We start from the raw sequence: 57,039 nt of genomic DNA, 5'->3' as shown, positions 1-57,039 counted from the left end.
GAGGCGGTGTCCGACTCCGTGCTGCCGCGGGTGCGCGAGCTGGTGGCGACGGGGCTGCTGCGGCTGCCCCAGGGGGAACGCGGCTAGAAGAGGGTGGCGGAGTCCTCGACGGGGGGCGCAGCGGCCGCGGCGGGCGCGGCGGCGGCCGTCGGCCATCCGGGTCCGGCGTCGACGGGCTGCCGGCGCTGGTAGGCGGTCGCGGCGCTCCGGGCGCGGACGTCGGCGGCCTCGTTCATCCGGTGGTTGGCGTGCCCCTTCACCCACTCGAAGGTGACAGCCCGGCCCTGCAGCTCCTCGTCGAGCGCCTTGATGATCTCGACGTTCATCACCGGCTTGCCGTCGGCCTTGCGCCAGCCCTTCCGCTTCCAGCCCGGCAGCCACTCGGTGCAGGCCTTGATGGCGTACTGGCTGTCGCAGAGGATGTGCAGCGGCTCCTCCTCCTGCGCGGTCGCGCGCAGCAGCTCGAGCACCGCGGTGAGCTCGCCGATGTTGTTCGTGCCGTGCGACCAGCCGCCCGCGGCCCAGCGCTCGTCGTCGACGTACCAGGCCCAGCCGGCGGGGCCGGGGTTGCCCAGTGCGGACCCGTCTGCGGCGGCGATGATGCTCACGTGCGTCTCTCCTCGTGCTCTCGGTGCTCGCGCCGGTGCGGCGCCCTCCGAGGGTAGTCGGCGGGCGGGGCGGTCCGCGGCGCGCGGCGCGGAGTCAGGCGGAGGAGGAGCGGCGCGCGATCGTCACGCGCGTCGAGTACGGCATCGCGACGGTCCCGCTCCCGCCCGACTCCTCGTCCACCACGGCGTCGACCGCCGCGAGGACCGCGGCGCGCTCCTCCTCGGGCATCGCGATGACGGAGCTGCGGGACGCGAACATGTCCCGCACCCCGGCTCGGTCCAGCTCGAAGGACCACTCGAAGGCCGCGAACGCCACCCGCTCGAGAGCGGAGCCGAGCGGCGGCCGGAGCGTCTCGAAGCGCTCGGCGGTGGAGGCTCCGGCGACCTCGCCGAGCCGGCGCACCCAGGGGACCGACTCGTCGCGGATGTTCCACACCAGCGCGAGCACGCCCTCCGGCACCAGGACGCGGGCGACTTCGGCTCCCGCGCGCTCGGCGTCGACCCAGTGCCACGACTGCGCGGCGGTGACGAGCTCCGCGGAGGCGTCCGCGGCGGGGATCGCCTCGGCCGTCCCCTCCTCGGGGCGGACCCCCGGCAGATTCGAGGCGAGCCGCGCGAGCATCTCCGCGTCGGGCTCGACCGCGGTCACGGCGAGGCCGCGGGACGCGAGCGACGCGGTGAACTTGCCCGTTCCCGCGCCGAGGTCCACGGCGCGCAGCCGATCGGAGGCGTCGGCTCCCGCCGCGCGGGCCCGCTCCGGGATGAAGGCGCCCGCCACCCGCGCGGGGGCGTGCCCCACGATCCAGTCGACGGCGTCGTCGGGGTAGCCGGGCCGCCCGCGGTCGTAGGCGTCGACCGCGCTGCCGAAGGAGCGTCCGAGGCCGCTCATCGCTTCTCCGCCGCCCGCGCGAGCACGTCCACCGCGTAGCCGTAGCCGGCGATCCCCGCGCCGACGATCACGGCGATCGCGACGTCCGAGAGGTAGGAGTGCTGCCGGAACGGCTCGCGCCGGTGCACGTTGCTCACGTGCACCTCGACCATCGGCAGCTCGGTCGCGAGGACGGCGTCGCGGATCGCGATCGACGTGTGCGTGTACGCCCCGGCGTTGAGCACCACTCCCGAGACGGAGCCGCGAGCCGCGTGCAGCCGGTCGACGATCGCGCCCTCCGAGCTGCTCTGGAAGGTCTCGACCGTGAAGCCGTGCCGCTCGGCCGCCTCCGCCGCCAGCGCCTCGGCGTCAGCGAGGGTGTCCGAGCCGTAGAGCTCGGGCTCGCGGGTGCCGAGCAGGTTCAGGTTCGGGCCGTTGAGGACGAGGATCGGCAGCTTCACGCTCCGACCCTAGCGCCGGCCGTCCCCGCGAGCGGGAGCGACGGCAGCGCCGCGCGCAGGAGGATCAGCTCGCGCGCATGGGCGTCCAGACGCCGGTCCTCCTCGGTCCGCAGCTCGAGAGGCGGAACCGGCTCGGCCGCCCCGTCGGCGCCCCGCACCACGAAGACGCTCCGGCACTGCGTGGTCAGCTCCAGCTCGCCGGTCCGCGGGTCCCCGGAGCGCACGTGCACCGCCAGGTGCATGCTCCGGGCGCTCGTGTGGATGAGGCGCGCCTCCACCTCGACGAGGTGCCCGATGCGCACCGGACGGTAGAAGTGGATCCCGCCGGAGTAGACGGCCACCGCGTCGCGGCCGGTCCAGCGCTGCGCGACCGCGTCGGCCGCCTCGTCGATCCAGCGCATCACGATCCCGCCGTGGGCGTTGCCGCCCCAGTTGACGTCGCCCGGCGCCGCGAGGAAGCGGAACACGATCCGCGGACCGGTGCCCTCCTCGGTGTACTCCTGGGCGCGCATCACGTCGTGCAGCCGTCGGCGGCCCTCGATGCGCGCGGCGGCGCCCTCGGCGAGGGACAGGTCCTCGATCGAGCGGGGCCGCCACTCCAGGACCGACCGCGGCCTCTTCTCGTCGTCGACGGCCACGAACACGAGGAGGCAGTGCGTGGCGCCCTCGTAGAGGCCGGTCCGCGGATCCGCCTGCGCGACCTGCACCAGCACGTGCATGCTCGTGCGCCCGGTGTGGATGACGCGGGCGGTCGCCTCGATCAGGTTGCCGACCGAGATGGGCCGGGTGAAGTGGACGTTGCCGACGTACGCCGTCACGCAGTAGCCGCCGCTCCAGCCCACGGCGCAGGCGTAGCCGGCCTTGTCGATCCACTCGAGGACGCGGCCGGCCTGGGCGCTGCGGCCGTCGGCGGTGGCGTCCTGCGGGGCGGCGAGGAAGCGGAGCGTGATGCGGTCGGTCATGGTGCCCGTCGACGTGGGAGCGGAAGGGGGGAGTGGACCCGCGGGGGTGCGAGGAAAGGGGGATGATCCGCCCGCGGGCCACAGGGGTGTCCGGCAGGAGCCGGCTCGGTCAGGGGGATCAGGCCGCCAGCGGCAGCTTCTCGGCGAGGAGCCGGAGCCGCAGGGCCTGGAGCTCGGCGGTCAGCTCGGGCGGCAGCCGGTCGCCGAACCGCGTGAAGAACTCCTCCGTGAGCGCGCACTCCTCCAGCCACGCCTCCACCGGGACGGAGAACAGCTCCTCCTTCTGGGCCGCGGAGAGCCGGAGCCCGTGCGTGTTGATCGCGACCGGCAGGTCGCCGAGGGGGCTCCGCCGCGCCTCCGCCAGCCCCTCCAGGCGGCGGACGAGCCACTGCAGCACCCGTGCGTTCTCGCCGAAGCCGGGCCAGAGGAACTCGCCGTCCGCGTCCTTCCGGAACCAGTTGACCTGGAACACCGCCGGCGCCGCATCGCCGAGCTCGGCGCCGATCGCGAGCCAGTGCGCGAAGTAGTCGGCCATGTTGTAGCCGCAGAAGGGGAGCATCGCGAACGGATCGCGGCGCAGCTCCCCGACCGTGCCCTCCGCGGCCGCGGTCTTCTCGGAGGCGACGGTCGCACCCAGGAAGACGCCGTGCTGCCACGAGGTGGCCTGCGTGACCAGCGGGACGTTGCTCGCCCGTCGGCCACCGAAGACGATCCCGTCCAGCGGCACGCCCTCGTGGGCGTCCCAGTCGGCGGAGAGCGACGGGCACTGCGCGGCCGGCGCGGTGAAGCGGGAGTTGGGGTGCGCGGCGGGCGTGCCGGACGCCGGCGTCCACGGCTGCCCGCGCCAGTCGGTCAGCCGCTCCGGGACCTCGTCGGTCAGGCCCTCCCACCACACGTCGCCGTCCTCGCGGAGCGCGACGTTGGTGAAGATCGTGTTGCCCCAGAGCGTCTGCACGGCGTTCGGGTTCGAGCTCTCCCCGGTGCCGGGAGCGACGCCGAAGAAGCCCGTCTCGGGGTTCATCGCCCAGAGGCGTCCATCCTCCCCGCGGCGCATCCAGGTGATGTCGTCGCCCAGCGTCTCGACCCGCCAGCCGGGGATCGCGGGCTGCATCATCGCGAGGTTGGTCTTGCCGCACGCGCTCGGGAAGGCGGCGGCGACGTGGTAGCGCCGTCCCTCGGGCGAGACGATGCGGATCAGCAGCATGTGCTCGGCGAGCCAGCCCTCCTCGCGCCCCATCGCCGAGGCGATGCGCAGGGCGAAGCACTTCTTCGCCAGCAGGGCGTTGCCGCCGTAGCCGGAGCCGTACGAGACGATCTCGCGCGTCTCCGGGAACTGGGTGATGTACTTCACCGGGCTGCACGGCCAGGCGACGTCCTCGCGGGTGACGCCGTCCGCGTCGCGGAGAGGCAGCCCCACGGTGTGCACGCCGCGGACGAACGGGGTCTCCTCGGTGAAAGCCGCGAGCGGCTCGGAGCCCACGCGCGCCATGATCCGCAGGTTCAGCACCGCGTAGGCCGAGTCGGTGACCTGGACGCCCAGCTGCGAGAGCGGACCGCCGACGGGCCCCATCGAGAACGGGACGACGTACATCGTCCGTCCGCGCATCGCTCCGTCGAGGAGGGGAGCGAGCTCGGCCCTCATCGCGGCGGGCTCGCGCCAGTTGTTGGTCGGTCCCGCGTCGGCCTCGTCGGTCGTGCAGATGAAGGTGCGGTCCTCGACCCGGGCGACGTCGTCCGGGTCGGTGCGGGCCAGGAACGAGCCGGGCCGCCACTCCGGATTGAGCGGGAGGAGCGTGCCGGAGGCGACGAGCCGCTCGGTCAGGCGGTACCACTCCGCGGGGGAGCCGTCGCTCCACTCGATCGCGTCGGGCTGGAGGATCGCGGCGGTCTCGCGCACCCAGCGGCGGAGGGCGAGGGGCGCCGGCGGCACGACGGGCGCGGGGACGGACGTCGGCGCGGTCATGGTGCTCGGCTCGAGTCGGACGGTGTTGCTGTAGATGCTCATGCTGGCTCCGCTTTCGGTGGTCGTCGTCGACGGGGGTGGGGAGTCGCCGGCCGCAGCCGGGAAGAGGCCGGCCGGGCCGGGAGGGGCGCTCAGTGGCGCCTGAAGCCAGGATGGAGGAGGATCAGGAGGTATTCCCGGCGCTCAGGCGGTCAAGAAACCGTCTTTTTGCGCTTTCGTCACAACCGACCGCTGGAGCTCGCCGTGACCGATCCCTCGACACCCGCCCCGGGCTCCGACGCCGTGCTGCTCGGGCAGCGCCTGCGCCACTTCCGCACCCGGCGCGGGCTGACCCTCGGGCAGCTCGCCGAGCGCGTCGACGTGTCGGGGAGCCAGCTCTCGCTGATCGAGACGGGGCGCCGCGAGCCGCGCCTCTCCCTCCTGCAGCGCCTCGCGGCCGCGCTCGGCGTCGAGCTGGCGGCGCTGCTCTCGGACGAGCCGCCGAGCGAGCGGGCCGCGCTCGAGATCGAGCTGGCGCGCGTGCAGAAGGGGTCGCTGTACCGCTCGCTCGGCCTGCCCGAGTTCAAGGTCAACAAGGGGCTGAGCACGCCCGTGCTGGAGGCGTTCCTCGGCGTCTACCGCGAGCTCGCCCGTCGCCGGAGCGAGGCGAGCGCCACGCCGGAGGAGGCACGCCGGGCCAACACCGCCCAGCGGCTCCAGCTGCGCGAGCGCAGCTCCTACCTGCCCGAGATCGAGGAGGTGGCGGGCGAGATGCTCCGCACCGTCGGGCACCGCGGAGGAGCACTGACCCACAGCTCCGTCTCGAAGATGGCCCGGCACCTCGGCTTCGAGATCATCCACGTCGGCGACCTGCCGCACTCCGCCCGCTCGGTGATCGACCTCGCGAACGGCAGGATCTACCTCCCGCCCGCCTCGATCCCCGGGGGGCACGGCCTGCGGGCGCTGGCGCTGCAGGCGATGGCGCACCGCCTCCTCGGGCACGAGCGGCCGGTGACCTACGCCGACTTCCTCCGTCAGCGCCTCGAGATCAACTACTTCGCCGCCGCGTGCCTGATGCCGCTGGAGCCGGCGGTCGCGTTCCTCCAGGAGGCGAAGCGCGAGCGGGACGTCTCGGTGGAGGACTTCCGCGACGGCTTCGGCGTCACCCACGAGGCCGCCGCCCTGCGCTTCACGAACCTGCTCACCTCGCACCTCGACATCCGGATGCACTTCCTGCGGGTGCTGGGAGACGGCTCGATCCAGAAGGCCTACGAGAACGACGGGCTGCCGCTGCCGACCGACGTCACCGGGGCCGTCGAGGGCCAGGTGGTCTGCCGCTACTGGTCGGCGCGCTCCGCGTTCACCCGGACCAACCGGACGACGGAGTACTACCAGTACGTCGACACCCCGGCGGGGACCTTCTGGTCGGCGTCGCAGACCGGCACGACCGCCACCGAGGAGTTCTCGATCACCGTGGGCGTCCCGTTCGCCGAGGCCCGCTTCTTCCGAGGCCGCGACACCGACCGCCGCGAGCTCTCCCGCTGCCCCGACGAGTCCTGCTGCCGGCGCGCCCCGTCGGAGCTCGCCGCGCGCTGGGACGGCAACGCCTGGCCGAGCGCGCGCCTGCACGCGCACGTGCTCGCGCCGCTGCCGTCGGGGACCTTCCCGGGCATCGACGACGCCGAGGTCTACGAGTTCCTCGACGCGCACGCCCGCGAGTCCTGACCGCTCCCGCGAGACGCCGCTCCGGTGCGCCTGTGTCGGCGTGCCGCGTACCCGAGCGGCGTCCCGCGGAGGGGGCGGGAGGCGTCAGTCCGAGATGAGGGCGCGGGCCGTTCCCTCGTCGAGGATGAGGTCGGTGATGAGACCGGCCGCCAGGGCGCCGCGCAGGCCCGGCAGCTTCGAGGCGCCCGAGACGACGCAGATCCGGCGCGACGCGCGGCGCACGGTGGAGAGGTCCGGACCGCTTGCACGTTCGTTCATGGGGATGTCGTCCCAGCTGCCGTCGGACCGGTAGAACACCGTCGCGACGTCGCCGACGACCCCGGAGGCGCTGAGCGAGGTGAAGTCGCTCGGCTCCAGGTAGCCGCCGATGTAGACCTTCGAGGGGACCGCCGCGAACGGCGACCCGAGCCCGAACAGCGCCACGTCCATCCGCTGCTGCAGCTCCAGGACCCGTCGGGTGGAGCGCTCGCGCCACACCGCCTGCTTGGTGGTCGGGTCGTCGAAGAACGCCGGCACCGGGAACTGCTGGACCTTCGCCGCGTAGGCGTCACCGAAGCGGCGGAGGATCTCGCTCGAGTAGTTGATGCCCGTGGTCTCGGTGTTGCCGGCGCCGTTCAGCTGCACGATCTGCGTGTTGTGCGTCTCCTTGGCGATCAGGTGGCGGCTGATCGCGCTCATCGTGGAGCCCCAGGCGATGCCGACGATCATGTTCGAGTCGATGAACTGCCCGAGGATCCTCGCTGCGGACAGGGCGACCCGCTCGAGCCGGTCGATCTCGCTGGTGTGGTCCGGCACCGGCACGATGTGCGCCGTGATGTCGAAGTGGGACCGCACCTCGGCCGAGAGGGCGCTCGCCCGGTCGAGGGGGGAGCGGATCTGGATGTCGACCAGGCCGGTCGCGCGGGCGTGCGAGAGCAGGCGCGAGACGGAGGAGCGCGACGTGTGCAGCTCGTGCGCGATCGCGTCCATCGTCAGATCCTGCATGTAGTACAGCTGGGCCGCACGCAGCGCGTCCCGCGTCTTGTCGGGATGGGTCGCGTGGGTCGTCTCGTCGAGTTCGACGACCGGTCTCACCGGGGTCATAGCGCTCCCTGCACGGATTTCCACCCGTCTTGACCGGATGTGTTGTCGGGTCAAGGATGGCTGTATTCCTCCGCGAAATCAATCGGTCATCTCCCCGGTGCACGCTGGTGCGGAGGCCTCGACGACACCCCTACGACACGAAGGCGAGTACGAAGTGGCACAGTCCGACGGAACTCCCGGAAACTCCGCTCTGCGCGAGAGCGTCGCTGCTCTCCGCGACAACCCCCGCGCCACGGTCCTGGTCATCGGCGGTGGCATCAACGGCATCGGGACCTTCCGCGAGCTCGCGCTCAACGGCGTCGACGTCGCCCTCGTCGAGCGCGGCGACTACGTCTCCGGTGCCTCGAGCGCCTCGAGCCACATGATCCACGGCGGCATCCGCTACCTCGAGAACGGCGAGTTCCGACTCGTCAACGAGGGCGTGCACGAGCGCAACGGCCTGCTGAAGATCGCTCCCCATTACGTGAAGCCGCTGCAGACGACGATCCCGATCTACTCGACGTTCTCGGGCATCCTCGCGGCTCCGCTGCGCTTCCTGACCCACAAGTCGGGCAAGCCGCAGGAGCGCGGTGCGCTGCTGATCAAGGTCGGCCTCACGATGTACGACTTCTTCTCCCGCGACGGCGGCACGGTCCCGCGCCACCAGTTCCACGGGCGCAAGCGCTCGCTGAACGAGCTCCCCAAGCTCGACCCGAAGATCAAGTACACCGCCACCTACTTCGACGCCTCCGTGCACGAGCCCGAGCGCCTCGCGCTCGACGTGCTCCACGACGCGCTGATCGGCGGCAGGAAGGCCCGCGCGGCCAACTACGTCGAGGCCGTCGGCGCCGACGAGAAGGGCGTCGTCCTCCGCGACCGCGAGTCCGGCGAGGAGTTCACCTTCGCGGCGGACGTCGTCGTCAACGTCTCCGGACCGTGGACCGACTTCACCAACACGGCCCTCGGCACGTCCACGAAATTCATGGGCGGCACCAAGGGCTCGCACATCGTGCTCGACAACCCCGAGCTGGTCGAGGCCTGCGAGGGTCGCGAGATGTTCTTCGAGCACAGCGACGGACGCATCGTCCTCATCTACCCGCTCAAGGGCCGCGTGATGGTCGGCACGACCGACATCGACGCCGACCCCACGAAGCCGGCGGTGTGCACGGAGGAGGAGATCGACTACTTCTTCGAGCTCGTCAACCACGTCTTCCCGGCCATCCGCGTGAACCGTTCGCAGATCGTCTTCAAGTTCTCCGGCATCCGCCCGCTGCCCCGCCACGACGACGAGGCCCCGGGCTTCGTCTCCCGCGACTACCGCATCGAGCCCTCGACGCTCCCCGGCAACGGCTCGCCCGTGCTCAGCCTGGTCGGCGGCAAGTGGACGACGTTCCGCGCCCTGTCGGAGCACCTCTCGAACGAGGTCTTCAAGCGGATCGGCGTGACCCGTCGCGTCTCCACCGTGAAGACCCCCATCGGAGGCGGCAAGGGCTTCCCGCGCACCGACGCGTCCCGCGCGCAGTGGATCAGCCAGCACCGCTCCGGGCTCTCCTCGGCCCGCACGGGCCAGCTGCTCGAGCGCTACGGCACCCGCGCGCAGGAGGTCATCGAGGCCCTGGCCGACGGACACGACGAGGCGCTCGACTTCGACAAGGACTTCACCACCGGTGAGATCCGCTACCTCGCCCAGCGCGAGAGCGTGGTGCACCTCATCGACCTGGTGATGCGCCGCACCAACCACGCCTTCACGGGCGGCCTGAGCCGCGAGCTCCTCGAGGAGCTCGCCGAGCACACGGGCGCCGTGCTGGGCTGGGACGACGCCGCCCGCGCGTCGGAGGTCGACGCGACCATCGCGCACCTCAAGGAGTACAACGGCGTCGACGTCGGGGGCACCTCGGTGCAGACCCCGACGGCCGTGCCCGCCTCCTGATCGGCGATCAGGCGCGGATCGACGGAAGCCCCGGACCGAGGACCACCTCGACCGGGGCTTCCGTCGTGACAACGCACAAACGTGCACGCGCCGTTCCTTGTCGCTAGGACAGGGCGCCGATAACTTCACACCGTCGGGCATCGAAGCCCGCCGCGGACGCCTGTGCGCGTCCGTCTTACGAAAAGGAAAAGGTCAACGTGGACAATCTCGGAGTGGTCTTCCTCGCCGAAGTCGTGGGAACGGCCATGCTCGTGCTCCTCGGCTGCGGTGTCGTCGCCAACGTCGCGCTCGTGAAGAGCAAGGGTCTCAACGGCGGAACCCTCATGGTCAACATCGGCTGGGGCTTCGCGGTCTTCGCCGGTGTGATCGTCTCGTACAACTCGGGGGCGCACCTCAACCCCGCGGTCACCCTGGGCCTCGTCGCGAGCGGAGCGACCGAGTTCGGATCCGGCGTGCCCGTCAACATCGTCTCGATCCTCGTCTACATCCTCGCCCAGATGATCGGTGCGATCCTCGGTGCCGTCTTCTGCTGGCTCGCCTACAAGCAGCACTTCGACGAGGAGCCCGACGCGGCGAACAAGCTCGGCGTCTTCTCGACCGGCCCGGCGATCCGCTCGTACGGCTGGAACTTCGTCACCGAGGTCATCGGCACCTTCGTCCTCGTCTTCGTCGTCATCGGCTTCGGCGGCGGACGTCAGGGCGACGGCGGTCTGGCCGCGCTCGGCGCGCTGCCCGTCGCCATCCTGGTGATCGCGATCGGCGCCTCCCTCGGCGGCCCGACCGGCTACGCCATCAACCCCGCCCGCGACCTCGGCCCCCGCATCGCGCACGCTCTCCTGCCGATCAAGGGCAAGGGCTCGAGCGACTGGAGCTACGCCTGGGTGCCCGTCGCCGGCCCGATCGTCGGTGGAGTGCTCGCGGGCCTCGCCTCGCTCGTGCTGCTCCCGGTCCTCTAGACCGCCGCGCTTCCTTTCACCCCCGTTACGAAGGAGTAATCATTCATGGCTGACTACGTCATCGCTATCGACCAGGGGACCACGTCGTCCCGCGCGATCATCTTCGACAAGAAGGGATCGATCGTCTCCACCGGCCAGAAGGAGCACGAGCAGATCTTCCCGCGCGCCGGCTGGGTCGAGCACGACCCGATCGAGATCTGGAACAACGTCCGCGAGGTGATCGGCCAGGCTCTCTCCCGCGCCGACCTGACCCGCCACGACATCGCCTCCGTCGGCATCACCAACCAGCGCGAGACCGCTGTCGTCTGGGACAGGACGACCGGCAAGCCCGTCTACAACGCCATCGTCTGGCAGGACACCCGCACCCAGTCGATCGTCGACCGCCTCGCCGGCGACGAGGGCGCGGACCGCTTCAAGTCGATCGTGGGCCTCCCGCTCGCGACCTACTTCTCCGGCACCAAGATCGTCTGGATCCTCGAGAACGTCGAGGGTGCTCGCGAGAAGGCCGAGGCGGGCGACCTGATCTTCGGCACGACGGACACCTGGGTCCTCTGGAACCTGACCGGCGGCATCGACGGCGGCGTCCACAAGACCGACGTCACCAACGCCTCCCGCACCCTGTTCCTCGACCTCGAGACCCTCGAGTGGCGCGACGACATCCTCGAGGCCTTCGGGGTCCCGAAGTCGATGCTCCCCGAGGTCTGCTCCTCCTCCGAGGTCTACGGCCACGTCGAGTCCTCGTCGCTGCTGCGCGAGGTCCCGATCGCCGGCATCCTCGGCGACCAGCAGGCCGCGACCTTCGGCCAGGCGGCGTTCGACCCGGGCGAGGCGAAGAACACCTACGGCACCGGCAACTTCCTGATCTTCAACACGGGCACCGAGATCGTCCACTCGAAGAACGGTCTGCTCACCACCATCGGCTACAAGCTCGGCGACGGCGAGGTGCACTACGCGCTCGAGGGCTCGATCGCGGTCTCCGGCTCGCTGATCCAGTGGCTGCGCGACAACCTGGGCCTCATCGGCTCGGCCCCCGAGGTCGAGGCGCTGGCCGCCACGGTCGAGGACAACGGAGGCGCGTACTTCGTCCCCGCCTTCTCTGGTCTGTTCGCCCCCTACTGGCGCTCCGACGCCCGCGGAGCCCTCGTCGGCCTCACCCGCTACGTCAACAAGGGCCACATCGCCCGCGCCGCGCTCGAGGCGACCGCCTTCCAGACCCGCGAGGTCCTGGACGCGGTCAACGCCGACTCCGGCGTCCCCCTGCAGGAGCTCAAGGTCGACGGCGGCATGATCGCCAACAACCTGCTCATGCAGTTCCAGGCCGACATCCTCGGCGTCCCGGTCGTCCGACCGGTCGTCGCGGAGACCACCGCGCTCGGAGCGGCCTACGCAGCCGGACTCGCGGTCGGCTTCTGGGAGAACCTCGACGACCTGCGCCAGAACTGGCAGGAGGACTCGCGCTGGACCCCGCAGATGGACCAGGACGAGGCCGCCCGCCAGTACCGCCTCTGGAAGAAGGCCGTCACCAAGACCTTCGACTGGATCGACGAGGACGTGCAGTAGTTTTCTCCGCGGCAGTCCCTGCCTGCCGCGGCGCGGTCGGCTCGTCGAGGCGGTCTCGTCTCGGGGAGCGGGTCGCGTCCGGCTAGGGGACGACGCTGACACGCGTTCTCCCCGTTCACCTCGTGCGGCGAGCGGATGACGTGAGTCCGTTCACGGTGAAGCGCCCTGTCCGACCCTCGGGTCGGGTGGGGCGCTTCGTCGTTCCGACGACGGCGCAACGGCTATCGCAACGGGGTGGTTCGGGGACACCCATGCTGGTCGAGTGGTCGCCGCAGACGGCTCATCGAGACCCGGCAATTCGGACCTGCATGCTGGTCGCGCAGTCGCTGCAGGCGGCTTATCGAGACCCGGACCAGGCGGGGCCTCAGTCCGCCGGCAGCCCGAGCTGCGCGTCCAGCTCGTCCAGGGAAGCGATCCGGCGCACGCCCAGCTCGACCGCCTCGGGCGGCAGCATGCGGCCGTGCTCGGGACCGCCGACGCGGTCGAGCCAGACGCCGCGCAGGCCCGCAGCGGCCGCTCCGACGGCGTCGGTGCCGAGCCGGTCGCCGACGTAGAGGGCCTCCTCCGGAGAGACCCCGAACCGCTCGCAGGCGATCGCGAAGATCCGCGCGTCCGGCTTGGCGACGCCGACGTCGCCGGAGGCGATCACGTGCTCGAAGCGACCGGAGAGGCCCGTGCCCTCGATCTTCCCCCGCTGGAAGTCGAGCACGCCGTTGGTGATGACGCCGAGGCGGACTCCGGCGGCGTCGAGCCGGACGAGGACGGGCAGCGCGTCGTCGTGGAGGGTCCAGGCGGCGACGTAGCGCTCGAGGTACCCGCGGAACCAGGAGCTCGCCTCCTCGGGAGTCAGCCCGACTCCGGCCTCCGCGGCGAAGTCCGTGGCGCGCGCCCGGCGCTGGCCCTCGTAGTCGAGCTCGCCCGCGAGGTAGCGGTGGTAGTGCTCCTCCTCGAGCAGGTGCCAGCGGCGCTGCACGTCGGCCGGCTCGCCGGCGTAGGCGGCGCCGAGCGAGGCGGCGTACGCGACGATCCCCTCCCGCACAGCGCGGGCATGGGCGAAGAGGGTGTCGTCGAGGTCGAAGAGCGCGAGCCGCAGCACGGCCGCCTCAGCGGACGCGGCGGAGGAGGCCGACGGAGTCGTAGACGGCGGCGAGCGTGCGCTCCGCGGTCTCGGACGCGCGGTCGGCGGCGAGGGCGAGGACCCGGTCGAGCTCGGCCGGGTCGGCGAGCAGCTCCGCGGTCCGCGCGCGGATCGGGTCGAAGGTGGCGGCGACCACCTCGACGAGGCCCTTCTTGAGGTCCCCGTAGCCGCGGCCCGCGTACTCCTGCTCCAGCGACTCGACGGAGCGGTCGGCGAGGACCGAGTAGATCGTCAGCAGGTTCGAGACGCCGGGCTTCGCCGCCCGGTCGAAGCGCACCTCCGACTCGGTGTCCGTCACGGCGCGCATGATCTTCTTCGCGGTCGCCTTCGGCTCGTCGAGCACGCTGAGCAGGCCCGCGTCCGACTCCGCCGACTTCGACATCTTGGCGCCCGGGTTCTGCAGGTCGAAGATCTTCGCGGTCTCGCGCACGATGTGGGGCTCCGGCACGGCGAAGGTCTCGCCGAAGCGCGAGTTGAAGCGCGCGGCGAGATCGCGGGTGAGCTCCAGGTGCTGGCGCTGGTCCTCGCCGACCGGCACCGCGTCCGTCTGGTACAGCAGGATGTCGGCCGCCATCAGGATCGGGTAGGTGAACAGGCCCACCGAGGCGGCCTCGGCGCCCTGCTTCGCCGACTTGTCCTTGAACTGCGTCATCCGGCTGGCCTCGCCGAAGCCGGTCAGGGTGTTGAGGACCCAGGCGAGCTCGGCGTGAGCGGGTACGTGGGACTGGATGAAGAGGGTCGAGCGCGCGGGGTCGATGCCCGCGGCGATGTACTGCGCGGCGGTCGCGCGGGTGCGCTCGCGGAGCTGCTGCGGGTCCTGCGGGACCGTGATCGCGTGCAGGTCGACGACGCAGAAGTAGGCGTCGAAGTCCTCCTGCATCGCGACCCACTGGGTCAGCGCGCCGATGTAGTTGCCGAGGTGCAGCGACCCGGAGGAGGGCTGCATGCCGGAGAAGATGACGGGCTTGGCGCCCGGGGTGCTGGGAGTCATGGGTGGCCTCGAGGGGTCGGTTCGCGGGGGAGAGGGTCAGAGCTCGTAGTCGACGACCACGGGGGAGTGGTCGGACCAGCGGGTGTCGTAGGAGGCGGCGCGGTCGACCTCGTAGCTGCGGGCGAGGTCGGCGAGCGCGGGCGTGGCGAGCTGGTAGTCGAGGCGCCAGCCGGTGTCGGTGTCGAAGGCCTGGCCGCGCTGGGACCACCACGTGTACGGTCCGGGCACCTCGCCCGCGAACCGGCGGCCGAGGTCGACCCAGCCCAGTCCGGCACCGGCGTTGTAGTCCGGGTCGCCCTCGGCGCCGACGAAGCGGTCGACGTAGGCCCGCTCCTCCGGGAGGAAGCCGGCCTTCTTGACGTTGCCCTTCCAGTTCTTGATGTCGAGCGTGCGGTGGCCGACGTTGAGGTCGCCCATCACCACGGCGAGCTCGCTGTGCGCCTGGATCTCGGGCAGGCGCGCCTCCATCGCGTCGAGGAAGCGGTACTTCTCGACCTGCTTGGGGGTGCCGACCTCGCCGGAGTGGACGTAGGTGGAGACGACGGTGAGCGAGCGGCCGCCGACCTCGTAGTCGGCTTCGAGCCAGCGTCCGGCCGAGTCGAAGTCGTCGGCGCCGAACGTCACGCGGTGGATCGTGGCGCGCCTGCGCGAGGCGAGAGCGACTCCGGCGCGCCCCTTGGCGGTCGCCTCGTCGTGCAGCACGTCCCACTCGTCCCCGAGGAGCCCCGTGAGGTCGTCCGTGGAGGCGCGGACCTCCTGCAGGGCCAGGACGTCGACGTCGCGGGCGGCGAGCCAGTCTCCCATCCCCTTGCGGTAGGCGGCGCGGACGCCGTTCACGTTGACGGAGGCGATGCGGAGGGTGCTGCGAGTCACCGGAGCAGTCTATTCGGAGCCGCGGAGCGGGCCGCCCGGCCGCGCTCGCACCCCGGAACGCGGAAACCGGCGGCCGCCTCGCGCCACTCCCTCGGAGAGGGGGAGGAGCGCGGAGGCGACCGCCGGCGGGACCGCTCAGGACGGTCGGTCGGAGGGGATCAGGCGGGGACGGCCTGCGCGGTGGCGGGCTCGGGCACCTCGGCGACCACCGGGGCGCGCTTGATGCTCTTCGCGATGATCACGCAGACGGCCGTGACGACCATGCCCACCAGGATGGCGACCAGGTAGAGGATCGGCTGCCCGACGAGCCCGGTGACCCAGACGCCGCCGTGCGGGGCGCGGAGGGTGGAGCCGAAGAGCGCGACGAGCGCACCCGTGACGGCCGAGCCGACCATGGCGGACGGGATCACGCGCAGCGGGTCGACCGCGGCGAACGGGATGGCCCCCTCCGAGATGAAGGACGCGCCCAGCAGGTAGGCGGCCTTGCCGTTCTGGCGCTCGGCGTCGGTGAACAGGCGCTTGCGGAGCGTCGTGGCCAGGGCCAGACCCAGCGGCGGGGTCATGCCGGCGGCCATGACGATCGCCATCACCTTGAACTGCACGGAGTTCGGGTCGCCGTCGGCGGGGACGGAGGCGAGGCCGGTGGTCGCGAAGGCGTAGGCCACCTTGTTGACCGGACCGCCCATGTCGAACGCCATCATGAGGCCGAGGATGATCCCCAGGATGATCAGGTTGCCGCCCGAGAGGCCCGAGAGCCAGGACGACAGGCCCTCGCTCAGTGCGCGGAGCGGCGCTCCGAGCACCACGAACATCAGGAAGCCGGTGATGAAGGTGGCGATCAGGGGGATGATCACGACGGGCATCAGCGACTTGAACGCCGCGGGGAGCTTGATCCGCGAGATGTAGAGGGCCGCGTAGCCGGCGATGAAGCCGGAGGCGAGGCCGCCCAGGAAGCCCGCGCCGACGGTGACCGCGACCGCGCCGCCGAGGAAGCCCGGCGCGATGCCGGGACGGTCGGCGATGCCGAAGGCGATGAAGCCCGAGAGCACCGGCACCAGGAACGCGAAGGTCGCGCTTCCGATGAGGAACATCACTCCGGCCCAGTCGGTGATGTTCGCGACGTTGAAGCCGTCGTCGATGATCTGCTGGGCCGTGAAGTCGACGATCCGGTAGCCGCCGAACAGGAACGACAGCGCGATCAGCAGACCGCCCGCCGCGACGAACGGGATCATGTAGGAGACGCCGGTCATCAGGTTCTGGCGGATGCGCGTGCCGACGCCGACCTTCTTCGGCGCGGCGGGGGCCGCGGCCGGAGTCGAGCGGGCGGGGGCGGACGCGGCGGAGCCGGAGCCGCGGAGGGCCAGAGCGCGGTCGAGGACCTCGTCCGGCTTGGACAGGGCCTCGGCGACGCCCACCTGGAGGATCGGCTTGCCGGCGAAGCGGTCCTTGCCGCGGACCTCGAGGTCGGCGGCGAGGATGACGACGTCCGCGGCGGCGATGTCGGCCGCGGTCATCTCGTCCGAGCCGGCCGCGCCCTGGGTCTCGACGTGGATCGGGTAGCCGCGCTTCTTCGCGGCCTGCTCGAGCGCCTCCGCCGCCATGTACGTGTGGGCGATGCCCGCGATGCAGCTGGTCACGGCGACGAAGCGCGGGCCGGAGGCGGGGTTCGCGGCGGGAGCGTCCTGCACCTTCGCGACGGCGCGGTCGATGACGTCGGCCGCCTTCGCGAGCGCCTCCGACGTGCCCACCTCGAGGGTGGGCTTCCCGGCGAAGCGCTCCTTGCCGCGGACCTCGAGGTCGGCGGCGAGGATCACGACGTCGGCGTCGGCGATGGTCCGGTCCGACATGGGATCGGAGCCCGCGGCGCCCTGGGTCTCGACCTGGATCTCGTACCCCTTCTTCTTCGCGGCCTGCTCGAGGGCCTCGGCCGCCATGTAGGTGTGCGCGATGCCGGCGATGCAGCTCGTGACGGCGACGATCCTCATGAGACGACGACCTCTCGGGCGATGATGTCCGCGACCTCCTGGCCGCTGGCGGCGGCGCGGAGGGAACCGGTGAAGGACTCGTGGATCAGCTTGCGGGCGAGCTGGGCGAGGATCTTGAGGTGCGCCTGGTCGGCGCCGTCCGGAGCCGCGATCAGGAAGATCAGGTCGGCCGGGCCGTCGGGGGCGCCGAAGTCGACGCCCTGCTTCGCGATGCCGACCGCCACGCTGGGCGAGACGACGTGGGAGGAGCGGGCGTGGGGGATCCCGATGCCGCCGGGCATCCCGGTCGCCATCTGCGACTCGCGGTCGCGGACGTCGGCGAGGAAGCCGTCGAGGTCGGTGACGCGGCCGGCGTCGGCGAGCGTCTTCGCGAGCTGCGCGGTGGCCTCGTCCTTCGTGGCGGCGGTGAGGTCGACGATGACCGTCGACGCCTCGGTGAGAGCAGTCATGCGCTCAGTTCTCCAATCGGGAGGGTGGGGTCGGGGTTCTCGACGACGGAGACGTCGTCGAGGCGGAGGGAGTCGGGACCCGGGGCTTCGCTGCCCGGGAGCTGGACGGCGGCGGTACCCCACGCGACTGCTGTCGCGAGGCGCTCCGCCTCCGTGGCGTCGACGGCCGAGAGGTAGCCGGCGAGCGTGCTGTCGCCGGCGCCGACGGTGCTGAGGGGCACGACGGCGGGGGCGCCCGCCCACCACGACGCGTGCGCCGTGACGAGGAGGGCGCCGTGCTCTCCGAGGCTGACGAGCGCTCGCGCGTCGGGCAGCTGCAGGAGTTCACGGGCTCCGGCGACGACGTCTCCGACCGTCGTCAGGGAGCGGCCGAGGAGCTCCTCGAGCTCCTCGAGGTTGGGCTTCACCAGGGTGGCGGTGCCGGCCGCGATGATCGCGGTCAGGGGGGCTCCCGAGGTGTCGACGGCGAGGGGGACGCCGAAGTGCAGGGCGAGGCGGCCGAGAGCGGGGTAGAAGTCCGCTCCCAGTCCCGGGGGGACGCTGCCGCAGGCGACGAGCCAGCGGGGCGAGGCCGAGACGTGCTCGCCGATCAGCTCGGAGAGGGCGTGGGCCTCCTCCTCCGTGACGGCGGGGCCGGGCTCGTTGATCTTGGTGGTGCGGCCCGTCCGGTCGTCGACCACGGTGATGTTGGTGCGGATCGGGTGGGCGATCGCCGCACTGGCCGAGCGGACTCCGGCGGCCCGGAGCATCGTGGACAGGTCGAGGCCGGTGGAGGCGTCGGCCGGGTAGACCGCGGTCGCCTCGACGCCGTTGCGGGCGAGGGCACGGGCGACGTTAACACCCTTGCCGGCCGGGTCGCGCCGCACGTCGTGCGCGCGGTTGACCTCGCCGACGGCGAAGCCGCTCGTGGAGAGGGTGACGTCGATGCTCGGGTTGGCGGTGACGGTGACGATCATGCGCGGACGACCTCCGGGCCGGCCGACTCGATGTCGTCGGCGAGCTCGTCGTCGACATCGGCGTCGGTGATGACGGTGTCGACCGCGGACAGCGGAGCGACGTGCCCGAAGTCCTGCCGGCCGAACTTCGAGTGGTCGGCGAGGACCACGACCCGGCGCGCGGAGGCGATGATCGCGGACTTGACGACGGCCTCGTCGAGATCGGGGGTGGTGAGCCCGCGCTCGAGGCTGAGGCCGTTCGTGCCGATGAAGGCGACGTCCACCGAGACTGTGGAGAGGGCCTGGGCGGCCCACGGCCCGACGGCGGCCTGCGTGACTCCGCGCAGGTGCCCGCCGATGAGGTGGAGGTCGATGTTGGGCCGGCCGACGAGCGCCATCGCGACGGGGAGGGAGTGGGTGACGACCGTCAGCCGGCGGTCCAGGGGGAGCAGCTCCGCCAGCCGCACCGTGGTGGTGCCGGCGTCGATGGCGATCGAGCCGCCGTCGGGCACCTCGGCGAGGGCCGCGGTGGCGATGCGGTCCTTCTCGCCGGCGAGGTGTCCCTCGCGGGCGGCGACCTCGGGCTCGATGCCCAGCCGCTCGACGGGGATGGCTCCGCCGTGCGCACGGCGCAGCAGGCCCCGCTTCTCGAGGCTGGTGAGATCGCGGCGGATAGTCTCCGGCGTCACGGCGAGGGAGAGGGCGAGGTCGCGGACCTCGACACGCCCGTCGATGCGGGCGCGGTCCAGGATCGCCTGGTGCCGCTCCGGTGCGTACATGTGGACTCCGTCGTCTCGCCGTGGGTGGTGCGCCGGATCCGCGGTGTCGTTGCCGACCTCGGATCTGCGTTTACCTCTTTTTAGACCCGTTCAGGAGGGAAGTCAACAGAAACGGACAGAATCGGCAGGCGGAATCGGGCCCGGCGACGCAGGGCTGGACGGAAGGAGGACCGCCGGGTCAGGCGGCGAGCTGCTCGAGCTCCTCCTCGAGCTGCGCGAGCTGGCGCTCCAGGCGCCGTCGTTTCAGGAGGGACGCCTCCGGCAGCGCGGCGCGAAGCCGCTCGCGCTCGGCCTCGGCGAGGGTGCGGCGGGCGGTGCGCAGCTGCTCCTCCCGCTCCTTCTCGCGCTCCTCCGGCGTGAGCTTGCGCGCCGAGATCCCGGCGTCGCTCATCCCGACGGAGATCCACGACGCGGCGATCAGGATCACCTGGCAGACGAGGTTGAACCAGATCAGCAGACCGATGAGGACCGCGAACGAGGCCAGCAGCGGATTGCGGGAGGCGCCGCCCAGCAGCTGCGTCCCGAGGACCTTGAGCGCGCCGAGAGCGATCCCGCCGAGCAGCGACCCCGCCCAGAGGTTCTTCCAGGGGATCGAGATGCCCGAGAGGATGCGGAAGGAGCCGGCGAGCGTGCCCGTGTCCAGGGCGAGCATGATCAGCAGGCCGACCGCGCTGCCGGCGAGACGGGCCGGCATCGACTCGCTGCCGATCCCGAGGAAGCCGAACGCCACGTCCACCAGCGAGGTCGAGAACACGGAGAGACCCGCCGAGACCAGCAGCACCGCCCCGAAGACCAGGGCGAGCCCCGCGTCCTTGAGCTTGAGCAGGACGAAGAGGGTCGTGGGTCCGGGGAGCGAGAAGAGCAGCCGGACCGCCTGGCGCAGGCTCCCCAAGAAGTTGAGCGCCGTCCAGAGCAGGCCGGCGGCCGCGATCGCACCCGTCCAGCCGAGGATCGACGAGTCGAGCAGGTCGTCGACCGACACGAGGGCGTTCTTCCCGCCGATCAGGCCGGGGACGGAGCGGGTCACCAGGTCGAGGAGGGAGTCGCGCAGCACCGAGTCGTCGCGCACCCAGAAGCCGAAGACGGCGAAGAAGACGAAGAGCGCCGCGAAGACCGCGAACAGGGCCTGGAAGGCGAGTCCGGAGGCGAAGAGGGGCCCGCCGGTCTCGGAGTAGTGGAGCATCACCCGCACCGGCCGCGTCCGCATGACCCGCTCGAACAGGCCCGGGATCCCGCGGGGAGTGTCGGCCGCCTCGGTCATTCCTCCAGCGTACTGAGGCCTCGCGGCGCTCCCGTGCACGCGCCCGCCTGCACGCTGGAACGCGTCCGGCCCGCCGGATCCCGGCGGGCCGGACGCGTTCGCGAGGGGGAGGATCAGGCGCGGCCGCGGATGACGGCCTGCTTCACCTCGGCGATCGCCTGCGTGATCTGGATGCCGCGCGGGCACGCCTCCGTGCAGTTGAAGGTCGTGCGGCAGCGCCACACGCCCTCCTTGTCGTTGAGGATGTCCAGGCGCGCTCCACCGGCGTCGTCGCGCGAGTCGAAGATGAAGCGGTGGGCGTTCACGATCGCCGCGGGGCCGAAGTACTGCCCGTCGGTCCAGAACACGGGGCAGGACGACGTGCACGCGGCGCAGAGGATGCACTTCGTGGTGTCGTCGAAGCGGGCGCGGTCGGCGACCGACTGCACGCGCTCCTTGCCCTTGGGCGCCGGGGTGTTGGCGACCAGGAACGGCTGCACCTCGCGGTAGGAGGCGAAGAACGGCTCCATGTCGACGACGAGGTCCTTCTCGAGGGGCAGTCCCTTGATCGCCTCGATGTAGATCGGCTGCGAGATGTCGAGATCCTTGATCAGCGTCTTGCAGGCCAGGCGGTTGCGGCCGTTGATCCGCATCGCGTCGGATCCGCAGATGCCGTGCGCGCACGAGCGGCGGAAGGTCAGCGATCCGTCCTGGTCCCACTTGATGCGGTGCAGGGCGTCGAGGACGCGGTCGGTCGAATACATCTCGACGTCGAAGTCCTGCCAGCGCGGCTCGGCGTCCACCTCGGGGTCGAAGCGGCGGATGATGAACGTGACGGTGAACGCCTCCGGGGCCGCGGGGGCGGCGGGCGGCTGCTCGAGGGTAGCGGTCGACATGGCTAGTACTTCCTCTCCATCGGCTGGTACCGGGTGATCACGACGGGCTTCCAGTCGAGCCGGATGTGGTCACCGGCGTCGGAGGAGTGGGCGTCACCGGAGAGGTACGCCATCGTGTGCTGCATGTAGTTCTCGTCGTCGCGCTTCGGGAAGTCGTCGCGCATGTGGCCGCCGCGGCTCTCCTTGCGGTTGCGCGCCGAGTAGACGACGACCTCGGCGAGGTCGAGCAGGAAGCCCAGCTCGACGGCCTCGAGGAGGTCGGTGTTGAAGCGCTTGCCCTTGTCCTGCACCGAGATGTTGCGGAACCGGTCGCGCAGGCGCTGGATGGTCCCGGTGACGGCCTCGAGGGACTCGTCGGTGCGGAACACCTGGGCGTTCTTGTCCATCTCGTCCTGCAGCTCCTTGCGGATCGAGGCGATCCGCTCGGTGCCGGTCGCGGAGCGGAGCGAGGCGAGCATGTCGCGGATCGCGCCGGCCGGGTCGGCGGGCAGGGGGGTGAAGTCGACCGTCTTGGCGTAGTCGGCGGCGTTGTTGCCGCTGCGCTTGCCGAAGACGTTGATGTCGAGGAGGGAGTTGGTGCCGAGGCGGTTGGAGCCGTGCACCGAGACGCACGCGCACTCGCCGGCGGCGTAGAGGCCGGGGACGACGGTCGTGTTGTCCGAGAGCACCTCGGCCTTGACGTTGGTCGGGATGCCGCCCATCGCGTAATGCGCGGTCGGCATGACGGGGACCGGCTCGACGACGGGGTCGACGCCCAGGTAGGTGCGGGCGAACTCGGTGATGTCGGGGAGCTTGGTCTCGAGGACCTCGGCGCCCAGGTGGGTGCAGTCCAGCAGCACGTAGTCCTTGTGCGGTCCGGCGCCGCGGCCCTCCGCCACCTCCTGGACCATGCAGCGGGCGACGATGTCGCGCGGCGCGAGGTCCTTGATGGTGGGGGCGTAGCGCTCCATGAAGCGCTCGCCCGAGGCGTTGCGGAGGATCGCACCCTCTCCTCGCGCCCCCTCGGTGAGGAGGATGCCGAGGCCGGCGAGGCCGGTCGGGTGGAACTGGAAGAACTCCATGTCCTCCAGGGGGAGGCCCTTGCGCCAGATGATGCCGACGCCGTCGCCGGTGAGGGTGTGCGCGTTGGAGGTGGTCTTGTAGATCTTGCCGAAGCCGCCGGTCGCGAAGATGATCGCCTTCGCCTGGAAGACGTGCAGCTCGCCCGTGGCCAGCTCGTAGGCGACGACGCCGGAGGGCTTGGCCACTCCGTCGACCTCGGTCATCACCAGGTCGAGGACGTAGAACTCGTTGTAGAAGTTGATGCCGAGCCGGACGCAGTTCTGGAACAGCGTCTGCAGGATCATGTGGCCGGTGCGGTCGGCCGCGTAGCAGGCGCGGCGGACGGGCGCCTTGCCGTGGTCGCGGGTGTGGCCGCCGAAGCGGCGCTGGTCGATCTTGCCCTCCTCGGTGCGGTTGAAGGGCAGGCCCATGTTCTCGAGGTCGATGACCGCGTCGATGGCCTCCTTCGCGAGGATCTCGGCCGCGTCCTGGTCGACGAGGTAGTCGCCGCCCTTGACGGTGTCGAAGGTGTGCCACTCCCAGCTGTCCTCCTCGACGTTCGCGAGGGCGGCGGCCATGCCGCCCTGCGCCGCTCCGGTGTGGGAGCGGGTCGGGTACAGCTTCGAGATCACGGCCGTCCTCGCCTTGGGGCCGGCCTCGATGGCCGCGCGCATCCCGGCACCGCCGGCGCCGACGATGACGACGTCGAACTGGTGGTAGTGGACGCCGTCGGGTCCGACCGTCTGCGCGAAGGCGCTCTGGTCGGCGCCGGTGTGGGAGTGGCCTGGTGTGCTCACGGGGTGGGTGCTCCGTCGTACGGGGATGGGAGGGGGAGGTGCCGGGACGCGGTGCCGCGGACCGGGAGGGGCGCGGGCCCCTCTCCGATCCGCGGCACCGTGGTCACGCTGCGCAGAAGGAGGGCAGCAGGTCCGCGGCGGTGCCGGCGGGGCACGGGTCGAACGCGAAGACGACCCAGGTGCCGAGCGCGATCAGCGCCACGACGGCGACGAGGATGCCGCCCTTGAAGGCCTTGGCCAGCAGGGGCGAGGTCGCGTAGTCGTTGACCAGCGTGCGCATGCCGTTGCCGCCGTGGATCAGCGCGAGCCACAGCATGAGGACGTCCCACCACTGCCAGAACGGGTTCGCCAGCTTGCCGCCGACGAAGCCGAAGTCGATGGCCTTGATGCCGTCGCCCAGCAGCAGGTTGTAGATGAGGTGCCCGAAGATCAGGACGATCAGCACGACGCCGGAGGCGCGCATGTAGATCCAGCCCCACTTCTCCCAGTTGGTGCCGGAGGAGCGGGTCGGGGTGTGCGGGGTCCGCGGTGCGGCGACGGTGCTCAATGCGCACCCCCCTCGCTGAAGACGTTGATCAGGTGGCGCGGCGCGAAGCCGAGCATCAGCACGACCCAGAGGCCCATGACGACCCAGAAGAGGACGCGCTGGTTGCGGGTCGCCCAGCTCCAGAAGTCGACCAGGATGATCCGCAGGCCGTTCAGCGCGTGGAACGCGATGGCGCCCACGAGCCCGGTCTCGCCGAGTCCCATGATCGGGTTCTTGTACGTGCCGATGACCGCGTTGTACGCCTCGGGGCTCACGGCGATGAGAGCGGAGTCGAGGACGTGGACGAGGAGGAAGAAGAAGATGGCGACACCGGTGATCCGGTGGAGCACCCACGACCACATGCCTTCGCGACCGCGGTACAGGGTGCCGGCCGGACGCCGGATCTTCCCCTGCTTCCGGGGTGCGAGGGTTTGAGCAGCTTGAACTGACACGAACAACCCTCCCTGGTTGTGCTCCGACGGCCTGACCTGTTCCCACGTCGCGTGGACGGGGACGGGGCGGGGAGCGACGAGAAACTCGCCCTCCGATTCTAAGCGCGCTCGCAGGCGGGCGCGGCTTAGGCGAGCCTTAGCTGCGGGGCAGGGCGAGGGCGGGCGCCCCCGCGGTCGCGTAGTGCGCGAGGAGCTCGTCGGTGAGCGCGCTCCAGGTGCGGTGGAGCACGCGGCGGCGGCCCGCCTCGCTGAGCCGGGCGCGCAGTGCGGGATCTCGGACCAGGCGCTCCACCTGCCGGCGGAGGTCGGAGTCGCTCTCGGGCGCGTAGAGCAGGCCGTCCACGCCGTGCTCGATGAGGTCGGTGGGGCCGCCCGCGTGCGGCGCGACCACGGCGGTGCCGGACGCCTGCGCCTCCTGGACCGTCTGGCCGAACGTCTCCTCCGTGCCGGTGTGCACGAAGACGTCGAGCGCGGCGAAGACCGCCGGCAGCCGGTCGCCGTCGAGCCGGCCGAGCATCCGCGCCGCCGGGCCGAGGGCGGCGGCGACCCGGGCGGAGGAGGGGCCGTAGCCGCCCACGACCAGCTCCGCGTGCGGGAGGGAGGCGAGTGCCGCCATCCGCTCCACCCTCTTCTCGGGGGAGAGGCGCCCGATGTAGCCGACGAGCGCGTCGTCGGCGCCGAGTCCGGCTCGGACGGCCTGCGCGTAGGGGGAGGAGCGGCGGCGCGGGTGGAAGCGCTCGCTCTGCACGCCGCGGCCCCACAGCGCGGTGCGCTCGATGCCGGCGGCGGCGAGGTCGTCGAGGGCGCTGGTGGAGGGGGCGAGGGTCAGGTCCGCCCCGGCGTGGATCTGGCGGATCACCCGCCAGGCGAGGGCGCGGGCGCCGCGGATGCCGTAGCGGGCCGCGAATCGCGCGACGTCCGTCTGGTAGATCGCGACACTCGGCACCCCGAGCCGGCCGGCCGAGGCGATGGCGCGGGCGCCGAGGAGGAAGGGCGAGGCGACGTGCACCACGTCGGGCTCGAAGTCGGCCAGCTCCCGGGTGAGGGCCAGCGTGGGGATTCCGACCGGGAAGTCGCGGTAGGCGATCGCCGGGTGCTCCACGACGCGGTGGCCCGCGTAGTGGCCCGGCGCCCCCGCGGCCGGGCAGACGACGAGCGCCTCGATCCCGCGCTCCGCGAACTCGTCGAGCACCCGCAGGACGCTCGTGGTCACGCCGTTCAACGACGGCAGGAAGCTCTCGGTGACGACCGCGACTCTCACGCCCCGGACGCTACGGCGGCGGGATGAACGGCGGCGCGCGCCCGGGTGAACGGACGGTCGCGCTCGGGCTCCCTTGTATCCTGCGGACATGACATCACCTGAGACCGATGGCCGCGCCCCGCTCGACCGCTTCTACAGCGTGATCCCCGCCGGCGGGATCGGCTCGAGGCTGTGGCCGCTCTCCCGGGCCGACGCCCCGAAGTTCCTGCACGATCTGACGGGGTCGGGGCAGACCCTCCTCCGCGACACCTGGGACCGCCTCGCGCCCATCTCGGGCGCCGACCGGATCATGGTCGTGACCGGCCGCGCGCACCGCGCCGCCGTCGAGGAGCAGCTCGAGAGCCTCGAGGACCTCAACGTCGTCCTCGAGAGCGAGCCGCGCGACTCGTCCGCCGCGATCGGCCTGGCCGCCGCCATCCTCGAGCGCCGCCAGCCCGGCGTGATCATCGGCTCGTTCGCCGCCGACCACGTCATCAGCGGTCAGCAGCTGTTCCACGACGCGGTCGCCGAGGCCGTCGTCGCGGCGGACGCGGGCTACATCGCGACCATCGGCATCACGCCGACCGAGCCTGCCGTGGGCTTCGGCTACATCCGCACGGGGAAGCACCTCGGGATCGACGGGGCGACGCACACGCTCGCCGTCGACTCCTTCGTCGAGAAGCCCGACGCCGACACCGCGCGCGCCTATCTCTCCAGTGGTCAGTACCTCTGGAACGCGGGCATGTTCATCGCCCGCGCCGACCGCCTCCTCGAGGAGCTCGGCCGCGCCAAGCCGAAGCTGCTCGCCGGACTGCTCGAGCTCGCCGCCGCGTGGGACACCCCGGAGCGCGGCGCGGTCGTCGACCGCATCTGGCCGGGCCTGGAGAAGATCGCGATCGACTACTCCGTCGCCGAGCCGGCCGCGGCCGCGGGCAAGCTGGCCGTCGTGCCCGGCCACTTCTCCTGGGACGACGTGGGCGACTTCGCCTCGATCGCGAAGCTGCACTCGAGCGGACTCCGCTCGGACCTCGCCATCCTCGGCGAGGACGCCCGCGTGCTGGCCGACTCCGCGACGGGCATCGTCGTCAGCGGCGGCAACCGCACCATCGCCCTCATCGGAGTGAAGGACATCGTCGTCGTGGACACCCCCGACGCGCTCCTGGTGACCACGACCGAGAACGCCCAGAAGGTCAAGGGCGTCGTCGACGCCCTGCGCCTCTCCGGCCGCACCGACGTCCTCTAGCCCTCCGTCCCACCCGTCGAAGCGCGGCCCTCCCCCCGGAGGCGCCGCGCTTCGCCGTTCCGCCCCTCGCCTCTTGCGCGTGCGGAGGTCCCGATCCGCCGTTCGCGCGGCCACTCGACCGCCCTCGGTGAGGGCCTCGGCCGTCGCCCTGGGTGCTGATGGCTGGGTCTCGATAGGCCGCTTCCGCGGCAACTCGACCACTATGGAGGAGCATCGCGTCGAGCCCGACCGCGCGCAGCGCGGAGCTCCTCCGAACGCCTTCGACATCCGGCAGCAGGGGAGAGGGCCGCGAGCCGGAATCGCGTGCCAGCGATTCAGGCCAGCCCGACGCGACCCGCTCTGCGGAACGCACCCGTCGCGAAGCCGACCGCGCCGAGCCGCTCCGCGGCTCGGAATCGAGCCCAGCCGACCGCGCCGAGCCGCTCCGCGGCTCGGAATCGAGCCCAGCCGACCGCCCCGCGACACGCTCCGCATGTCGCGAAGATCAACACTGTGTAACTCTTCCTGACCACCACCGTCCGGGCGGCTGAGCGGCTTGTCACATTGGGTAACGTGTGGGAATCGACGCCCTGTTGCGCTCGTCGCGCGGGGCCGCATTCCTGGAGGACGACATCTTGACTATCACCTCGCGTAAGGCCGCGTTCGGCGGTCTCGCCGCCCTCGGCGTCACCGCGCTTCTCGCCGGTTGCGCCTCCGCCCCCGAGGAGAGCGGCTCCAGCGCCGCCGCCGGTGGCGACTTCCTGCCCTGCATGGTCTCCGACGCGGGCGGGTTCGACGACAAGTCGTTCAACGAGCTCGGCTACAACGGCCTCGTGAAGGCCTCGGAGGACCTCGGTGTCACGCCGAAGACCGTCACCTCGGAGTCCGAGACGGACTACGCCCCGAACCTGACCAGCCTCGTCGACCAGGGCTGCAACCTGATCATCACCGTCGGCTTCGCGCTGGCGGAGGCCACGTCGGCCGCGGCCGAAGCGAACACGGACATCGACTTCGCGATCATCGACGACGCGTCGATCGACCTGCCGAACGTCAAGCCGATCACCTTCGACACCTCGCAGGCGGCGTTCCTCGCCGGCTACACGGCCGCGTCGTACTCCAAGACCGGCGTCGTCGGCACCTACGGCGGCCAGCAGTTCCCGACCGTCACGATCTTCATGGACGGCTACGCCGACGGCGTGAAGTACTACAACGAGCAGAAGGGGAAGGACGTCAAGGTCGTCGGCTGGGACGTCGACGCGCAGACCGGCTCCTTCACCGGCGGCTTCGCGGCGGGCGTCGAGGCCAAGTCGGCCGCGCAGTCGCTGATCGACCAGAACGCGGACGTCATCCTCCCCGTCGGCGGTCCGATCTTCCAGTCGGCGATCGAGGCGATCCGCGACTCCGGCAAGGACATCGCGATGGTCGGCGTGGACGCGGACCTGTACGAGACCTACCCCGACGGCGCCGACCTGTACCTGACCTCGATCCTCAAGGGCATCGAGGCCGGCACGACCGACGTCACCAGCTCCGCCGGAGCCGACGACTTCGACCCCACTCCCTTCGTGGGCACCCTCGAGAACGACGGAGTCGGCATCGCGCCGTTCCACGACTTCGAGTCGAAGGTCTCGGGCGACCTGCAGGGCGAGCTCGACACCATCAAGGCGGGCATCATCGACGGCTTCATCACCGTCACCTCCCCGTCCGCTCCCGCGGCGTCCTAGCCGTCTCCTCGAAGAGGCCGGCGGGCCCGAGCACACCTCGGGCCCGCCGGCCTCTTCGTCGGTCCGGCGGGCCGATCGGCTCCGCTGCGTCCCTCGATCCCGGCCGACGGCGCATCGTGGCGCGAACCGAAAGTTAGATTGGTCCCATGAAGCTCGAACTGCGTGGCATCACGAAGCGCTTCGGCGCGCTCGTGGCCAACGACCACATCGATCTCACCGTCGAACCCGGTGAGATCCACTGCCTCCTCGGCGAGAACGGCGCGGGCAAGTCGACGCTCATGAACGTGCTCTACGGCCTGTACCAGGCCGAGGAGGGGGAGATCCTGCTGGACGACGCGGTCCAGCACTTCTCCGGTCCGGGTGACGCCATGAAGGCGGGCATCGGGATGGTCCACCAGCACTTCATGCTCGTCCCCGTGTTCACCGTCGCCGAGAACGTCATGCTGGGCCACGAGGAGACGAAGGCCGGCGGGCGCCTGGACCTCGCCGCCGCGCGCGCCCGGGTGCGCGAGATCTCGGACCGCTTCGGCTTCGACGTGGATCCCGACGCCCTGGTCGAGGACCTCCCCGTCGGCGTGCAGCAGCGGGTCGAGATCATCAAGGCCCTCTCCCGCGACGCCCGGGTGCTCGTGTTCGACGAGCCGACCGCGGTGCTGACCCCGCAGGAGACCGACGAGCTGATCGCGATCATGCGCCAGCTGCGTGCGGCCGGGACCGCCATCGTCTTCATCACGCACAAGCTCCGCGAGGTGCGCGAGGTCGGAGACCGCATCACCGTCATCCGCCTCGGCAGAGTCGTGGGGGAGGCGTCGCCGACGGCGAGCAACGCCGAGCTCGCCTCGCTGATGGTGGGCCGCGCCGTCGAGCTGACGGTGCAGAAGGAGCAGGCGGTGCCGGGCGACGAGGCCCTCGTCGTCTCGAACCTCACCGTGCGCGACGCCAACGGTCAGGCCGTCGTCGACGACGTCTCCTTCGAGGTCCGCCGCGGCGAGATCCTCGCGATCGCGGGCGTGCAGGGCAACGGCCAGACGGAGCTCACCGAGGCGATCATGGGCCTGCAGGAGCGGGTCGAGGGCTCGGTGACCCTGGACGGGCGCCGCCTCGACGGGCTGTCCGTGCGCCGCGTCCTCGAGTCGGGGGTCGGCTTCGTCCCCGAGGACCGCACCGAGGACGGTCTGGTCGCCGAGTTCACGATCGCCGAGAACCTCATGCTCGACCGCAGCGACCGCGGTCCGTTCGTGAAGGGACTGGGCCTGCGGCTCAAGGAGCTCGAGCGCTTCGCCGAGGAGCGGGTGCGCGAGTTCGACGTGCGCGCCCAGGGGATCGGCACCCACGTCGGCCGCCTCTCCGGAGGCAACCAGCAGAAGGTGGTGCTCGCGCGCGAGCTCAGCCGGGAGCTGCGGCTGTTCATCGCGGCGCAGCCCACTCGCGGCATCGACGTCGGCTCCATCGAGTTCGTCCACAAGCGCATCGTCGAGACGCGCGACACCGGGGTACCCGTGATCGTGGTGTCGACCGAGCTCGACGAGGTCGCGGCGCTCGCCGACCGCATCGCGGTCATGTACAAGGGCGGGATCATCGGCATCGTCCCCGCCGACACGCCCCGCGAGGTCCTGGGGCTCATGATGGCCGGGCAGACGCCCGCCGAGAAGGGAGCGGCGGCGTGAGCGACGCGCAACTGCCCGCGGTCGATCCCGACGCGGAGACCGAGAAGGCGTCCGGGCTCGAGCCCGGCCAGAAGCCGGATCAGGAGGTGCGCCCCGGCCCGCTCGAGAGCGGCGCCTCCCGCGTCCTGCGCGAGATCCTCTCCGGCACCGCGCTGATGTCGGTGCTCGCCGTGCTGCTCTCCCTCATCGCGGGCGGCGTGCTGATCGCCGCGACCGACAAGGACGTCCAGGCGGCGTCGGGCTACTTCTTCGCCCGGCCGCTCGACACCCTGCAGGCGATCTGGCAGTCAGTCTCCGGTGCCTACTCCTCGCTCTTCCAGGGCTCGGTCTACAACTTCCGCCGCGAGGGCTTCGCCAACGGCATCAAGCCGCTGACGGACACCCTGGCCTTCGCGACCCCGCTGATCGCCGGCGGCCTCGGAGTGGCGCTGGCCTTCCGCGTCGGCCTGTTCAACATCGGCGGCCGCGGCCAGATGCTGATCGCCGCCGCCTGCGCGGGCTGGGTCGGCTTCTCCTTCGACCTCCCGTGGGGCGTGCACCTGATCGTCGCGCTTGCCGCCGGCATCCTGGGCGGCGCGCTCTGGGGCGGACTCGTGGGACTGCTCAAGGCCCGCACCGGCGCGCACGAGGTGATCCTCACGATCATGCTCAACTACGTCGCGTTCTACCTGATCTCCTACCTCCTGCGGACGCCCGGCGCCCTGCAGGCGCCCGGCTCGAACAACCCGAAGTCGCCCGGGATGAAAGAGACCGCGGTCTTCCCGGCGCTCCTCGGCCCCGGATACTCGCTCACGCTCGGCTTCGTCTTCGCGGTCCTCGCGACCGTGTTCGTCTGGTGGCTCCTGAACCGCTCGACGATCGGCTTCAAGTTCCGCGCGGTGGGGGAGAACCCGCACGCGGCACGGGTCGCGGGCATCGACGTGAAGAACAGCTACGTGTACGCGATGCTGCTCTCCGGCGGCCTGCTCGGCCTCGCCGGCAGCGCCCAGGTGATGGGGACGGTCACGACCGGCTTCACCTCCGGGATCGACGCGGGCATCGGCTTCGACGCGATCACGGTCGCGCTGCTGGGCCGCTCCCGACCCTGGGGCGTGTTCTTCGCCGGCATCCTCTTCGGCGCCTTCAAGGCGGGCGGCTACTCGATGCAGGCCGCCGAGGGCGTGCCGATCGACGTGGTCCTCGTCGTCCAGTCGCTGATCGTCCTCTTCATCGCCGCACCGCCGCTGGTGCGCGCGATCTTCCGCCTCCCGACGCCCGGGGCCGCCCCGAAGCGCCGCACCCGCCGCACATCGGAGGTGTCCGCATGAGCACCGCCGTCGCCACCGCCCCCGACCGCGTCGTGATCCGCAGCTGGAAGGCGCCGATCGCGTTCGGCGTCTTCGCGCTGCTCGCCGTCGTCCTCTTCGTGGCCCTCGGCCGCGACGGGACGAGCTCGTTCCGCCTCGCCGCGGGGACCGACTTCTTCGCGCTGCCGGACATCCCGTTCCCGACGCGGGGGACGGGCGTGGTCGTCGCGATCCTCCTGGTCGCCCTGGCCGTCGCGTCGGCCGGGCTCACCCGCGCCGGCCGCCGGATCCCGCTCTGGCTCTCGGCGGTCTTCGCCCTGGTCTTCCTGATCGGGTTCCTCGTCTGGGCGTCGGCCGGTGCCGCGCTGCCCGTCTCGGGACTGCTGCTCGGGACCGTCGGGCTCGCCACTCCGCTGATCTTCGGCTCGCTCGGCGGCGTCATCTCGGAGCGTGTCGGAGTCGTCAACGTCGCGATCGAGGGGCAGCTGCTCGCCGGCGCCTTCACCGCGGCGATGGTCGGCTCCCTCACCCGCCAGCCGGTGCTCGGCCTGCTCGCGGCGATGGTCGCGAGCGTCCTGGTGTCGTTCGTGCTGGCCGCCTTCGCGATCAAGTACCTGGTCGACCAGGTGATCGTCGGAGTCGTGCTGAACGTGCTGGTGACCGGCCTGACGAGCTTCCTCTACTCCCAGGTCCTCTCCGCCGATGCGTCGACGTTCAACTCGCCGGTGAAGTTCGACCGCCTCCCGATCCCGGTGCTCAGCCAGGTGCCGATCGTGGGCGCCGTCCTGTTCAACCAGACGGTGATCGTCTACCTGATGTACTTCGCGATCTTCGCGGTGTGGTGGGGCCTGTTCAAGACCAAGTGGGGCCTCCGCCTGCGCGCCGTGGGCGAGCACCCGCAGGCCGCGGACACCGTGGGCATCGATGTCGCCCGCACGCGCTTCTGGAACGTCTCCCTCGCCGGGGCGATCGCCGGAGTCGGCGGCGCGTACTACACGCTCGACGCGGTCGGCGCGTTCGGCAAGGAGATGACCGCGGGTGCGGGCTTCATCGCCCTGGCCGCCGTCATCTTCGGCCGCTGGGACCCGATCAAGGCGACGCTCGCGTCGCTCCTGTTCGGCTTCGCGACCAACCTGCAGAACGTGCTCGGCGTCATCGGCTCGCCCGTGCCCAGCGAGTTCATGCTGATGCTGCCGTACGTCGTGACGATCTTCGCGGTGGCCGGTCTCGTCGGCCAGTCCCGCGGACCGGCCGCCGCCGGCAAGCCGTACCTGAAGTCCTGAGAGGAGCCGTCGTGACTGACATCGACTGGGAGGCGCTGCGCGAGGCCGCGCTCGAGGCCATGAGCCACGCCTACGTCCCGTACTCGAAGTTCCCCGTCGGGGTCGCCGCGCTCGTGGACGACGGCCGGACGATCTCGGGCTGCAACGTCGAGAACGCCTCCTACGGGCTCACGCTCTGCGCCGAGTGCGCGCTGGTGTCCTCTCTGCACATGACGGGCGGCGGCCGGCTCGTCGCTTTCACCTGCGTCGACGGGAAGGGCGGCGTCCTGATGCCCTGCGGGCGCTGCCGCCAGCTGCTCTTCGAGCACTCGGCCGAGGGCATGCTCCTCCAGACCGTGTCGGGCGTGAAGACGATCGACGAGGTCATCCCCGACGCCTTCGGCCCGCGCACGCTCGAGGCCTACGCCGCCTCCTAGCGCCGCCGTCACCGCTCCCACTCCCGAACCGAGGACTCCGCATGACCCGCACCACCCCCGTCGAGGACTTCGACGCCGTCGACATCATCCGCACCAAGCGCGACCGCGGCACGCTCTCGACCGCGCAGATCGACTGGCTGATCGACGCCTACACCCGCGGCTACGTCGCCGACGAGCAGATGGCGGCCTTCGCGATGGCGGTCCTGCTGAACGGGATGGAGCGCGACGAGATCCGCGACCTCACCCTGGCGATGATCGCCAGCGGCGAGCGCATGCGGTTCGACGGACTCGGCAAGCGCACGGTCGACAAGCACTCCACGGGCGGGGTCGGCGACAAGATCACGCTGCCGCTGATGCCGCTGGTCGCCTCCTTCGGCGTGGCGGTGCCCCAGCTCTCGGGACGCGGGCTCGGCCACACGGGCGGAACGCTCGACAAGCTGGAGTCGATCCCGGGCTGGCGGGCCGACCTCGGCAACGAGGAGATGCTGGAGCAGCTGCGGACGGTCGGCGGCGTGATCTGCGCCGCGGGCTCGGGCCTCGCCCCCGCCGACAAGAAGCTCTACGCGCTCCGGGACATCACCGGGACCGTCGAGGCGATTCCGCTGATCGCGTCCTCGATCATGTCGAAGAAGATCGCCGAGGGGACCGACGCCCTGGTGCTCGACGTGAAGTTCGGCTCCGGGGCGTTCATGGTCGACATCGAGCGCTCGCGGGAGCTGGCGCGGGCGATGGTCGACCTCGGCAACGACGCGGGGGTGCGGACCACCGCGCTGCTGACCAACATGAACGTGCCGCTCGGTCTGGCCATCGGCAACGCGAACGAGGTGCGGGAGTCGGTCGAGGTGCTCGCCGGCGGCGGTCCCTCGGACGTCCGGGAGCTGACGCTGGCCCTGGCCCGCGAGATGCTGGCCCTCGCCGGGCAGCCGGACGCGGACGTCGAGCGCGCCCTCGACGGCGGCGCGGCGATGGACACCTGGCGCGCGGTCATCCGCGCTCAGGGAGGGGATCCGGATGCGGCGCTCCCCGAGGCCCGCGAGACCCACGTCGTGGTCGCCGAGCGCGACGGCGTCCTGGTGGAGCAGCAGGCGCTGCCGTTCGGCATCGCCGCCTGGCGCCTGGGCGCCGGACGCGCCCGACAGTCCGACGCGGTGCAGCACGCGGCGGGGATCGACCTGCACGCGAAGCCGGGCGACCGCGTCCGCGCGGGCCGGCCCCTGCTCACGCTGTCGGCCGACGAGCCGGAGCGCTTCGCCCGGGCGCTCGAGGCGCTCGACGGTGCCTACCGGATCGGCGACGACGGCGACGAGGTGCTCGACGGCGGCCCCCTCGTGGCGGAGCGCGTCTCCTAGCCCTGCGCCGCCCGGCACGGAGGAGGCGCCGCCCGGCGAGCCGCTCCCGCCGACCCTCTAGGGTGGTCGGCGAACCACCGCCGACCTGCGAGGAGCACCGTGACCGATCAGACCGAGGAGTACCTCCTCCCGGGCGAGGGCGTCCTCATCGACGAGCTCCCCAAGGTGTCGCTGCACGACCACCTCGACGGAGGCCTGCGGCCCGGGACGGTCCTCGAGATAGCCCGCGAGACGGGCGTGCCGCTCCCGGCCGAGGAGCCGGACGCGCTCGCCGAGTGGTTCCGTGCCACGGCCGACTCCGGCTCCCTCACCGACTACATCGCCACCTTCGAGACGACGGTCGCCGTGATGCAGACCGCGCCGGCGCTCGAGCGCGTGGCCCGCGAGTTCGTGCTCGACCTCGCCGCCGACGGAGTCGTGCACGGCGAGGTGCGCTGGGCGCCGGAGCAGCACCAGCGCGCCGGGCTCTCGCTCGACGCGGCTGTCGAGGCGGTCCAGGAGGGGCTGCAGCAGGGCGTGCAGGAGGCGGCGGCGCAGGGACACCGCATCCGCGTCGGCCAGCTGATCACCGCGATGCGGCACGCCGACCGCTCGCTCGAGGTCGCCGAGCTGGCGCTGCGCCACCGCGAGCGTGGTGCGATCGGCTTCGACATCGCCGGAGCCGAGGCGGGCTTCCCCGCCTCGCGGCACCGTCACGCCTTCGAGCTGCTCGCGGCGGCTCACTTCCCGACCACGGTCCACGCGGGGGAGGCGGACGGCCTCGACAGCATCCGCTCGGCCCTGCTCGACGGCCGCGCGCTGCGCCTGGGCCACGGCGTCCGGATCGCGGAGGACATCCGCATCGAGCGCCAGGACGACGACGCGAGCTACGTCACCCTCGGCGAGCTCTCGGAGTGGGTGAAGGACCGCGAGATCGCCCTCGAGCTCAGCCCCTCCTCCAACCTGCAGACCGGAGCCGTCGCAGCGTGGGGTGCCGATCTCGCCGACCACCCCTTCGACCTGCTCTACCAGCTGGGCTTCCGCGTCACGGTGAACACCGACAACCGCCTGATGAGCGCGACGACCCTCAGCCGCGAGCTCGCCCTCCTGTCCGACGCGTTCGGGTACGACCTCGACGACTTCGAGGCCTTCCAGCTGAACGCGGCCCACGCCGCCTTCCTGCCGCTCGACGAGCGCCGCGAGCTCGTCGAGACGATCAGCGCCGGCTTCGAGGCGGCCTGACGGTGCCGCTCGACGCGCTCCCCGAGGAGGCGGTGGCCCTCCGCCACTCCGCCGGATCCTGGCGGGAGGCCGTCCTCGAGGCGGGCCGTGCGCTCGAGCGAACCGGCGCGGTGGACGCCGCCTACTCCCGGCGCATGGTCGAGCAGGTCGACGTGCTCGGGCCGTACATCGTCATCGCGCCCGGGCTCGCCCTCGCGCACGCCCGGCCCGGCAACGACGTCCTCGCGGACGGCCTCTCCGTCGTCACGCTGGCCGAGCCCGTCGCCTTCGGCCACAGCACCAACGACCCGGTGTCGGTCGTCATCGGAATCGCCGCCACCCAGGCGCACGGACACGTCGGCTTCGTCTCCGGGCTCGCCGACGTGCTCAGCCGTCCGGACGCGGTCGGTGCACTCGCCGCCGCCCGCACCCTCCGCAGCATCAACGCCGTCCTCACCGACAGCACCCCGCACCACCCGCACCACGGAAGAAGCGCATGAAGATCGTCACCCTCTGCGGCGCCGGAATCGGCACCTCCGCCATCCTCAAGCTCGGCGCCGAGCGCGCCCTCGAGACCCTCGACCTCGAGGCCGAGGTGATCGCCTCCGACCTGGCCTCCGTCGACGCGCTCGCCGCCGACGCGCAGGTCATCCTCACCTCCGGTGAGCTCGTCGACCGCATCGGCCGCACCTTCGCCGAGGTCGTCGTCATCGACAACTACCTCGACCAGAACGAGATCACGGAGAAGATCGAGCGGGCGCTGGGCTGAGCTCGACTCTGAGCCGCTCCCTGCGCGGCTCAGCGCGGTCGGCCTCCCGACGGGGTGCGTTCCGCAGAGCGTATTCCGTCGGGCTGCCTCGAATCGCTGCCACGCGATTCTCGGACGCGCCCTCCACCTTGCGGTGAGAGGGCGCTCCCTCCTCCTGCTGGTCGAGTAGCCGCAGAGCGGCGTATCAAGACTCCCATTTCCAGGGCGCGATGTGTCTACCGTGCGGTGGGAGGGCGTCCGTCGTCCGCCCCTGCTGGTCGAGTGGCCGCGGAGTGGCGTGCCGGGAGCCGGGTCCCCGCGCGGACGGCTGCTCGGACCTCGGGGGGTCAGCGGGCGGCGAGCTGCTCGAGGACGGTGCCGATCAGGCGACGGGCGCGGGCGGGGGAGAGGCGGGCGGGCCGCTCGGCCGCGCGGGAGACCGCGATGCCGTCGAGGACGGCGAGGAGCAGCGCGGCGTCGTCGGCGCCGAACGACGCCGCGGGATGCGCGGCGCGCAGGAGCTCCAGGACGACGTCCTCCGTGCGCGACCAGCCGGCGGTGTGGATCGCGCGGATCTCCGGATCGGTGCCGGCGCGGGAGGCGAAGGCGGTCCACACGATCGCGTCGGGGACGTCCTCGTCAGCGACGCACGCGATCTCGTCGCAGAAGATACGTAGCCGCACCTCGGCCGAGGGTTCGGCCTCCAGGCGGCTCCGCATCCGCTCGCGGAAGCGCTCCTCGACCCGGGCCATCGCGCCGGCCAGCAGCGCCTGCTTCGTCGGGAAGTGGTGCTGGACGGCCCCCACCGAGACGCCGGCCTCGGCCGCGACGGTGCGGATGCTGAGGTGCTCCGCCCCGCGGGTCGAGAGGACGGCGACGACCGCCGAGAGGATGTCGCTCCTGCTCTCGCGCCGATCCGGCATGGCGTCCCTCTCGTTCGACTGCTCGAGCAGGCTACGCTCTCGGACATGACCAATACGACCGTATTGCCACCCCGTGCCGGAGCCGGCCGCCGCATCGCGACCCTGGACGTCGTCCGCGGTGTCGCGATCATCGGGACCCTCGGCACGAACATCTGGATCTTCTCCCACCCCTGGGGGATGCTCGGACTGCTCTCCGTCCCGGTGACGCCGGAGACCTCCTCCTCCGCCGGGACTGCGCAGCTCCTGCTGATGGCGCTGGCGCAGGGCAAGTTCCTCGCCCTCCTCTCCCTCGCCTTCGGGGTGGGCCTCGCGATCCAGCACGCCTCCGCGGTCCGGCGCGGGACGCGCTGGCCGGGCCGCTACCTCTGGCGCGCGACGCTCCTCCTCCTGGACGGCGCGGTCAACTATGTGCTGATCGCGGAGTTCGACGTCCTCATGGGATACGCCGTCACCGGAGCGGTCGTCGCCTGGCTGCTGCTCACCCGGCCGACGACGCAGCGCCGCGTGATCCTCGTCTGCGGCGCTCTGCACGTCGTCCTGATCTCGGCGCTCGTGGCGCTCGTGGCGCTCGTGGCGCTCGTGGCGGCGAGTCCGGACGGTGCCGGACAGGGGCCGACCGGCCGGAGCCCCTACGCGGACGCGTCGTTCCTCGGCCTCGCCCTCTTCCGGCTGCAGAACGCGGGCGTCTTCCGTGCGGAGCCGGTGCTCATCGGGCTCCTCAGCCTCGCGATGTTCCTCCTCGGCGCGCGCCTCCATCGGGCGGGGGTCCTCGCCGCCGAGGGCGCGTCACTCCGCCGTCGCATGATGGTCCTCGGCGCCCTCGCCCTCCCCGTCGACCTCGCGCTGGGCGTCGGGGGGAGCGCCGCCGGTCTGCTCGCCGAGCGCTACCTCGTCGCGCCCCTGGTCGGGCTCGGCCTGCTCGCGGCCCTCGCCGAGGCCTGCCTCCGCCGGGGCGCCGAGGGCTGGGCGGCACGACGGGCGCGGGAGGTCGGCCGGGTCGCCCTGAGCGCCTACCTCCTGCAGAACCTGCTCGGCGGCGCCCTCTTCTACGGCTGGGGACTCGGGCTGGCGGTGACCGCCGCGCAGTGGCGCGTCCCGGCGACCGTCGGAGCGTTCCTGCTCATCGCGGCGGTCGTCGTGCTCGCGGCGCACCTGTGGCTGCGCCGGTTCGAGCTCGGTCCGGTGGAGTGGCTCTGGAAGCGGGGCGAGCGGATCGGTGTCCGCGCGCCCCGCTGACCGGAGGGGGACCTACGCGAGGAGCTCCGCGACGCCGGTGCGCAGGGCGGCGAGGCGGGACGAGACGGCCGACCGGCGGGCGTCGGCGTCGGAGTCGTGCGACCAGGCGTCGAGGTAGAGCTTGACCTTCGGCTCCGTGCCGCTCGGGCGCGCGATGAGACGGGCACCGTCCAGGGAGAAGCGGAGCGCGTCGGTCGGGGGCAGCGCGCCGCCCTCGGCGAGCAGGTCCTCGCTCCGCTCGACGGCGAGCCCGCCGATCGCGGTCGGAGGCGTCGCGCGCAGTCCGGCCATGATCCGGCCGATCTCGGAGAGGTCGGTGACGCGGAGCGAGATCTGCTCCGATCCGAAGAGCCCGAACCGCTCGGCGAACGACTCCAGCTCGTCGTCGATCGTGCGCTCCTCGGCGGCGAGCGCGCTCGCGAGGGAGAGGAAGGCGAGCGCGGCCGAGACGCCGTCCTTGTCGCGGACCGTCCCGGGGTTCACCAGGTAGCCGAGTGCCTCCTCGTAGCCGAAGACGAGGTCGGGGACGCGCGAGATCCACTTGAAGCCCGTGAGCGTCTCGGCGAAGTCGAGGCCGTAGTCGGCCGCCACGGCACCGAGGGCGGGGGAGGACACGATCGAGCAGGCGAGCGCTCCTCCGGTGCGGCCCTCGCGGCGGACCTGCTCGGCGGCGCGCCAGCCGAGCAGCGCTCCGACCTCGTTGCCGGTGAGGCGCCGGAAGCCCTCCGGGGCGGAGGCGTCGGGCACGGCGGCGGCGAAGCGGTCGGCGTCCGGGTCGTTGGCCACGATCAGCTGCGCGCGACCGGAGCGCGCGGTCGAGAATGCGAGGTCGAGGGCGCCCGCCTCCTCCGGGTTGGGGAACGCGACCGTGGGGAACGCCGCGTCGGGCTCGATCTGCTCGACCACGACGGCCGGCTCGTCGAATCCCGCCGCGGAGAGCACCCGGTGCGCCGTCTCCCAGCCGACCCCGTGCATCGCCGTGTAGACGATGCGCAGCGGAGCGGACTGGCGGCCGACGGCTGCCGTCGCCTCGATGTAGGCGGCGACCACGGACTCGTCCGCGAGCCGGTACTCGCCGCGCGGCAGCTCCGGAACGCGCCGGTCCCGCGCGACCGCGAGGATCCGCTCGGCGATCTCGGAGTCGACCGGCGGCACGATCTGCGAGCCCTCGTCGGCGCCGCCGAGGTACACCTTGTAGCCGTTGTCCTGCGGCGGGTTGTGGCTCGCCGTGACCATCACTCCGGCGTCGGCGCCGAGGTGGCGCACGGCGAAGGCCAGCACGGGGGTGGGCAGGAGCCGGGGCAGCAGCACCGCGTCCACGCCGGCGCCCGCCATCAGCGCGGCGGAGTCCTCGGCGAAGACGCGCGAGTTCTTCCGGCCGTCGTAGCCGATCACGACCACGGGCCGCTGGACGCCCTGCGCCAGCAGGAAGTCGGCCAGGCCCACGGCGGCCTGCGAGACCAGCACGCGGTTCATCCGGTTGGATCCCGCCGCGATGGCGCCGCGCAGGCCCGCGGTGCCGAACGCCAGGCGGGCGCCGAAGCGGTCCTCGAGCTCGGCGCGGGCGGAGGCGTCCCCCGAGTCGGAGGCGGTCAGCAGGCCGACCAGCTCCTCCCGCGTCTCCGGGTCGGGGTCCTGGGCGAGCCAGGCCTCGGCGAGCTCCCGGACGTCGGCGCTCACAGGGCGCCCGTGATCCCGGCGAGCAGGCGGGCGAGGTCGTCCTCGGCGTCGCGGCCGGCCTCGAGCACCTCCTCGTGGCTGAGGGGGGTCTTCTGGATGCCGGCGGCGAGGTTCGTGATGAGCGACATGCCCAGCACCTCCATGCCCGCCTCGCGCGCGGCGATGGCCTCGAGGGCGGTCGACATGCCGACGATGTGGCCGCCGATGATCCTCGCCATCTGCACCTCGGCCGGGCTCTCGTAGTGCGGCCCGCGGAACTGCACGTACACGCCCTCGTCCAGCTCAGGACGCGTCCCCCGGGCGAGGTCGCGCAGGCGCGAGGAGTAGAGGTCGGTGAGGTCGACGAACGTCGCGCCCTCGAGCGGCGAGTCGGCGGTGAGGTTGATGTGGTCGCTGATCAGCACGGGGGTCCCGGGCGTCCAGTGCTCCTTGATGCCGCCCGCGCCGTTGGTGAGGATCATCACCGTCGCGCCCGTCGCGGCGGCGGTGCGGACGCTGTGCGCGACGCGGCGCACGCCGTAGCCCTCGTAGTAGTGGGTGCGGGCGCCGATGATCAGCGCGCGCCTGCCGGTGGGGAGCAGGACGGAGCGCAGGGTGCCGCCGTGCCCGTGCACGGCCGGCTTGGAGAAGCCGAGGATCTCGGTGGCCTCCACCGTCGCGGTCGTCTCGCCGATCGCGTCGGCGGCCTTGCCCCAGCCGCTGCCGAGGGTGAGGGCGATGTCGTGCTTCTCGACCCCTGTCGCCTCGGCGATCTGAGCGGCCGCGCGGGCCGCGATCTCGAAGGGATCGGCGTCGGGGGCGTCGAGGGGGTGCAGGGTCTGGTCGGCCATCCTCCCACCCTACCGACGGGGCTGCGCGGCGGCGGAGGGCGACTCCCGCGGCCGATCCGACACCCCGCGATTGGGCGAACACTCAGTGAGAGAGGACAATGGGAAGCATGGCTTACGAGTTCGAGCGCGCGCAGAGGATCGCTGTACTCGGAGGGGGGCCGGGCGGCTACGAAGCCGCCATCGCGGGAGCGCAGCTCGGCGCTGAGGTCACCCTGGTCGAGCGGGTCGGAGTGGGCGGCTCGGCCGTCATCACCGACGTCGTCCCGTCGAAGTCGCTCATCGCGACGGCGGAGGCCACCAACGCCATCGGCGAGGCCGCCGACCTGGGCGTGCAGTTCTTCACCCGCTCGGAGCAGAACAAGCCGGTGCGCCCGGACGTGGCGGTCAACCTGGCGACGGTGAACAAGCGCCTGCTCGGGCTCGCGCGCCAGCAGTCCGAGGACATGCGCGCGAACCTGGTGCACCACGGCGTGCGCATCGTCCAGGGGGACGGGCGCCTGGACGGCTCGAACGCCTTGATCGTCTCCACGGCGGCCGGCGGCGAGGGCATGGACTTCGACCGCATCGAGGCGGACACGATCGTGGTCTCGGTGGGCGCCAGCCCCCGTGTGCTCCCGACCGCGGCTCCCGACGGCGAGCGCATCCTCAGCTGGACCCAGCTCTACAACCTCAAGTCCGTCCCCGAGCACCTGATCGTGGTGGGCTCCGGCGTGACCGGCGCGGAGTTCGCCTCCGCCTACCGTGCGCTCGGCGCCCGCGTGACCCTCATCTCCTCCCGCGACCAGGTGCTGCCCGGGGAGGACGCCGACGCGGCCGCCGTGATCGAGAACGTCTTCAAGCGCAACGGCATGGTCGTGCTCTCGAAGTCGCGCGCCGACCGCGTCGAGCGGACCGAGAAGGGCGTGCAGGCCGTGCTCTCGGACGGACGTGTCGTCGAGGGCTCGCACTGCCTGATGGCCGTCGGCTCCGTGCCGAACACGGCGGGCATCGGCCTCGAGGACGCGGGGGTGCAGCTGACGGAGTCGGGGCACATCCGCGTCAACCGCGTCGCCCGCACCAGCGTCCCCTCGATCTACGCGGCCGGGGACTGCACCACGTTCCTCCCGCTCGCCTCCGTCGCCGCCATGCAGGGCCGCACCGGCGTGTTCCACGCGATGGGCGACGCCGTGAACCCGACCGAGGTGCGCAACGTCGCGGCGAACATCTTCACGCAGCCCGAGATCGCGACCGTCGGATGGAGCCAGCGCGAGATCGAGGAGGGCATCGCGCAGGGCGAGATCTACAAGCTCCCGCTCGCCGCGAACCCGCGGGCGAAGATGATGGGCATCCGCGACGGCTTCGTCAAGCTGTTCGCGCGCACCGGCTCCGGCACCGTCATCGGAGGCGTCATCGTCGCTCCGAAGGCGAGCGAGCTGATCTTCCCGCTCGCCCTCGCCGTGGAGCACCGCCTGACCGTCGACCAGGTCGCGCGGGCCTTCACCGTCTACCCGAGCCTCACCGGCTCGATCTCGGACGCCGCGCGCGCCATGCACATCGTCACCTGACGCGCCACTCCGCCGGGCCGCGCGGGGTGCGGCCCTTCATCGGCAGAGCGCACGACCGGGAATCGCGTGCGAAGCGATTGACCGCAGCGCGACTCGACCCGCTCGGCGATACCACTCACGTCGAGGAGCCGACCGCGCCGGGCCGCGCGGGGAGCGGCCCGGAACGGGCTCAGACGATCTGGAGGAGCACGTGTCCCGCGGGGACGGTCGCTCCGGCCGTCGCGTCGAGGCCCTTCACGACGCCGTCCTTGTGGGCGGTGAGCGGCTGCTCCATCTTCATCGCCTCGAGGACGACGACCAGGTCGCCGGTGACGACCGTGTCGCCCTCGGCGACGGCGACCTTGACGATGGTGGCCTGCATGGGCGAGGCGACGGAGTCGCCCGTGACGGTGCTGACGGAGGAGGAGCCGCGGCGCTTCGGGGAGGCGGCAGCGGCCCCGCGGGCGGGTCCCGAGCCGACCAGGTCGCCGGGGAGAGTGACCTCGACGCGGCGCCCGTCGACCTCGACGACCACGTTCCGGCGGGCCGCCGGCTCGTCGGTCGCTCCGGGCTCGCCGCTCCAGGCCGGGATCGTGTTCTCGAACTCGGTCTCGATCCAGCGGGTGTAGATCGTGAAGGGCGCGCCGCCCTCGGGGGCGAAGGCCGGGTCCTCGACGATCGCGCGGTGGAAGGGGAGGACGGTCGGCAGTCCGGTGACCTCGAACTCGGCGAGGGCGCGGCGCGAGCGCTCCAGCGCCTGCTCGCGGCTGTCGCCGGTGACGATCAGCTTCGCGAGGAGCGAGTCGAAGGAGCCGGAGATCACGTCGCCGGCGACGACACCGGAGTCGACGCGGACGCCGGGTCCGCCGGGGGCCTTGAAGACGTGCACCGGGCCCGGAGCGGGGAGGAAGCCGCGGCCCGCGTCCTCGCCGTTGATGCGGAACTCGAAGGAGTGGCCGCGGGGCGCCGGGTCGTCGTAGTCGAGCACGCCGCCCTCGGCAAGGCGGAACTGCTCGCGCACGAGGTCGATGCCGGTGATCTCCTCCGACACGGGGTGCTCGACCTGGAGGCGGGTGTTCACCTCGAGGAAGGACACCGTGCCGTCCTTGCCGATCAGGAACTCGCAGGTTCCGGCGCCGAGGTAGCCGACCTCCTGCAGGATCGCCTTCGAGGCGCGGTAGAGCTCGGTGTTCTGCGCGTCCGTCAGGAACGGCGCGGGCGCCTCCTCGACGAGCTTCTGGTGGCGGCGCTGGAGGGAGCAGTCGCGGGTGGAGACCACGACGACGTTGCCGTGCGCGTCGGCCAGGCACTGGGTCTCGACGTGGCGCGGCTGGTCGAGGTACTTCTCGACGAAGCACTCGCCGCGGCCGAAGGCGGCGACGGCCTCGCGCGTGGCGGAGGCGAACAGCTCCTCGACCTCGTCGCGCTCGCGGGCGACCTTGAGGCCGCGACCGCCGCCGCCGAAGGCCGCCTTGATCGCGACGGGGAGGCCGTACTGGTCCACGAACTCGAGCACCTCGGCGGCACCGGAGACGGGGTTGAGGGTTCCCGGGGCGAGCGGCGCGCCGACCTTCTCGGCGACGTGGCGGGCCGAGACCTTGTCGCCGAGGCGCTCGATGGCCTCGGGGCCGGGGCCGATCCAGATCAGGCCGGCGTCGATGACGGCGCGGGCGAAGTCGGCGTTCTCGGCGAGGAAGCCGTAGCCGGGGTGCACGGCGTCGGCACCGGAGCGGCGCGCCACCGAGAGCAGCTTGTCGATGACGAGGTAGGTCTCGGCGCTGGTCGTCCCGCCGAGGGCGTAGGCCTCGTCGGCGAGGCGGCTGTGCACGGCGTCGCGGTCCTGGTCGGCGTAGACGGCCACGGAGGCGATCCCGCTGTCGCGGGCGGCGCGGATGACTCGGACGGCGATCTCGCCCCGGTTGGCGACGAGCACCTTCGTAATCTTCGGCATGGTCCTCAACCCTAGGGGGCGGCTCCGCCCGGCCCGGCGCGGCTCACCACAAAGAAGCGGAGGGCCTTCGTCGGTTCCTCACAAGGGCGGGACGGGCCTCAGCGGTTCCAGAGCGCGGTCCAGTCGACCCCGAGGCTCCGCACCAGAGTGCGGAGGGTCGGCACCGACATCCCGATCACCGTCGAGGGGTCGCCCTCGATCGCGGTGATGAAGCCGGCGCCGCGGCCGTCGATGGTGAAGGCGCCGGCCACCTCGAGGGGCTCGCCGGTGGCGACGTAGGCGTCGATCTCGGCGTCGTCGATGTCGTCGGCGAACGTGACGGCGGCGGAGGTGACCGCTCCGGCCTCGGCGACGATCCTCCCGCCGCGGTGGTCGACGAGCCAGTGGCCGGAGTGGAGGCGGCCGGTGCGTCCGCGCTGGGCGCGCCAGCGCTCCCGGGCCCGCTCGGGCTCGTGCGGCTTGCCGTGGACGACGCCGTCGAGGACGAACGCGGAGTCGCCGCCGAGCACCAGACCGTCGATGTCCGGGCGCAGGACGGCGTGCGCCTTGGCGCGGGCGAGCAGCGAGACGGTGGCGTCCGCGTCCAGCGCCGCGCCCCGCTCCTGCTCGGCCCGGGCGACGGCCGCGGGCTCGTCCACCTCGGAGGGGACGACGACGGGCTCGATCCCGGAGGCCCGCAGCAGCGCGAGGCGCGCGGGGGAGGTGGAGGCGAGGTAGAGGCGCACGAGGGCTCCCTGCGGCCGGGCCCACGCTGTGGGATGCTCGACGGATGGCACAGACCCCGTCCCGAGCATCCGCCCGCCCCGACGGGGCCGACGACGCACTCGGGACCGAGATCGAGCTCGACATTAGCAACGTCGCCCACGGCGGCGTGTTCGTCGCCCGGCACGAGGGCCGCGTCGTCTTCGTCCCGGACGTCCTCCCCGGCGAGCGCGTGCGGGCGCGGATCAGCGAGGTCCGGCACGACAGCTTCTGGCGTGCCGAGGCGCTCGAGGTGCTCGAGGCGTCCGAGCACCGGGTGGAGCACGTCTGGCCCGAGGCCGCCCTCGACCGCCGCCCGGGGGAGCGCGTCGGCGGCGCCGAGCTCGGCCACGCCGACCTGGCCTACCAGCGCGAGCTGAAGCGCCTCGTGCTCGTCGACTCCTTCTCCCGCTTCGCCCGTCGCGAGGTCGAGGTGGAGGTCTCGCCGATCGGCGGGGACGACGCGTCCGGCGGCCTCGGCTGGCGCACGCGGAACCGCCTCCACGTCGACGACGACGGACGGGTCGGCCCCTACGCGGCACGCAGCCACCACGTCGTCACCGTGGAGTCGCTGCCCCTCGCGACCGCCGACTCCTCCTTGGCCGCACCGCTCGGCGAGCGCCTCGCTCCCGGCTCGGTGGTCGACCTCGTCGACGCGGCCGGGTCCGAGGGGGCCGCGGTGCTCGTGCACGACCCCTCCGACAAGCGCGCCCGCCGCGACCGCACGGTGGTGAGCGAGTTCGTCGCCGACCGCACCTTCCGGGTCGACCGCACCGGCTTCTGGCAGGTGCACCGCGGAGCCGCCGCCGCGCTCTTCGAGGCCGTGCAGGCCGCCGTCGACGCGGATGCGGCGGACCCGTCGGCCGCCAACCACGACCTCTACGGCGGGGTGGGCCTGCTCGCCGCGGCGCTGGCCGACCGCCTCGGCGCCGGAGTGCGCGTGACCAGCGTCGAGAGTGACTCCCGCGCCACCGAGCACGCGCTCGAGAACCTGGCCGACCAGGTCGGCGCCCGCGCGGTGACCGCCCGCGTCGACCGCTACCTCCGCGACGTCGTCGCCCAGGCCGATGCGCGCGAGCGGGCGCGGTGGCGCGCGGCGACCGTGGTCCTCGACCCGCCGCGCTCGGGCGCCGGCCGAGCGGTCACCGACGCTCTGGCGGAGCTGCGGCCGGCGCAGCTCGTCTACGTCGCCTGCGACCCGGTCGCGCTCGCCCGCGACGTGGGCGCCCTGACCGGGTCCGGCTACGAGCTGGAGCGCCTCGAGGGCTTCGACCTCTTCCCGCACACCTCCCACGTGGAGGCCGTTGCGCGACTGGTCCGCCGAGAGGACTGACCGCGGGCCCGCGCCTGCGTACCATGGGCGGGATGGAGCCCCACGTCGACGCAGCCGAGGCCCCGCGCGTGCGCGTGGCGATCGTGGACGACCACGAGTCGGTGCGCCTGGGCGTGGCCGCCGCCGTCGAGAGCGCGGGGATGCAGGTGGTCGCCGCCGCCGAGACCGTCCAGGCCCTCGAGAGCACGATCGGCGGCGCCGAGATCGAGGTGCTCGTCCTCGACCTGTCCCTGAACGACGGCTCGAGCATCACCAGCAACGTCAAGTGGGGGCAGGTGCGCGGCTCCGCCGTCCTCGTCCACAGCATCGCCGACCGCGTCGTGGCCGTGCGGGAGGCGCTCGCCGCGGGAGCGGCCGGCGTCATCCCGAAGTCCTCGCCCATGTCGACGGTCGTCGCCGCCATCCGCACCGTCGCCCGCGGCGAGGTCCTCAACAATCTGGAGTGGGCCTCGGCCATCGACGCCGACGACGACTTCGCGCGGGCCGTGCTCGGTCGTCGCGAGCGCGACGTCCTGCACCTCTACGCCTCGGGGCTGCCGTTGAAGCTGGTGGCCGAGCGGCTGCAGATCTCGGTGTCGACGGCGAAGGAGTACCTCGACCGGATCCGCGACAAGTACGTCGAGATCGGCCGTCCCGCCCCGACGAAGGTCGATCTGCTGCGGCGCGCGGTGGAGGACGGCATCCTGCCGGGCATCGACCCGGACGACGGCGATGGCGGGCGCTGAGGCGCCGATCGCCCGCCGCAACGCCGGGCGCGAGCGGATCGACCGGATCATCAGCACGGTCGTGTCGTTCTTCGGCTTCGGCTTCGGCGTGCAGACCGTCCCGCCGATCCTCGCCCAGCTGCCCCTGCTGCGCCCCGAGGTGGCCTGGCCGGTGCTGGTGCTGGTCTTCGGATCGCTCACCGCCGCCGTGGTCACCGCCGTGCTGCGGCGGGGCACGCGGATCACGGCGGTCCTGGTCGCGGTCGGTGTCCTCGTGGCCCTCCTGACCTGGCCGGCCGCCGTCGCCACCGGGGGCGCGGACCGCGAGACCCCGTGGATCTGGTACCTGCTGACCATCGGCACCGCCTTCTGCACGATCGCGGCTCCCCTCCGGATCGCGATCGCGTACGTGTCGGTGACGACCGTGCTGTTCGGGCTGCTGCGCGTCCTCCCCTCCGGCGGCGGGGCGGAGCCGACCCGCGCGATCCTCGACGCCGCCTACGTGGGCATCGTCGGCTTCGTGATGCTGGTGCTGATCACCGTGCTCCGGCAGTCGGCCGACCAGATCGATCGCGCGCAGACGACGGCCATGGAGCAGTACGAGGCGGCGATGCGCCAGCACGCCGGCGAGGTGGAGCGGGTCGAGGTCGACGCCCTGGTGCACGACAACGTGCTTGCGACGCTGCTCTCCGCCGCCTCCGCCGAGTCGCCGGCCGAGCGTGCGCTGGTCTCCTCGATGGCGCAGCGCACCCTCGCCGTGCTGCTGCCCGACCACGAGCCGGAGCCGCCCGAGGGGCTGGTCCCGCTCGAGCTCCTGCAGCGCCAGCTCGCCCACGCGGCGTCCACCTTCGGGACCGAGATCGCAGTCGCGACGGCCGACGGAGTGGATCCGCGCGCGACGACGCTGCCGCGCCCGGTGGCCGAGGCGCTGCTCGGCGCGGTCTGGCAGGCGCTCGCCAACAGCGTTCAGCACGCGGGTCCGAGCGGCAGCGTCCACCGCGCCGTGCACGGGCTGCTGGGCGACGGCGCGGTGGAGGTCGTGGTGGAGGACGACGGCCGCGGCTTCCGGCTCGCCGACGTCCCGCGCGAGCGGCTGGGCATCCGGCTCTCCATCCTCGAGCGGGTGCACAACGCGCGGGGATCGGCGTGGGTCGACTCGACTCCGGGCGAGGGCACCCGTGTCGTCCTCTCCTGGCGGGCGGACGCGGGAGGAGGGCCGTGATCGCCTACCCGCGCCCCCTGCTCCAGGCGCTCGGCGCCGGCTTCTCGCTGTACCACGTGGTGCTCGCCTTCTTCTCCTTCCGCATCTCCCCGGCCACGCCGGCCGACCTCGTCGCGGTCGCGCTGTACGTCGCGGCGACCGTCGTCGCCCTCTGGCCGGGAGCGACGACCCGGCTCGCCCTGCCCGCCGCGGTCGGGATGACCGCGGTCGCCGTCGCTCTGCCGCTGCTGGTCGCGCCCTCGCTCGATCCGGGTGCCTCCAACGGCTACTCCACCTGGTACATCGCCGCGGTCGGCACCCTCATGACGATCGTGTGCGCCCGCCGGCGCGCGGCCTGCGCCTGGGTCGGCGTCGGCTTCCTGATCGTGCACACCGTGTTCTGGGCCGGCCCGGCCGCGCTGGCCACTCTCGGCGTCGTCGGGGGGATCGCCTGGGTCGCGATCGCGCAGCTGCTCATCGTCGAGCTCGGGCGCGCGGGCTCTGAGGCGCGCGTGCTCGAGGCGGCCGAGCGCGCGGCCGCGTCGTGGCGGGCCGCGGAGGAGGCGCACCTCACGGAGCGCGAGGTCCGGCTGGAGCAGACCCGCGCCCTCGCCGCCGACATGCTGCTGCGCATCGCCGAGCCGGGACCGGGCCTCACCGACGAGGAGCGGCGCGAGTGCCGGCTGCTCGAGGCGGCCGTGCGCGACGAGATCCGCGGCCGGCGGCTGCTGGACGACGAGGTGCGGCGTCTCGTGCTCGACGCGCGGCGGCGGGGGGTGACCGTGTTGGTGCTCGACGACGGCGGCCTCGACCGCACCTCCGAGGGCGAGAGCCGACGGGTGCTGGGGGAGCTCGCCCAGGCTCTGAGCGGGATCCGCGAGGAGGTCGACCGCGTGGTGGTGCGCACCGCGTCGGCCGACTCGGCCTCGGCGGTCACAGTGGTGGGCCTGCGGACGGCCGGCGACGGCAGCGCGGGCGCCCTCGGCTCCGACGACGCGGGGGACGAGGTCGACGCCTGGGTCGAGATCCGGCGCGACGGCGTCGGCGGACGGGACGTCTGAGCGGCGGAGCGCGCGCGGGACGGCGCGGCCGTCCGCCTGCGCAGCGACCGGCGGCGACCCGCCCCGGAGGGCGTGCGGATGTCGGATCGGTGCCGCGGTCGGTACGCTCCGGCTCTCAGCACGGCTCAGGTCCTGGCGCACCCGGTCTCTCGGCGCGGACCGATCGTCGGCGCGGCACGAGCGTGAGCAGAGCCGTCATGAGCGGAGCCCGTTGAGCGCCGAGCGCGTCAGGACGAAAGCCCGTTAACGGAGTGCGGCGGGCCGTCCACTCCTCCGAAGAGGGGGCCCGGCCCGCCGTCAAACCCCGAGTGAGGGTAACAACCCGAATATTACCCTCACTCGCCCCCAACACACCCGCCTGCTTACCCTGGTCGGCGAGTGATTGGCGGTGCCCCTTCCGAAGGAGGAGCACCGTACGTCCACTAGTGTGCTCGCTCCGCCAGGAGGCGCATAGTCAGCACTTTAGGGGACTAATCGGGGGACAAATTTCACGTTCCGCGTCGCGGATCGCTCGTTCCCCGACGGGCTGCGTCTGCGAGTCCGCTCAGCCGGAGAAGGAGCGCCACGCTCCGGGTGCCGGCCGGAGCGGCCCGCGGACCGCCGCGGCGCGGTCGTTCCAGCCGCCGCTGAGCTCCTGCGGGGTCTCCGGCTCGGCCTCGGTGCGCGAGGTCAGTGCGGTGACGACGGCCGTGACGGCGGCGATCTCGGCGGCGTCGAGGCCGGGGGTGGAGATGACGACGGCGGGTGCGGAGTCGGAGGCGGTCATCCCGTGACGCTATCGCATGCCGTTCACGGCGCCGGTCGGCGGGGCATGGCTATGCTGACGCCGGATGCCGCCGGAGCGTCGTCCGTCCGTTGCGAACAGGAGCGTCCCCGCATGCCGACGTGGTTCCCGAGGAGCGGTGCCGCGGCGCTGCGCCCCCTGCGTCTGCTGGTCCGGAGGTCGCCGGCGGCCGTCTCGGTCGTCCTGGTCCTCCTGGCCGCGAGCGCGATCACGGGGACGCTCGTCGCCCCCGCGGGAGCCGAGACGACGGCCTGGTGGGCGGCGGGCCCGATGACGACCCTCGACGGCCGTCCGTGGACGGCGGTGACCGCCCTCCTGATCGCGGCGGACCCGCTGCAGCTGCTCCTGGACGTCGTGCTGGTGCTCCCGATGCTCCTCGCCGCGGAGCGCCGCCTCGGCTCGGCCCGCACCCTCCTCGCCTTCCTCGTGACAGGCGCCGTCGGGATCGTCGTCGGGTCCTCCGTGCAGTCGATCGGCGCTCTCGTCGGGGAGTGGTGGGCGGGCGACACCGTCGGCGACCACACCTTCGACCCGCTGATCGGCGCGGTCGGCGCCCTCATCGCCTCGACCGCCTTCATGGGCGCTCTGTGGCGTCGCAGGCTCCGGGTGACCGTCTTCGCCGTCGTGCTGATGTTCGTGCTCTACGCGGGCGACTCCGCCGACGCGTACCGGCTCCTCGCGGGCGGCGCGGGGCTCGTGCTCGGCGCGGTGCTCGCGCGGGGAGCGTCGGGGCTGCGTCCGCAGCGTCCGGCGCCGAGCTCGCACCGCGAGTCCCGGGGGCTGCTGGCGGCGGTCGTCGTCGTCACCGCGATCGGTCCGCTCGTCGCCGTCCTCTCCGACTCGGGCTACGGTCCGTTCTCGTTCCTCGGCCGACTGCTGCAGAGCGCCTTCACGGGGACGACGGACCTCGAGGACCCGTGCAGCCGCGCCCTCCGGCACTGCGCGCACCACGTGAAGCTGAGCCTGGTCGCCCCCGGGCCGATCCTGCTGACGTTCGTCCCGCTCGTCCTCCTGCTCGTCGCCGCCTACGGCCTGCGCTCCGGGCGCCGCTTGGGCCTGCTGCTGGCGGTCGGGGTGAACATCGCGATCGCGATCCTGGAGGTCTTCTCCCTCCAGCGCGCCGCCCGTCACCCCGAGTTCCTGTACTACGCCGAGTACCTGCTCTGGGTGGCGACGACGGTGCTGGTGCCGCTGGCCGTCGTGGCGATGCTCGTGATCGGGAGGAGGCACTTCCGCATCCGCGCGCCCCGTGCCGCCGCGAGGCTCTGGACGCGGGTCGTCGCCATCGCCTTCGTCGTGTCCCTCGGCGGCTACCTGGCGCTCTCGGCCGGCGTGCGCACGAGCTTCGAGCCGCTCCTGGGCCTCGGGAGACTCCTCCTGGACGGGCTGCTGCGCTTCGTCCCGGTGAGCTTCCTCGGCGGCGCCGGACTGCTCGCCGTGCCGCGGGAGCCCGTCGCGCGGATCGTCTTCGAGTGGGTCGGCCCGGTGTTCTGGCTCGTGGTCGTCGTCGCGGTGGTCGCCCTGCTCCGGGCCACCGACGTGCAGCGGAACCGCGGCGACGAGGCGCGGTACCGCGCGCTCCTGTCCCTGCACGGCGCCGGCAGCCTCGGCCATCAGGGGACCTGGGAGGGCAACGCGCACTGGATCTCGGCCGACGGGACCGGCGGAGTCGCCTACCGGGTGATCGGCGGCGTGGCGATCACCCTCTCCGACCCGGCCTGCGCTCCCGAGCGGCGCGAGGACGTCGTGGCCGAGTTCGTGCGTTTCTGCGACGAGCGCAGCTGGACGCCCGTCTTCTACAGCATCCACGACGAGCTGCTCCCCGTCTTCGACCGGCTCGGCTGGTCGCGCCTCTCGGTCGGCGAGGAGACGATCATCGAGCTCTCCTCCTTCGAGCTCACCGGCAAGCGGTGGCAGAAGGTGCGCTACCCGCTCACGCGCGGCATCAAGCTGGGCATCGAGGCGCAGTGGACCAGCTGGCCCGAGCTCTCCCTCGGCATGGCCAACCAGATCGTCGACCTGTCGGAGCGCTGGGTCGCCGAGAAGGCGCTGCCCGAGATGGGCTTCACCCTCGGTGGGATCGACGAGGTCCGCGATCCCGACGTCGCCCTCCTGCTCGCGGTCGGACCGGACGGCGTGCTGCAGGGGGTGACGAGCTGGCTGCCCGTGCATCGGGAGGGGCGCGTGGTCGGCTGGACCCTCGACTTCATGCGCCGCTCCGACGACTCGATGCCCGGCATCATGGAGTTCCTCATCGCCTCCGCGGCGCTGCGCGTCAAGGAGGAGGGCGCCGAGTTCCTCTCGCTCTCGGGCGCACCGCTCGCCACCGCACCGGTCGAGGAGGGGGAGGAGCCTCCGGAGCCGACGGTCCTCTCGCGCCTGCTCGAGTTCCTCTCGCGGACGCTCGAGCCGGCCTACGGCTTCACGTCGCTGTTCCGCTTCAAGGCCAAGTTCCACCCGCGCTACGCGGGCCTCTGGATGACCTACCCCGACGCGCTGCAGCTGCCCCGGATCGGAGCCGCGCTGGGTCGCGCCTATCTGCCCGACCTCTCCGCCGCGCAGGCGCTGGCGTTCGCGCGGGTGGTCGGGGCGAAGCCGGAGGAGAAGCCGTCCGAGGCGTCCGCGGCGAAGCCGGATGCTCCGGCCGCCAGGGCAGGCGCTCCTGCGGCGAAGGCGGGTGCTCCGACAGCCGAGCCGGACGGTCCTGGGGTGAAGGCGGGTGCTCCGGCTGCGAGGGCGGATGCCCGGGAAGCGGAGCCCGATTCCGCGACAGGGGAGCTGGGTGCTCCGGCCGCGGAGCCGGCCGCTCCCGTCGTGCGGCCCGATGCTCCCGCGGAGTCCGCTGTCCGACGGACCGGCCCCGGCTCCTCCGACTGATCGTTCCGCCCCTCCGCCCCGTGAGGAGGCGGTCGCAGCGGAACGCCGCGGCACGGACGGTCTCCCGTCTCCTGCCGCGGCGTCCGAGCGAGTCGGGTCAGAGCGGGATGTTGCCGTGCTTCTTCGCGGGCAGGTTGGCGCGCTTGGTGCGCAGCGCCCGCAACGCCTTGATGACGGAGACACGCGTCGCCGAGGGCTCGATCACGCCGTCGAGCTCGCCGCGCTCGGCCGCGAGGAACGGGCTCGCGACGTTGTAGGTGTACTCGTTCGCCAGGCGCGTCCGGACGGCTGCGACGTCCTCGCCGGCCTCCTCCGCCTTGCGGATCTCGTTGCGGTAGAGGATGTTCACCGCGCCCTGGCCTCCCATGACGGCGATCTCGGCGGTCGGCCACGCGAGGTTGATGTCGGCTCCCAGCTGCTTGGACCCCATCACGATGTACGCGCCGCCGTAGGCCTTGCGCAGGATGACCGTGACCAGCGGCACGGTCGCCTCGGCGTAGGCGTAGAGCAGCTTCGCGCCGCGGCGGATGACGCCGGTCCACTCCTGGTCGGTGCCGGGCAGATAGCCCGGGACGTCGACCAGGGTCAGGATCGGCAGCGAGAACGCGTCGCAGAAGCGGACGAAGCGGGACGCCTTCTCGCCCGCCTCGATGTTCAGCGTGCCCGCCATGGCGCTCGGCTGGTTCGCGATGATGCCGACGGAGCGGCCCTCGACGCGGCCGAAGCCGATCACGATGTTCGGCGCGAACAGCGGCTGCACCTCGAGGAAGTCGCCCTCGTCGACGATGTGCTCGATGACGGCGCGCATGTCGTACGGCTGGTTCGGGCTGTCCGGGATGACCGTGTCGAGGAAGCGGTCCGCGTCGGTCGTCTCGAGGTCGACCTCGGTCTCGAAGACGGGGACAGGCGACAGGTTGTTGTCCGGGAGGAAGGAGAGGAGCGTCCGCGCGTAGTCGAGCGCGTCGTTCTCGTCGCTCGCGAGGTAGTGCGAGACGCCCGAGATCTTGTTGTGGGTCAGCGCGCCGCCGAGCTCCTCCATGCCGACGTCCTCGCCGGTGACGGTCTTGATCACGTCGGGCCCGGTGACGAACATCTGGCTGGTCTTGTCGACCATGATCACGAAGTCGGTCAGGGCGGGGGAGTAGACCGCGCCTCCCGCGGCAGGGCCGCAGATGATCGAGATCTGGGGGATCACGCCGCTCGCCGCGGTGTTGCGGCGGAAGATCTCGCCGTACTTGCCGAGGGCGACCACGCCCTCCTGGATCCGTGCTCCGCCGGAGTCGAGGATGCCGATGATCGGGACGCCGGTCTTCAGGGCGAGGTCCATCACCTTGATGATCTTCTCGCCGGCCACCTCGCCGAGCGAGCCGCCGAAGATCGTGAAGTCCTGCGAGTACACGGCGACCTGGCGGCCGTGGATGGTGCCGGTGCCGGTGACGACGGCGTCGCCGTAGGGTCGCTTCTTCTCCATGCCGAAGGCGTGGGTGCGGTGGCGGACGAACTCGTCCAGCTCGACGAACGAGCCCGGGTCGAGGAGGGTGTCGATCCGCTCCCGTGCGGTCATCTTGCCCTTGGCGTGCTGCTTCTCGATCGCCGCCTCGCCACTGGCCGTGACGGCCTCGTGGTAGCGGTTCCTGAGGTCCGCGATCTTCCCCGCGGTCGTGTACAGATCGGGCGCGGGACGTTCGGTGTTCGCGGTCACCCGCTCACCCTACCGGCGGGGCGGACGCCTCCTCTTGTCGCACTCGCACAGGGAGGGCCGCTCCGAACGGGAGGATCCGGACAAGGGCGGGACGTCGCGAGCGGCGCTCGGAGCGGCCTCGCGGGAGCCGCCGCTACCGTGGCGGCATGCTCCTCCCGCTCTCCTCCGCTGTCTCCCCCCGCGTCCTCGCGCTCGAGTCGGCGGGGTCGACGAACGACGAGCTCCGCGAGCGGGCGGCCGCCGACCCCGCCGCGTGGCCGCACCTCTCCGTCGTCGCCACCGGCGACCAGCGCGCCGGGCGCGGCCGGCTGGGGCGCGTCTGGCAGGCGCCCGCGGGCCGCACGCTCGCGGCCTCGACTCTGGTCGACGCCTCCGCCCTCGGCGCCGAGGCCTCCGGCTGGCTGCCGCTCGTGGCCGGCGCCGCTCTCGCCCGGGCCCTCGCACCCCTCGTCGACGGGGACGTCGCCGTCAAGTGGCCCAACGACGTCCTGATCGACGGCCGGAAGGTCGCGGGGATCCTCGCCGAGCGCCTGCCGGACGGGCGGGTCGTCGTCGGCACCGGTGTGAACCTGCTGCTGACGGAGGCGGAGCTGCCGGTCCCGACCGCCACCTCGCTCGCCCTCGCCGGAGCACGGACGACGAGCGCCGACGAGGTGCTCGCCGCGTTCCTGACCGCATTCCAGGGGCTGCTGGCTCCGCTGCTCGCCCAGGGCGACGCCGAGGCCTCCGGAGCGGCCGCCGCCGTCCGCGCCTCTTGCGGCACCCTCGGAACGCGCGTCCGGCTCGAGCTGCCCGACGGCACGCAGGAGGAGGGGACCGCCGCCGCACTCGCCCCGGACGGCTCGCTCCTGCTCGAGCAGGGCGGCGCGCTGCGCTCGTTCACGGCCGGCGACGTCACGCACCTGCGCTCCTGATGGCCAGGACCGACCCCGCCGACCGCGAGCTGGCGCGGCTGACCCCGCGCGCCCGCCGGGCGGTCGCACCGGTCGTCGGCCTCCTCCTGCTCACCTGGACGGGCTTCTACTTCGCCGCGCAGTTCGAGCTCGCCCTGCAGCGCTGGATCATCGGGCTCGGCACCGCACTTCTGGTGCTGCTCCTCTGCGCTCCCGGGATCGCGGGCTGGGCGAGCGTGCGCTACCGCGTCACCGCCTCCGGCCTCAGCGCGCGCCGGGGCGTGGCGTCGATCCGGCGGGCCGAGGTGGTCTTCGATCGGAGGATGGAGGTCGTGGTCGAGCGCTCCCTCGGCCAGCGCCTCGCCCGGTGCGGGGACGTCCGGATCCTGCAGGCGGGAGCCGAGGTGTTCGTGCTGCGGGACCTGCCGGATCCGGAGCTCACGGCCGACCTGCTGCGGGAGGCGATCGGCGCGGCTCCCGTTCTCGAGCCGGAGTGGCCGCCACCCGCGTGAGCGCGTCGGGGCCTCGGTAGCATGGAGCCGCCCCGCGCCAGCGGGCGGAGACGGAGGAGCGCCATGCGCGTCGGCGTGATCGGGGGCGGCCAGCTCGCCCGGATGATGATCCCCGCGGCGGTGGAGCTCGGCATCGAGATCGCCGTGCTCGCCGAGAGCGAGGGCGCCCCGGCGGGGCTCGCCGCGACACGGGTCGGCGACCACCGCGACGAGGCGACCGTGCTCGCCTTCGCCGAGACCGTGGACGTGGTGACGTTCGACCACGAGCACGTTCCCCAGCCGATCCTCCGCGAGCTCGTCGCCCGCGGCGTCGCCGTGCACCCCGGCCCCGACGCCCTGCTGTTCGCCCAGGACAAGCTGATGATGCGGCGCCGCCTGACCGAGCTCGGCGTGCCCGTGCCCGAGTGGGCCGAGGTCTCCTCCGCCGAGGAGCTGGGGGAGTTCCTGGCTGAGCACGGCGGCAGCGCCGTGGTGAAGACCGCGCGCGGCGGCTACGACGGCAAGGGCGTGCGCGTGGTGCGCGGCGCCCACGAGGCGGACGACTGGTTCACCGCCCTCGCCGAGGACGGCCGGGGCGGCTCGCTCCTGGTCGAGGAGCTGGTGGGCTTCCGCCGCGAGCTCGCGCAGCTCGTCGCCCGGCGTCCCTCCGGCGAGAGCATCCTCTGGCCGGTGGTGGAGTCGGTGCAGCGCGACGGGGTCTGCGCCGAGGTGATCGCTCCGGCCCCCGCGTCCGCCGGCCGGCTCGCATCAGCCGCGGCCGAGATCGCGCAGACGATCGCC

At 72.3% G+C, this 57,039-nt stretch carries 51 protein-coding genes (2 of these 51 cut by a window edge); 25 read left to right on the top strand and 26 right to left on the bottom strand.

Going from position 1 to position 57,039, the window contains the following annotated elements:
* Positions 1-87, top strand: partial view of a methyltransferase gene (locus tag C5C29_RS01780; RefSeq protein WP_258069452.1) — the 3' portion only. Its footprint begins 1,527 nt before the window's first position; 87 of the gene's 1,614 nt are visible here — the last part of the coding sequence; the start codon falls outside the window, past its left edge; it ends in the stop codon at positions 85-87.
* On the opposite strand, the gene C5C29_RS01775 is transcribed toward C5C29_RS01780, so the two are convergent.
* The 5 genes from C5C29_RS01775 to C5C29_RS01755 form a co-directional block, all read right to left on the bottom strand.
* Positions 84-608 (bottom strand): ribonuclease H, encoded by a 525-nt coding sequence (locus C5C29_RS01775; protein ID WP_104223203.1) that lies wholly within the window; start codon positions 606-608, stop codon positions 84-86. The genes C5C29_RS01780 and C5C29_RS01775 overlap by 4 nt on opposite strands.
* 94 nt (positions 609-702) lie before the next feature.
* Positions 703-1,497 carry a class I SAM-dependent methyltransferase gene (locus tag C5C29_RS01770; RefSeq protein ID WP_104263194.1) on the bottom strand — a complete coding sequence of 265 codons (795 nt, stop codon included), beginning with the start codon at positions 1,495-1,497 and terminating at the stop codon, positions 703-705.
* The gene (gene aroQ, locus C5C29_RS01765) at positions 1,494-1,937 is read right to left on the bottom strand and encodes a type II 3-dehydroquinate dehydratase (RefSeq protein ID WP_104238317.1); all 444 of its coding nucleotides are present in this window, start codon (positions 1,935-1,937) and stop codon (positions 1,494-1,496) included. Before aroQ ends, C5C29_RS01770 begins: the two co-directional genes overlap by 4 nt.
* Positions 1,934-2,899 carry an acyl-CoA thioesterase gene (locus tag C5C29_RS01760; RefSeq protein WP_104307910.1) on the bottom strand — a complete coding sequence of 322 codons (966 nt, stop codon included), beginning with the start codon at positions 2,897-2,899 and terminating at the stop codon, positions 1,934-1,936. Before C5C29_RS01760 ends, aroQ begins: the two co-directional genes overlap by 4 nt.
* 118 nt (positions 2,900-3,017) lie before the next feature.
* On the bottom strand, positions 3,018-4,862 hold the full coding sequence (locus C5C29_RS01755; protein WP_104307917.1) for a phosphoenolpyruvate carboxykinase (GTP): 1,845 nt from the start codon (positions 4,860-4,862) through the stop codon (positions 3,018-3,020).
* 243 nt (positions 4,863-5,105) lie between these two features.
* Between C5C29_RS01755 and C5C29_RS01750 the strand changes: the two genes are divergently transcribed.
* Complete coding sequence (locus C5C29_RS01750) at positions 5,106-6,566, top strand: helix-turn-helix domain-containing protein (RefSeq protein ID WP_104291619.1); 1,461 nt, start codon at positions 5,106-5,108, stop codon at positions 6,564-6,566.
* 84 nt (positions 6,567-6,650) lie between these two features.
* On the opposite strand, the gene C5C29_RS01745 is transcribed toward C5C29_RS01750, so the two are convergent.
* A complete protein-coding gene (locus C5C29_RS01745; protein WP_104307909.1) occupies positions 6,651-7,649 on the bottom strand; it encodes a sugar-binding transcriptional regulator in 999 nt (332 codons plus the stop codon).
* 154 nt (positions 7,650-7,803) lie between these two features.
* Here C5C29_RS01745 and C5C29_RS01740 point away from each other — a divergent pair, with 154 nt between their 5' ends.
* The 3 genes from C5C29_RS01740 to glpK all read left to right on the top strand — a co-directional run bounded on the left by C5C29_RS01740 (position 7,804) and on the right by glpK (position 12,074).
* Positions 7,804-9,558 carry a glycerol-3-phosphate dehydrogenase/oxidase gene (locus C5C29_RS01740; RefSeq protein WP_258069451.1) on the top strand — a complete coding sequence of 585 codons (1,755 nt, stop codon included), beginning with the start codon at positions 7,804-7,806 and terminating at the stop codon, positions 9,556-9,558.
* A 245-nt stretch (positions 9,559-9,803) separates the two neighbouring features.
* Positions 9,804-10,514: an MIP/aquaporin family protein gene (locus C5C29_RS01735; protein ID WP_374952909.1), complete on the top strand. Its 711-nt coding sequence runs from the start codon at positions 9,804-9,806 to the stop codon at positions 10,512-10,514.
* Positions 10,515-10,559: 45 nt separating this feature from the next.
* Positions 10,560-12,074 (top strand): glycerol kinase GlpK, encoded by a 1,515-nt coding sequence (gene glpK / locus C5C29_RS01730; RefSeq protein ID WP_104226427.1) that lies wholly within the window; start codon positions 10,560-10,562, stop codon positions 12,072-12,074.
* A 364-nt stretch (positions 12,075-12,438) separates the two neighbouring features.
* On the opposite strand, the gene C5C29_RS01725 is transcribed toward glpK, so the two are convergent.
* The 13 genes from C5C29_RS01725 to C5C29_RS01660 all read right to left on the bottom strand — a co-directional run bounded on the left by C5C29_RS01725 (position 12,439) and on the right by C5C29_RS01660 (position 25,437).
* Positions 12,439-13,170 carry an HAD family hydrolase gene (locus tag C5C29_RS01725; protein ID WP_104307907.1) on the bottom strand — a complete coding sequence of 244 codons (732 nt, stop codon included), beginning with the start codon at positions 13,168-13,170 and terminating at the stop codon, positions 12,439-12,441.
* 7 nt (positions 13,171-13,177) lie between these two features.
* Positions 13,178-14,203, bottom strand: a complete 1,026-nt coding sequence (trpS, locus tag C5C29_RS01720) for a tryptophan--tRNA ligase (protein WP_104307906.1) — start codon at positions 14,201-14,203, stop codon at positions 13,178-13,180.
* A gap of 36 nt (positions 14,204-14,239) precedes the next feature.
* On the bottom strand, positions 14,240-15,076 hold the full coding sequence (locus tag C5C29_RS01715) for an exodeoxyribonuclease III (RefSeq protein ID WP_104223192.1): 837 nt from the start codon (positions 15,074-15,076) through the stop codon (positions 14,240-14,242).
* Positions 15,077-15,234: 158 nt separating this feature from the next.
* A complete protein-coding gene (locus C5C29_RS01710) occupies positions 15,235-17,061 on the bottom strand; it encodes a PTS fructose-like transporter subunit IIB (RefSeq protein ID WP_258062234.1) in 1,827 nt (608 codons plus the stop codon).
* A complete protein-coding gene (locus C5C29_RS01700) occupies positions 17,058-17,510 on the bottom strand; it encodes a PTS sugar transporter subunit IIA (protein ID WP_097166616.1) in 453 nt (150 codons plus the stop codon). The genes C5C29_RS01710 and C5C29_RS01700 overlap by 4 nt, the downstream gene beginning before the upstream one ends.
* On the bottom strand, positions 17,507-18,466 hold the full coding sequence (locus C5C29_RS01695; RefSeq protein WP_104223191.1) for a 1-phosphofructokinase family hexose kinase: 960 nt from the start codon (positions 18,464-18,466) through the stop codon (positions 17,507-17,509). Before C5C29_RS01695 ends, C5C29_RS01700 begins: the two co-directional genes overlap by 4 nt.
* Entirely contained in the window at positions 18,463-19,224 is a 762-nt protein-coding gene (locus C5C29_RS01690) for a DeoR/GlpR family DNA-binding transcription regulator (protein WP_104223190.1), read from the bottom strand. Before C5C29_RS01690 ends, C5C29_RS01695 begins: the two co-directional genes overlap by 4 nt.
* A gap of 178 nt (positions 19,225-19,402) precedes the next feature.
* Complete coding sequence (locus C5C29_RS01685) at positions 19,403-20,485, bottom strand: YhjD/YihY/BrkB family envelope integrity protein (RefSeq protein ID WP_104223189.1); 1,083 nt, start codon at positions 20,483-20,485, stop codon at positions 19,403-19,405.
* Positions 20,486-20,598: 113 nt separating this feature from the next.
* The gene (locus tag C5C29_RS01680) at positions 20,599-21,360 is read right to left on the bottom strand and encodes a succinate dehydrogenase iron-sulfur subunit (protein ID WP_068254543.1); all 762 of its coding nucleotides are present in this window, start codon (positions 21,358-21,360) and stop codon (positions 20,599-20,601) included.
* Positions 21,361-21,362: 2 nt separating this feature from the next.
* A complete protein-coding gene (gene sdhA / locus C5C29_RS01675; RefSeq protein WP_244230709.1) occupies positions 21,363-23,099 on the bottom strand; it encodes a succinate dehydrogenase flavoprotein subunit in 1,737 nt (578 codons plus the stop codon).
* A gap of 202 nt (positions 23,100-23,301) precedes the next feature.
* Positions 23,302-23,745, bottom strand: coding sequence for a succinate dehydrogenase hydrophobic membrane anchor subunit (locus C5C29_RS01670; RefSeq protein ID WP_104223187.1), 444 nt, complete (start codon positions 23,743-23,745; stop codon positions 23,302-23,304).
* Positions 23,742-24,176: a succinate dehydrogenase, cytochrome b556 subunit gene (sdhC, locus tag C5C29_RS01665; RefSeq protein WP_374952907.1), complete on the bottom strand. Its 435-nt coding sequence runs from the start codon at positions 24,174-24,176 to the stop codon at positions 23,742-23,744. Before sdhC ends, C5C29_RS01670 begins: the two co-directional genes overlap by 4 nt.
* A gap of 136 nt (positions 24,177-24,312) precedes the next feature.
* Positions 24,313-25,437, bottom strand: coding sequence for a glycosyltransferase family 1 protein (locus tag C5C29_RS01660; protein WP_181074921.1), 1,125 nt, complete (start codon positions 25,435-25,437; stop codon positions 24,313-24,315).
* 88 nt (positions 25,438-25,525) lie between these two features.
* On the opposite strand from C5C29_RS01660, the gene C5C29_RS01655 reads away from it, so the two are divergent.
* The 10 genes from C5C29_RS01655 (at position 25,526) to C5C29_RS01610 (ending at position 36,329) form a co-directional block, all read left to right on the top strand.
* A complete protein-coding gene (locus C5C29_RS01655) occupies positions 25,526-26,659 on the top strand; it encodes a mannose-1-phosphate guanylyltransferase (protein ID WP_104223184.1) in 1,134 nt (377 codons plus the stop codon).
* A 614-nt stretch (positions 26,660-27,273) separates the two neighbouring features.
* Positions 27,274-28,359, top strand: coding sequence for a BMP family protein (locus C5C29_RS01650; protein WP_104223183.1), 1,086 nt, complete (start codon positions 27,274-27,276; stop codon positions 28,357-28,359).
* Between the two features lie 146 nt (positions 28,360-28,505).
* Positions 28,506-30,026, top strand: a complete 1,521-nt coding sequence (locus C5C29_RS01645) for an ABC transporter ATP-binding protein (protein WP_104223182.1) — start codon at positions 28,506-28,508, stop codon at positions 30,024-30,026.
* Positions 30,023-31,333 carry an ABC transporter permease gene (locus tag C5C29_RS01640; RefSeq protein ID WP_219812597.1) on the top strand — a complete coding sequence of 437 codons (1,311 nt, stop codon included), beginning with the start codon at positions 30,023-30,025 and terminating at the stop codon, positions 31,331-31,333. Before C5C29_RS01645 ends, C5C29_RS01640 begins: the two co-directional genes overlap by 4 nt.
* On the top strand, positions 31,330-32,595 hold the full coding sequence (locus C5C29_RS01635; RefSeq protein ID WP_104223181.1) for an ABC transporter permease: 1,266 nt from the start codon (positions 31,330-31,332) through the stop codon (positions 32,593-32,595). The genes C5C29_RS01640 and C5C29_RS01635 overlap by 4 nt, the downstream gene beginning before the upstream one ends.
* A gap of 11 nt (positions 32,596-32,606) precedes the next feature.
* A complete protein-coding gene (locus tag C5C29_RS01630; protein ID WP_104223180.1) occupies positions 32,607-33,011 on the top strand; it encodes a cytidine deaminase in 405 nt (134 codons plus the stop codon).
* 41 nt (positions 33,012-33,052) lie between these two features.
* Positions 33,053-34,360, top strand: a complete 1,308-nt coding sequence (locus tag C5C29_RS01625; RefSeq protein WP_104223179.1) for a thymidine phosphorylase — start codon at positions 33,053-33,055, stop codon at positions 34,358-34,360.
* Positions 34,361-34,459: 99 nt separating this feature from the next.
* Positions 34,460-35,581 carry an adenosine deaminase gene (locus C5C29_RS01620; protein WP_104223178.1) on the top strand — a complete coding sequence of 374 codons (1,122 nt, stop codon included), beginning with the start codon at positions 34,460-34,462 and terminating at the stop codon, positions 35,579-35,581.
* A gap of 2 nt (positions 35,582-35,583) precedes the next feature.
* Entirely contained in the window at positions 35,584-36,060 is a 477-nt protein-coding gene (locus C5C29_RS01615; protein WP_104223177.1) for a PTS sugar transporter subunit IIA, read from the top strand.
* Positions 36,057-36,329 carry a PTS sugar transporter subunit IIB gene (locus C5C29_RS01610; protein WP_104226416.1) on the top strand — a complete coding sequence of 91 codons (273 nt, stop codon included), beginning with the start codon at positions 36,057-36,059 and terminating at the stop codon, positions 36,327-36,329. Before C5C29_RS01615 ends, C5C29_RS01610 begins: the two co-directional genes overlap by 4 nt.
* 326 nt (positions 36,330-36,655) lie before the next feature.
* Here C5C29_RS01610 and C5C29_RS01605 read toward each other — a convergent pair whose 3' ends face one another.
* A complete protein-coding gene (locus C5C29_RS01605) occupies positions 36,656-37,231 on the bottom strand; it encodes a TetR/AcrR family transcriptional regulator (protein WP_104223175.1) in 576 nt (191 codons plus the stop codon).
* A 45-nt stretch (positions 37,232-37,276) separates the two neighbouring features.
* Here C5C29_RS01605 and C5C29_RS01600 point away from each other — a divergent pair, with 45 nt between their 5' ends.
* Positions 37,277-38,467 (top strand): DUF418 domain-containing protein, encoded by a 1,191-nt coding sequence (locus C5C29_RS01600; protein ID WP_104223174.1) that lies wholly within the window; start codon positions 37,277-37,279, stop codon positions 38,465-38,467.
* A gap of 12 nt (positions 38,468-38,479) precedes the next feature.
* Here C5C29_RS01600 and C5C29_RS01595 read toward each other — a convergent pair whose 3' ends face one another.
* Positions 38,480-40,147 carry a phospho-sugar mutase gene (locus C5C29_RS01595; protein ID WP_104223173.1) on the bottom strand — a complete coding sequence of 556 codons (1,668 nt, stop codon included), beginning with the start codon at positions 40,145-40,147 and terminating at the stop codon, positions 38,480-38,482.
* Positions 40,144-40,977 (bottom strand): purine-nucleoside phosphorylase, encoded by an 834-nt coding sequence (locus C5C29_RS01590; RefSeq protein ID WP_104223172.1) that lies wholly within the window; start codon positions 40,975-40,977, stop codon positions 40,144-40,146. The genes C5C29_RS01595 and C5C29_RS01590 overlap by 4 nt, the downstream gene beginning before the upstream one ends.
* Before the next feature lie 107 nt (positions 40,978-41,084).
* On the opposite strand from C5C29_RS01590, the gene C5C29_RS01585 reads away from it, so the two are divergent.
* On the top strand, positions 41,085-42,521 hold the full coding sequence (locus tag C5C29_RS01585) for an NAD(P)H-quinone dehydrogenase (protein ID WP_104223171.1): 1,437 nt from the start codon (positions 41,085-41,087) through the stop codon (positions 42,519-42,521).
* A gap of 169 nt (positions 42,522-42,690) precedes the next feature.
* On the opposite strand, the gene C5C29_RS01580 is transcribed toward C5C29_RS01585, so the two are convergent.
* Together C5C29_RS01580 and C5C29_RS01575 are read right to left on the bottom strand one after the other, a co-directional pair.
* Positions 42,691-44,451, bottom strand: a complete 1,761-nt coding sequence (locus C5C29_RS01580) for a biotin carboxylase N-terminal domain-containing protein (RefSeq protein WP_104223170.1) — start codon at positions 44,449-44,451, stop codon at positions 42,691-42,693.
* Between the two features lie 98 nt (positions 44,452-44,549).
* A complete protein-coding gene (locus C5C29_RS01575) occupies positions 44,550-45,176 on the bottom strand; it encodes a nucleoside triphosphate pyrophosphatase (protein WP_181027094.1) in 627 nt (208 codons plus the stop codon).
* Positions 45,177-45,220: 44 nt separating this feature from the next.
* Here C5C29_RS01575 and C5C29_RS01570 point away from each other — a divergent pair, with 44 nt between their 5' ends.
* From C5C29_RS01570 to C5C29_RS01555, 4 genes are read left to right on the top strand one after another with little or no spacing between them, the layout of a single operon-like run.
* Complete coding sequence (locus C5C29_RS01570; RefSeq protein ID WP_146082231.1) at positions 45,221-46,525, top strand: class I SAM-dependent RNA methyltransferase; 1,305 nt, start codon at positions 45,221-45,223, stop codon at positions 46,523-46,525.
* A 23-nt stretch (positions 46,526-46,548) separates the two neighbouring features.
* Positions 46,549-47,250, top strand: a complete 702-nt coding sequence (locus tag C5C29_RS01565) for a response regulator transcription factor (RefSeq protein WP_104223169.1) — start codon at positions 46,549-46,551, stop codon at positions 47,248-47,250.
* Positions 47,237-48,451, top strand: coding sequence for a sensor histidine kinase (locus tag C5C29_RS01560; RefSeq protein ID WP_104223168.1), 1,215 nt, complete (start codon positions 47,237-47,239; stop codon positions 48,449-48,451). The genes C5C29_RS01565 and C5C29_RS01560 overlap by 14 nt, the downstream gene beginning before the upstream one ends.
* Positions 48,448-49,491: a hypothetical protein gene (locus C5C29_RS01555; RefSeq protein ID WP_104223167.1), complete on the top strand. Its 1,044-nt coding sequence runs from the start codon at positions 48,448-48,450 to the stop codon at positions 49,489-49,491. The genes C5C29_RS01560 and C5C29_RS01555 overlap by 4 nt, the downstream gene beginning before the upstream one ends.
* A gap of 544 nt (positions 49,492-50,035) precedes the next feature.
* Here the strand turns inward: C5C29_RS01555 and C5C29_RS01550 are convergent.
* Positions 50,036-50,257 carry an acyl-CoA carboxylase subunit epsilon gene (locus C5C29_RS01550; RefSeq protein ID WP_104223166.1) on the bottom strand — a complete coding sequence of 74 codons (222 nt, stop codon included), beginning with the start codon at positions 50,255-50,257 and terminating at the stop codon, positions 50,036-50,038.
* 111 nt (positions 50,258-50,368) lie between these two features.
* Between C5C29_RS01550 and C5C29_RS01545 the strand changes: the two genes are divergently transcribed.
* The gene (locus C5C29_RS01545) at positions 50,369-53,152 is read left to right on the top strand and encodes a bifunctional lysylphosphatidylglycerol flippase/synthetase MprF (RefSeq protein WP_181074920.1); all 2,784 of its coding nucleotides are present in this window, start codon (positions 50,369-50,371) and stop codon (positions 53,150-53,152) included.
* A 97-nt stretch (positions 53,153-53,249) separates the two neighbouring features.
* On the opposite strand, the gene C5C29_RS01540 is transcribed toward C5C29_RS01545, so the two are convergent.
* A complete protein-coding gene (locus tag C5C29_RS01540) occupies positions 53,250-54,854 on the bottom strand; it encodes an acyl-CoA carboxylase subunit beta (protein ID WP_104223164.1) in 1,605 nt (534 codons plus the stop codon).
* A 146-nt stretch (positions 54,855-55,000) separates the two neighbouring features.
* Between C5C29_RS01540 and C5C29_RS01535 the strand changes: the two genes are divergently transcribed.
* The 3 genes from C5C29_RS01535 to C5C29_RS01525 form a co-directional block, all read left to right on the top strand.
* Complete coding sequence (locus C5C29_RS01535; RefSeq protein WP_104223163.1) at positions 55,001-55,768, top strand: biotin--[acetyl-CoA-carboxylase] ligase; 768 nt, start codon at positions 55,001-55,003, stop codon at positions 55,766-55,768.
* Complete coding sequence (locus C5C29_RS01530) at positions 55,768-56,259, top strand: PH domain-containing protein (RefSeq protein ID WP_104223162.1); 492 nt, start codon at positions 55,768-55,770, stop codon at positions 56,257-56,259. The genes C5C29_RS01535 and C5C29_RS01530 overlap by 1 nt, the downstream gene beginning before the upstream one ends.
* A 63-nt stretch (positions 56,260-56,322) precedes the next feature.
* Positions 56,323-57,039: the 5' portion of a 5-(carboxyamino)imidazole ribonucleotide synthase gene (locus C5C29_RS01525; protein WP_104223161.1), read on the top strand. Its footprint extends 414 nt past the window's final position; the window shows 717 of its 1,131 coding nt (coding positions 1-717); its start codon is at positions 56,323-56,325; its stop codon lies beyond the right edge, outside the window.

The sequence above is a fragment of the Rathayibacter sp. AY1H2 genome (genome assembly GCF_002931985.1).
In the GTDB taxonomy this organism is placed as follows: domain Bacteria; phylum Actinomycetota; class Actinomycetes; order Actinomycetales; family Microbacteriaceae; genus Rathayibacter.
Note: the sequence above shows the minus strand (reverse complement) of the source record. Positions and strands in the feature narration are given on the sequence as shown.

Coding starts and splice junctions, on each gene's coding strand:
- C5C29_RS01770 (WP_104263194.1), bottom strand. CDS start 1,497: ATGAGCGGCCTCGGACGCTCCTTCGGCAGCGCGGTCGACGCCTACGAC.
- C5C29_RS01760 (WP_104307910.1), bottom strand. CDS start 2,899: ATGACCGACCGCATCACGCTCCGCTTCCTCGCCGCCCCGCAGGACGCC.
- C5C29_RS01755 (WP_104307917.1), bottom strand. CDS start 4,862: ATGACCGCGCCGACGTCCGTCCCCGCGCCCGTCGTGCCGCCGGCGCCC.
- C5C29_RS01745 (WP_104307909.1), bottom strand. CDS start 7,649: ATGACCCCGGTGAGACCGGTCGTCGAACTCGACGAGACGACCCACGCG.
- C5C29_RS01735 (WP_374952909.1), top strand. CDS start 9,804: ATGCTCGTGCTCCTCGGCTGCGGTGTCGTCGCCAACGTCGCGCTCGTG.
- glpK (WP_104226427.1), top strand. CDS start 10,560: ATGGCTGACTACGTCATCGCTATCGACCAGGGGACCACGTCGTCCCGC.
- trpS (WP_104307906.1), bottom strand. CDS start 14,203: ATGACTCCCAGCACCCCGGGCGCCAAGCCCGTCATCTTCTCCGGCATG.
- C5C29_RS01710 (WP_258062234.1), bottom strand. CDS start 17,061: ATGAGGATCGTCGCCGTCACGAGCTGCATCGCCGGCATCGCGCACACC.
- C5C29_RS01700 (WP_097166616.1), bottom strand. CDS start 17,510: ATGACTGCTCTCACCGAGGCGTCGACGGTCATCGTCGACCTCACCGCC.
- C5C29_RS01695 (WP_104223191.1), bottom strand. CDS start 18,466: ATGATCGTCACCGTCACCGCCAACCCGAGCATCGACGTCACCCTCTCC.
- C5C29_RS01690 (WP_104223190.1), bottom strand. CDS start 19,224: ATGTACGCACCGGAGCGGCACCAGGCGATCCTGGACCGCGCCCGCATC.
- C5C29_RS01685 (WP_104223189.1), bottom strand. CDS start 20,485: ATGACCGAGGCGGCCGACACTCCCCGCGGGATCCCGGGCCTGTTCGAG.
- C5C29_RS01680 (WP_068254543.1), bottom strand. CDS start 21,360: ATGTCGACCGCTACCCTCGAGCAGCCGCCCGCCGCCCCCGCGGCCCCG.
- C5C29_RS01655 (WP_104223184.1), top strand. CDS start 25,526: ATGACATCACCTGAGACCGATGGCCGCGCCCCGCTCGACCGCTTCTAC.
- C5C29_RS01645 (WP_104223182.1), top strand. CDS start 28,506: ATGAAGCTCGAACTGCGTGGCATCACGAAGCGCTTCGGCGCGCTCGTG.
- C5C29_RS01635 (WP_104223181.1), top strand. CDS start 31,330: ATGAGCACCGCCGTCGCCACCGCCCCCGACCGCGTCGTGATCCGCAGC.
- C5C29_RS01625 (WP_104223179.1), top strand. CDS start 33,053: ATGACCCGCACCACCCCCGTCGAGGACTTCGACGCCGTCGACATCATC.
- C5C29_RS01610 (WP_104226416.1), top strand. CDS start 36,057: ATGAAGATCGTCACCCTCTGCGGCGCCGGAATCGGCACCTCCGCCATC.
- C5C29_RS01605 (WP_104223175.1), bottom strand. CDS start 37,231: ATGCCGGATCGGCGCGAGAGCAGGAGCGACATCCTCTCGGCGGTCGTC.
- C5C29_RS01600 (WP_104223174.1), top strand. CDS start 37,277: ATGACCAATACGACCGTATTGCCACCCCGTGCCGGAGCCGGCCGCCGC.
- C5C29_RS01590 (WP_104223172.1), bottom strand. CDS start 40,977: ATGGCCGACCAGACCCTGCACCCCCTCGACGCCCCCGACGCCGATCCC.
- C5C29_RS01585 (WP_104223171.1), top strand. CDS start 41,085: ATGGCTTACGAGTTCGAGCGCGCGCAGAGGATCGCTGTACTCGGAGGG.
- C5C29_RS01580 (WP_104223170.1), bottom strand. CDS start 44,451: ATGCCGAAGATTACGAAGGTGCTCGTCGCCAACCGGGGCGAGATCGCC.
- C5C29_RS01570 (WP_146082231.1), top strand. CDS start 45,221: ATGGCACAGACCCCGTCCCGAGCATCCGCCCGCCCCGACGGGGCCGAC.
- C5C29_RS01565 (WP_104223169.1), top strand. CDS start 46,549: ATGGGCGGGATGGAGCCCCACGTCGACGCAGCCGAGGCCCCGCGCGTG.
- C5C29_RS01560 (WP_104223168.1), top strand. CDS start 47,237: ATGGCGGGCGCTGAGGCGCCGATCGCCCGCCGCAACGCCGGGCGCGAG.
- C5C29_RS01550 (WP_104223166.1), bottom strand. CDS start 50,257: ATGACCGCCTCCGACTCCGCACCCGCCGTCGTCATCTCCACCCCCGGC.
- C5C29_RS01545 (WP_181074920.1), top strand. CDS start 50,369: ATGCCGACGTGGTTCCCGAGGAGCGGTGCCGCGGCGCTGCGCCCCCTG.
- C5C29_RS01535 (WP_104223163.1), top strand. CDS start 55,001: ATGCTCCTCCCGCTCTCCTCCGCTGTCTCCCCCCGCGTCCTCGCGCTC.
- C5C29_RS01530 (WP_104223162.1), top strand. CDS start 55,768: ATGGCCAGGACCGACCCCGCCGACCGCGAGCTGGCGCGGCTGACCCCG.